Genomic DNA, 57,491 nt, shown 5'->3' on the forward strand with positions numbered 1-57,491 from the left:
AGCGTAGTGAGGGGAAACTTTCACGCTACGTTCTGAAGGAGAGGTATCCCGTGGCAACATGGGTATCGACTCTAATACAACTGTTATGGGTTGACACTGGCGCTAATGGGGAGTTCTCATGGTGAAACAGAGCCTAGAAAAGTAACTTATCTAAGGAATGGGGCATAACATAATCAACCTTGATTACCCCCTATTCGGTCAGAGTTAAAACCCACTGCGTTATGACGTGGATAGCAGTTTGAATCTAGGGTTTCTGATAGTTAAACTGGCTACACCTAAAAGAACAAACAATCATCTGAGGGAACGAATAAAAACGAATCAAAGGTCTTAGGGACGGTCGAGTCCCAAGTAGGTAAGACGAGATACGGAATCCCTTTGATTCGGGTAGGATGCGGCGTAATTGCCGCAAGATATTCAGAAAACACTTTACGGAGTATGAGCATGATTAGGCACAGCGAAAACGCTAGTGAATCTTGGAAAACATTACCCTGGAAGCAATTCCGGCGTAACTTATTCCGCCTACAAAAGCGAGTGTTTAAAGCAGTTCAAGCAGGCGACAAGCGAAAAGCAATGTCCCTTCAAAAACTTATTCTGAAGTCCCTTGCGGCTAGATTTTTGGCAATTCGCCAAGTAACTCAGCTAAATGCTGGAAAGAAAACAGCAGGTATCGATGGTAAAAAGTCCCTCATTTCTGAGGAACGCTTTGAGCTAGAGAAATCGCTGAAGGCATCAAGTAATGACTGGAAACACCAGAAATTGCGTAGTATTCCCATCCCTAAAAAGGATGGCAGTACCAGAATGCTTAAAATTCCAACTATGGCGGATAGAGCTTGGCAATGCCTCGCAAAATACGCCTTAGAACCAGCACACGAAGCAACTTTCCACTCCCGTAGTTACGGATTTAGACCAGGCCGTTCGGCACATGATGCCCAAAAAACCCTGTTCGACAATCTAAACTCCAATGTGAACGGAATCAATAAGCGAGTCATCGAACTTGATATTGAAGTGCGACCTGAACTGGTCGGTTAGTAGAGCCTAGCCCTTGCTAGGAAAGGCTGAGAAGCCGAATACCAACTCTACCTTGGTCTGAGGTCTTCCCTGGGGAAGAATCGCCGATATATGCGATTTCCGAATCTCTAGGCGATTCACACTGCCTACCCTCACGTAAAAGACTGAAAACAGTCCCGTCAGAAAGAAGGAGAAATCCAACTGGAATATGCAGACGACGAATGTAGCCCTAACTACTAGCCTAAAGCGGTTAGGGAGCTAGAGGGATGTTCTCTATGGTGAAGTAAATTGAAGTGATGTCTAAACTGCGTTATCGAGTGACCACCCTAAAGGCTGACAGGGTGTAACGGGAAAGTTTATACGGTTTCGATTCGTATATTCGTGTGAATTCATTACCCGTCGCAGAATAATCACCACCTAAAGAGTGCGTTATAACCAACCGATACAACAGGATAACCCCTACAGAGTCTTGAGAATGTCGATATCTTAAGTAGCCAGAACAACCAATGTCCCGAAAGGGGTAGCAAAGGGAGGGATGGTCAAACCTCTGGAGGGAGTAGGAAGGAGTAAGAAGCGAATGCCTAACTGTAATAGTGAGGATAGGGGTTAAAAAATTTTGCCCTGAGCGAAAGCAATAGCAGACGTACTCTTGGTCTTATGCGAAAGAGATACTTAACAACAGAAACCTAATTGTTATTACAAGTTAGATATTATGCGACAACGCCTAATAAATGGAGATAGCAAGCGGCTAGAAAACTGGAGCCAGATGAATTGGCGTAAAGCAATCAAAGTTGTGAAGAATTTGCGTTACAGAATCTTTCGCGCTCGAAATCTTGGTAACTTTCGGAAGCTTCGCAGCCTTCAAAAGTTAATGCTATGAAGTCAGTCGAACCTACTACTTAGCATTAGACAAATTACGCAGGTTAACACCGGAAAGCGAACGGCTGGAATAGATAAGGAGGTAATAAACACTCCCCAGCAGCGTGTAAAACTCTTCCTAGAAATGGCAAATGGGACTCACAAGGTCAAACCAACCAAGCGAATCTACATACCCAAATCAAACGGAAAGAAACGTCCTCTCGGAATCCCCACCGTGAGAGATAGAGTCATGCAAATAGTAGTCAAAAATTTACTAGAACCAGAATGGGAGGCAGTATTTGAAGAAAATTCCTACGGTTTCCGACCCGGAAGGAGTTGCGCCGATGCCATCGAACAAGCATTCACTAGAATTGCAGCAACAGGCAAAAGCGAAAAGGGAGACTCATGGGTTCAAGGGCGCAGACATTTCAGGATTTTTTGACAACATTTCTCACAGCAACATTGAGAACTCTATAGGTAAGGTACCAGGACGAGAACTCATTAAAATGTGGCTTAAATCCGGTTTCATGGATAAAGGAACGTTTAACGAAACCATTCAAGGAACTCCCCAAGGTGGCGCAATCAGCCCTCTACTTGCCAATATCGGACTCCACGGTTTGGAAACAGTAGTTAAGGCAATACCATATCGGCACCCACCTACCAAAAATCATCCATTAGGACAAAAATCCAAATATGGAATGGGAATAATTCGCTACGCCGACGACTTTATCGTTACGGCACATTCTAAGGAATACATCCTAGAAGCGAAAAAGGTAATCGAGAAATGGTTGTTAGACCGCAACCTGGAATTAAGCGAGGAGAAGACACGTATAGTTCACACAGAGGATGGATTTGACTTCCTCAACTTCAAGCTACGCACGTTCAAGGGTAAGGCATTATTTATGCCTTCTAAATCAAAAGTTCTGAATTTTTGCCAGAAAATCGGCGAAATAGTCAAATCCCTAAACGGCGCAAAACAGGAGGCAGTCATATCCACACTCAATCCTATTCTCCGAGGTTTTGCTAACTACTACAGAGGTGGAGTCAGTAAAGAAACCTTTAGCTACATCGATTATCGCGTGTGGCAATACCTCTGGCGTTGGGCTAAACGACGACACCCATACAAATCAAAAAACTGGATTAAAGCTAAGCACTTTCACCATGTCAGGACACGAAGTTAGGTCTTTGCTGTTAACAGCAAAGACCGCCCTTAACAATCCTAAACTGCTGCAACTATTTAGCGTTGCCTCGACCAAGATTGTACGTCACATAAAGGTGAAAGGAAGCGCCTCTCCAGATAATCCTGAACTCCGAGAATATTGGGAAAACCGCAACAAAAAGATGGGCAAAATCAAATGGGCAAAAGGAAGTAAATATTTCATAGTTGCCGAAAACCAGGAATGGAAATGTCCAATCTGCGGTGAAACCTTACTCAACGGTGAGGAACTGGAAATCCATCACATAGTTCCGGTGGAGGAGGAGGGAACAGATGACACCTGGAACCTCATCCACTTGCACAAACCATGCCACAAGCTGGAACATTCGCGCATCCAAGAATCGAACTAGAAGTAGGGCTTGAGCGTAGTGATGGGAAACTGTCACGCTACGTTCTTAGGGGGGTTTCGGAGGTGGTGACACCTCCTTCCTACCCGACAAGTGCTTCGACAGGATAAACCACACAACCATAATGGATAACCTTATTGCCCCCAAAGGCATCAAATCAGGAATATTCCGTTGCCTAAAAGCCGGAATAAACCCTGAATTTCCAGAACAAGGTACACCACAAGGAGGTGTGGTAAGTCCATTACTAGCAAACATCGCCCTTAACGGAATTGAAGGTTTAGCCAGATATCATGTACAATCTGGCAAACGAATAACCAACAAAACCCCACAGAGGTACATTATTGAACCATCAGTTCGGTACGCCGACGATATGGTCATAATCCTCAGACCTCAAGACGATGCTATTGAAATACTTGAAAGGATTAGTCAGTTTTTAGCCGATAGAGGAATGAAGGTAAGCGAGAAGAAGACAAAGATAACCGCTACGACAGAGGGTTTTGACTTCCTTGGCTGGCACTTTAAAGTGCAAAGCAACGGAAAATTTAGATGTACTCCCTCAGTGGAGAATTTCAAGAAATTCCGTCAGAAAGTAAAAGCAATCGTTAATTGCTCGAATTATGGTGCAAAGATGAAAGCCACAAAGCTATCACCTATTGTAAGAGGTTGGAGAAACTACCATAAGTTCTGCAAGATGGATGGTTCAAGGTTTACTCTTTGGCAAACCCAATGCAGAACACTTACGGTATTTAACAAGGAACCTAAGCTTGACCGCCAAACTAAAGGGAAACTGATTAAAAAGGCATTTCCAAGCATTCCTTACTCCGAAGGTAAATTCATCAAAGTCGCAGGAGAGAAATCACCCTACGACGGAGATATAGTCTACTGGAGCGAACGCAACAGTAAATTATATGACGGACATACCTCTACAGCCTTAAAACGACAAAACCATACGTGTGGACGATGTGGCATGAAGTGTATCAGCGACGAGCGGGTACACTTACACCACCTGGACGGGAATCATAAAAACTGGAAAAAAGAAAATCTAGTGGCTTTACATGAATCCTGTCACGATTATATCCACATGGGCAAAAAGGAACATCAACCTTAAGGATATCTGGGAGCCGGGTGAGGCGAAAGTTTCATGCCCGGATCTGTAGGAGAGGTGCGGGGCTGTAATAACCCCCATCGACTCTAACGATCGCCCAATTTTTATTGCATGATGGAAACTTAAATATAAGTATTTTTATCGTCAGACAAAATTTTCGAGGAGTTTAGACTAATTGTTTACTTATTTGGATGCGATTTCTGTTAAAAGCTCTAATCCCAATCAAGCTAATATTTTCGATGGTTGGTCTTTAGAGGGGCGAGATCCGGCGGTAATTGCAGCGCTGCTACCCTTGGGCGAATGGCTGTATCGTCATTATTTTACAGTAACAACCGATGGCTGGCATCACCTACCCACTGACGGAAGTATGCTAATTGTTGGTTCTCACAACGGCGGTTTACTCGTTCCAGATACACTGATGTTTATGGTGGACTGGTTTCGCAACTTTGGCACTGAGCGCCCCGTTTACGGACTAATGCACCCTAATGTCTGGATGTTACCAATATATTCGCAGCTAACTGTAAAGTTTGGGGCAGTGATGGCGCATCCAAAAATGGCTCGCGCGGCTCTAAGGCAAGGGGCGGCGGTTTTGGTTTATCCTGGGGGAGCGCAGGATTTATGGAGATTGCATAAAGAGCGGCATTCTATACATTTTGCTGGACGTAAAGGATTTATCAAGTTAGCGCTGCGAGAGAAAGTACCTATTATCCCAGCAATTTCTAAGGGCGCTCACGATACGTTAATTGTTTTAGCCGACTACTACAAAGAACTCAAACAACTCCACGATTGGGGTATGCCTTGGCCCTTTGGTTTCGACCCGATGGTATTTCCGGTTTATTTAGGGCTACCTTGGGGGTTAGCAATCGGCCCATTGCCTAATATTCCCCTCCCAGTTCCAATTCATACTCGAATATGTGCGCCCATTGAGTTTGAGCGCTACGGACGGGCGGCAGCCCTTGACCGCGATTATGTCGATGCTTGCTATGAAAAAGTTTGTACCCAGATGCAAGGAGAGTTAGATACTTTAGTTGCAGAGCATAAACGATAAAATAAGGAAATAGTAATCATTAGCAACTAAACCCTATGAGCGTTGAAAATAAAGATTTTGAAATTGCAAAAAAAGAAACCGAATGGCAAGAAACTTTAACCCCTGAACAATTTAAAGTGTTGCGTAAGCATGGTACAGAACGCGCTCATACAAGCGAACTCGACAAGCAATATAGTAAGGGAACCTATGCTTGTGCTGGCTGTGGCTTGCCCCTTTTTACCTCGGAAACTAAGTTTAATAGCGGTACGGGCTGGCCAAGCTTCTTTGCGCCCCTGGAGGGAGCAGTTGGTACAACGGTAGACAAAGCCTTATTTATGACCAGGACAGAAGTACATTGCGCTCGTTGTGGCGGGCATTTGGGTCATGTATTTAATGATGGACCAAAACCTACAGGCGATCGCTACTGTATGAATGGTGTTTCACTTAAATTTATTGCTGACTAAGTTATCTCTTTGCTGAAATTATGTGGCTTGTAACAATTAACTGTTCAACGGATGCCTGGAAACAATGTAGTGCAGCCTTTCTAGCGCTGGTAGATAAGTATGAAGGCACTTGCGAATCTTCCCAAAAAACCGCCGATGACCAGCGTTTGATGGCATACAAAATTGATGATGTTAGCGATGCTGAGGCTTTTACTGAGGAGTGTCAAAATTTGGCAGGCTTTACAGCAGAAATGGCATCGCTATAGTGGAATTACTTTACAAGATTAAGAATCAATCAGGAGAAAGACCTTTGCTAGACGAACAAGCTAAAAAAACCATGCTGCGGAAGATTCCTCACGGACTCTATATTTGTGGTGTCAAAGATGGGGAAGAAGTTAACGGATTTACGAGTAGTTGGTTAATGCAAGCTTCTTTTAAGCCGCCATTAATAGTCAATTGCGTAAAACAAGATTCTAAGTCTCACTTAATGATTAAAAATAGTGGCGTATTTGCGATTAGCTTCCTAGATTCAGAACAAAAGGATATAGCCCAAAAATTCTTTCAGCCCCAGCGCCGAGTTGAAAATAAATTTGATGATGTAGAGTTTTATATAGGTGAAACTGGCTGCCCAATTATTTCCGACTCTTTAGGTTACGTTGAGTGTAAAGTTGTGGGTGCTGTAGAAAGAGGCGATCATACCGTTTATGTTGGTGAAGTTATTGCAGCAGGCGTTCATCGTGAAGGAGAATCATTAAGGCTAGAAACTACTGGCTGGCAGTACGGCGGTTAATAATATTGCTTTAGAGGTGGCGGGCAATCGCAATATTCCCGTCAGCCTCAAACTTAAAATAATAGGTAGTGCCTAAGAAACCGTGTTGCTTAAAACTTTTTGGAGACTATCTAACAATTCTTTCGCCGTGTAGGGCTTGGGTAAAAAGGCTTTAACACTAGCGCCAACTTCCTCCGCTTGGTGACTATTGGTAGCAAGACCGCTAGTGGCAATTATTCTAACTTGAGGATTTAGTTCTTGCAAAGTCCGAATCGCAGTTAAACCATCCATTGACGGCATCATAATATCCATCAGCACCGCACAAATGCGATCGCTATATTCAACGTAAATAGAAACCGCTTCAAACCCATCACTAGCTAAAAGAGTACGGTAATTGTAAGCTTCTAAGGTAGTTTGAATTACCTGTTGAATTAATGGCTCGTCATCCACAATTAAAATCAACTCTTGCTGTCCGCTCAAAAGCTCCAACTCGGTAACTTGCGGATTTACAGGCTCGAAAGTTGCTGGCAAATAAACCCTAAATTGGGTTCCCTTTCCTACCTCACTATAAACTTTAATAAAACCATTGTGGTTTTTGACAATACCCAGCACTGTAGATAGTCCTAATCCCGTGCCTTTTCCTGGCTCTTTGGTAGTAAAAAAGGGATCGAAAATTCGCTCTATTAATTCCGGTTTAATGCCCGTTCCCGTATCTGCTACCGTAATCATTACGTAAGAACCAACGCCAGAACCTGCCAAATTCATCCGAGCATAAGTCGAATCAATAACTTGATTTTCTAAACAAAGGCTAAGAGTTCCACCATTGGGCATAGCATCACGGGCATTGACGCAGAGATTGAGTAACACTTGATGCAATTGATTGGCATCGGCGGCAACCATCCACAAGTTTACTGAGGCTTGGTCACAGTTTAAAGAGATATTTTTGGGAAAGGTCTGATGGGCAACTTGGGTTACTTCTGCTACTATATGCTCTACTTGCAGAGGTACTCGTTTGCCTTCGGCTCCCCGCGCAAAAGAAAGAATTTGCTTGACTAACCCGGCTCCCCGTTTGGTGCTGTCTTCGATTAGTTGTAGTAATCCGCGCGTTTGCTCATCAAGCTTAGTAATTTTCATTGGCAGCAGTTGCACCGCAGCTAAAATAGGCGTAAGAATATTGTTGAAGTCGTGGGCAATGCCGCTTGCTAAAGTGCCAATACTTTCTAGGCGTTGGACGCGCATTAATTGCGCCTCTAATTGCTTTTTCTCGGTAATATCGGTGCTAACCGTCAAAATAGATGTAGGATTGCCTGCCGAATCGCGCACCAAAGTCCAGCGACTTTCGACGATAATAGTTTTGCCGTTAGCCGTGACGTGTTGCAACTCTCCTTGCCACTGCCCTTGTTGCAGTAGGATAGTTTCAATGGCTGCAAACTGCGGCAAAGTGTCCCCGGCTCGATACAATAACTCTAGAGTATTTTTGCCCAAAACTGCCTCGCTCTGCCATTCATACAAGCGTTCTGCGCCTTTATTCCAAAAGAGGATACGATGCTCTAAATCCCGAACAAAAATTGCATCGGTGGTGATGTCGAGCAAGGCTGCTTGTTCACGAATTTTGGCTTCTGCTTGCAGGCGAAAGCTAATGTCTCGTCCTTCAGGAATCAGCATTACAACTTTTCCCTCACTATCAAATACAGGCTTGAGGGAAAAGTCTACATAACCCAAAGTTCCATTAGCCAAGAGATGTTGAGATTCAAAGCGCACCAATTGACCACTAGCTGCTTGAGAAACCGCATTTTTTACTTGCTGCTGTTGTGGGGGAGAATTGCTCCACCACGGTGTGTCCCAAAAGGGTTTGCCAATGACATCTTTTAGCTCAATGCCAACGGCATCTAAAGCGGTGCGATTAGCTTCGACGATAATCCCTTCGGTGGTCAGCAGTCCCATTAATTGAAAGGTACTATCAAAGATGGCGCGAAATTTGTGTTCGCTTTGCTTTAAATTATTTTCGGCAAGGGCGCGATCGCTAATATCAATTACTACATAGCGGCTTCTTTGGTAATTTCCCTCCTCATCGGCGATCGCTGTAGCACTCAAGCTTACAGGCAAGATCGTGCCATCAGAGCGCAGCATTTGCAACTCCAAATCTCTTACCCAACCCCGTTGTTGCAACTGCGGGAAATTTTCAACAAAGGTTTTTAAGCTGGCGGCGCTCAGCAGATCGGTAAAGCTCTTTTTGCCCAATATTTGAGCGCGGGAGTAACCCAACATTTTCAGTTCAGTATCGTTGATGCGAACAAACACGCCATTTTTGTCTAAAGAGTGATAGCCGCAGGGAGCTTGATTGTAAAGTTCTGCCAGTTCATCTGCGTATGATCGCAAGGCATTGTTTGCTTTTGAAAGCTCTTTTGCTTGGATTCCAATCCGGGCTTCACTTGCGTGTAAAGCTTTTTCGGCATTGCGCCTTAGTAGCCTTTGCTCTGCTTCTCTTAGTTCCCGTTCTACCGCCGGGAGCAAACGAGTTAGACTGCCTTTAATAATATAATCGTGCGCTCCAGCTTTCATGGCAGCAACGGCAATTTCTTCGCCAATTGTGCCAGAAACAATGATAAAAGGAATATCTAAACCCCGATTTTGGAGCAATTTAAGGGCTTCGGGAGCGCTAAAGGCTGGTAAGGTGTAATCGGCGATCGCAATATCCCACGATTGACGATCTAAAGCCGCCTCCATAGCAACAGGGGTATCAACTCGCACGTAATCAAGAGTATACCCACCCCTATTTAGCTCCCGCAGCATTAGGAGCATATCATCTTCGGAATCTTCGACAATCAAAACCCGCAGTTTCATGGTTGTTGCTTTCTTAATTTTGTGGTGCTAAAGAGGCGGTGGTTCGTTCATTAATAGCCAATACATCCCCAGTTGGCGAATTGCTTCTGAAAATTGGACAAAATCTACAGGTTTACGGATATAGCTGTTGCAACCAAGGCTATAACTGTTGAGCATATCTTGTTCTTCGCTGGAAGTAGTCAGAACTACTATGGGCAATAGTTTTGTGCGATCATCTTCCCGCAAACGACGCAAAACTTCTAGTCCATCAACGCGGGGTAGCTTGAGGTCTAGCAACACTACTGTAGGTTTGAAGTTAATATCGCGCTCGGCATACATACCTGTGCAGAAAAGGTATTCTAAAGCTTCAACTCCATCATGGGCGACGATTACTTGATTGCTGACGTGATGGCGTTTGAGGGCGCGGATTGCCAAGGCTTCGTCATCAGGATTATCTTCTACTAATAAAATTGTTTTGGGATTTGCGATCGCATTCATACCTCAACCTCCTCTGCCTCTAATGTAAAGTAAAATGTTGCCCCCTTCTCTAAAGCTCCTTCTGCCCAAACTCGTCCCCCACTGCGATACACAATGCGCTGCACAGTAGCAAGTCCAACCCCATTACCAGGAAATTCATGGCTGGCGTGCAACCTCTGAAATGGGGCGAATAATTTATCGGCATAAGCCATATCAAAACCTGTGCCATCATCCCGCACAAAGTAAGCTAAAGTCCCGTTAGTTTGAGCTATTGCGCCAAACTCAATTTTTGCTTGCAGGTGTTTAGATGTAAACTTCCAGGCGTTGTTGAGCAAGTTTTCTAACACTACTTGCAGCAAGTTAGGATCTCCTTGAGCGACTAATCCTGATTGGATAGCGAACTCTACCTGTCTTGATGGGTCAGTTTGCTGTAAGTCGGTACAGAAGCTTCTCGCTAGGCGGCTGAGGTCTACAGCTTCTACGTGCATATCGCTGCGCGTCACCCGCGAGAGGGTGAGCATATCATCGATCAAGTGTCCCATCCGTTGAGTAGCTAAACGAATCCGCCGGAGGTAGTCTTGCCCTACGGTATCTAGTTGTTCGGCACAATCTTCTAATAGAGCCTGACTGAAGCCGTCAATGCTACGTAAAGGGGCGCGTAAGTCGTGAGAGACGGAGTAGCTAAAGGCTTCTAACTCTTTATTTACCGCCTTTAGTTCTTGAATGGCTTGTTGCAATCCTTTATTTAAGGTTTGCGATAGCTGTTCTGCTTGCTGACGTTCATCGATTTCTAGGCGCAAGGAGCGCAAAAGCTCGGCGTGTTTGAGCGCTACCCCCAAGTGGTTAGCAATTTGGATAACAAACTCAATTTCGATTTGCTGCCATGATCGAGGAGCGCTGCATTGATGAATACAGAGCAGTCCCCAGAGTTTTTCTCCTTGCAATAACGGGACGATTAAATTTGCTCGTACTTGAAATTGGGACAAAATTTTGATATGGCAATCGCTTAGTCCGGCGTTGTAAATGTCAGCTACAGCCTGCACCCGACCTTTTTGATAATGGATGGCAAATTGATCGCCAAAACAGAAGTCGCTAATTTTTTTTGCTTTAGCTGAAGCAAAGGCGCTATCGACATCTTCAGAGACAAACTCGCCATCATTGCAGCCGGAATCGGGGTAAAAACGAAACATTCCTACGCGGTCTGATTTTAAAAGTTGGCGGACTTCGATAGCTGTAGCGCGAAAAATTGGCTCTACTTCTAAAGGTTCTCGCAAACGTGCGATCGCTCGAAACAAAGCTTTATGCTGATCAACTAACAAATGCGCCTGTTCAACTTCTTGCTCTAAGGGTTGAATCTCAGCTTGCAGAGTCTGTTTGAGTTGTTCAAACGCTACCTCATCAATGCAGAAGCTCCGTAATTTTGCTAAGGTTTCTGGATTCATAAGTAGCTAGCCACGAACATTACTGCTAAGAGGGAATTGATTTAAGTCCTATCTGCAATATACAACGCTGAGAATGGTCTAAGTGGCTTACTCAGCTTCCCCAATTAATGTAAATGCCGCCCAATCTCTAGGATTAGGGTTTTGCTTCATCACCTGACGCAACGCTTGAGCTTTATCAGTGTTCTTTTGCCTATTTTGATAAAAATTGGTCATCAAGGTAGATGTAGACTGATCTGGCACTAGCCAAAAAGACACAATTACACTCGATACCCCGGTACTAATCCAAGCACGGGATAAGCCAATAATTCCATCGCCAGTAATTTGTCCCCGCCCGGTGTTACAGGCATTCAAGTCACCCGAAATATTAGGGAAATCTACATAACTAATTCCGTAAGTGCTATTTTGTAACTCAACAAAAAAGTTATGTAAAGTACCCGCACCCACTCCCATGCCTACAGGCTCTATAGTTTCTTTAGGTTTACGAGGTAAAAAAACTTAAAATCCGCCTGCTGGGACAGTAAATTGTTGCCACTGAGCAGAATTAACATTAGTCTGAGCTTGGACGCTAGAGTTATTACTTTTTATTAATAGAAAGGAAGAAGAGAAAACTAAGACGCTGACAACAATCAATCTGCTAAATTTATTTATATAAATGTGCGTAATATTAATTTTCTCTGCCTTTAGATAGAGCTTTGATTATCTAGTTATAACTTTTAGTTTGGTCATTACTTAAAAATAGGCACAAACGGCTACCTACATAACTGATATATTGCAAAGACAAACGACACTTTTTTTAAAGCTGTGAAAGCAATTTATCCTGGAAGCTTTGACCCTATTACCCTAGGACACCTTGATATTATTGAGCGTGGCTGTAGATTATTTGAGCAGATAATTGTTGCTGTACTCAAAAATCCCCACAAAACGCCCTTATTTAGCGTCCAAGAACGTCTAGAGCAAATTCGCCAATCTACCCAACATTTGCCTAATGTAGAAGTAGACAGCTTTGAAGGTTTGACTGTAAACTATGCCCAAATGATACAAGCACAAGTTTTGTTGCGAGGTTTACGGGCGCTTTCTGACTTTGAAGTAGAGTTGCAAATGGCTCACACTAACAACACCCTTTCGAGGGAAATAGAAACAGTGTTTCTGGCAACTTCCAATGAGTATAGTTTTTTAAGTAGCAGTCAAGTCAAAGAAATTGCCAGATTTGGTGGCTGTGTCGATCATCTTGTCCCTCAGCACGTCGCAATAGAACTCTACCGATGTCACGCAAAGAATCATCTAAAATAGACTCCGACCAAAATAATCAAAACCCGCCCGTAGAGCCGCCTTCTACGGGTAGCAATGTAGATATTCAGCAAGAATTGAACCGCATTGAGGAAATGGTGCTTGCTAGTCCAAATATCCCTCTAACACGGCGCACTTTGGTAGATGAAGAACGCTTGCTAGATCAATTAGATGTAGTGCGAGTAAATTTACCAGTGGTTTTTGAGGAAGCCAAAGCCATTGTTAAGCAGAAAAAAGAAATTATTTTACAGGCGCAATTAGAAGCCGAGCAAATTGTCGAGACAGCAAAAATTAGAGCTACACGGATACTTAATGAAACTGAGATTTTGCGCCAAGCTCACCAAGAGGCGACATTACTGCAAAATCAAGTACAGCAGGAGTGTGAGCTTGCTTTAGAGCAAAGTCAAATAGAAATTGAACAAGCACGTTTGCAACTGGCGCAAGAATTAGAGCAAATGCGTAATCAGGCGATTACCGAAGCGAAAGAAATCCAGGTTGGTGCAGATGTCTACGCCGATAATGCCCTCAAAGATATTGAACAGCAGTTACACGATATGCTGCGAGTGATTCAAAATGGACGAAAACAGTTGCAACCACCAGCAACGTTGATAGATAAAGAGGAAATAATGGGAAAAGAAAATGTTAATTTTTGACGGGTGAATTCCTAGGGGGATATTATTTACCGATGCCACTTGGAACCATCAGCGCTATCAATAACAGTAATTCCCTGCTCTAGTAATTGGTTGCGGATTTGGTCAGACTTGGCAAAATTCTTAGCTTGACGCGCGAAGTCTCTTTGTTCTAATAATTGCTCTATCTCCTCATCACTCAAGCCTTTAACTGCTTCTGCGTCCTCCTGAGCTTCTAAGCCCAAAACCTCCGCCAATTTAACTAAGGTATGCCACATTGCTTGTAGTTGCGTTGGTGGTGTAACGGTATTTCCTTGATGGACTAAAATATTGCCTTCTCTCTGCAAATCTTTGGCAATTTCAAATAGCACCGATAATCCACTAGAGAAGTTGAAATCTTCATTTACTGCTGCCTGGAAGCGTTCTACAGCCTCCGAAATTAGTTCGCCATCTGTGGCAAGCCAACCTAATTGCTTGCCGTAGCGATCGCCAAATAGCAGCCCCTCCTTGAGAGTTTCCCAGCCATTGTTAGCTGATTCAAGAGCGCGATCGCTAAAATCAATAGGTTTGCGGTAATGTGCCATCAAAACAAACAAACGTACCGCCATCGGCTCTGTAGGACGATCTAGCAACTCACGGATAGTAATAAAATTGCCCAAAGATTTAGACATTTTTTCATCATCAACTGTCACCATGCCGTTATGCAGCCAGTAATTCGCTAAAGGCTTACCAGTCACCGCTTCCGATTGAGCAATTTCATTTTCGTGGTGGGGAAAAATCAAGTCTGCGCCCCCAGCATGAATGTCTATAGTGTCACCTAGGCGATCGCGTACCATTGCCGAACATTCTATATGCCATCCCGGTCTTCCTGCACCCCAAGGCGACTTCCAATACGGTTCTCCGGCGTTTGCAGCCTTCCACAGGGCAAAATCAAGGGGATCGTGTTTTTTGCTGGCTTCTGCGTCCTCTATCCCACTAGCCCCCGCTTGAGAATCTTCTAACTTCCGCCCCGACAGCTTCCCGTACTCTGCAAACGAGCGGACTTTGTAATAAACATCCCCCCCAGAAGCGTAAGCATAATCTTTTTGCTCTAATTCGTGAATTAGTCTTTTGATGCCATCTATCGTGTGAGTAGCACGGGGATATTCATCAGCTTCTTTAATATTTAACCGCGCCATATCTTCAAAATATGCCCTAATATAGCGCTCTGCGACTTCCTCCATTGAGGAATTTTCTACTCTTGCGCGGTTAAGAATTTTGTCATCAATATCGGTAAAATTCTGCACGTACCGCACTTTATAGCCCAAAAATTGCAGATAACGGCGCACTACATCCCAAACAATACAAGCCCGCGCATGACCTAAATGGCAGTAATCGTACACTGTTACGCCGCAATAGTACATTTTAACTAAGTTGTCTGAGGAGAGCGGTTTAAATTCTTGTTGACGGCGAGTCAGGGTGTTATATATTTTTAAGGTCATGGTCGAGCAATAAAGAAATCAGCCGATAAGCTAATAATAGGGGAGGAGGGTTGCTAGATAATATATCTTTAATGCTACTCGAAACACCACCCTATTTTGTTGACCTTTAGACAGCCACGCAGCTATGCAATCAGCAGTTAGTTCCGACCAATCTCAAGTAATGGATATCCAAAAACGCGGTTTGCCAGTCACGATTATTACTGGTTTTCTTGGTAGTGGCAAAACAACTTTGCTCAATCACATTCTAACTAACCAAGAAGGCGTAAAAACCGCAGTTTTGGTAAATGAATTTGGTGAAATTGGCATCGACAACGAGCTAATTGTCACCACAGGCGAGGATATGGTAGAGCTAAATAATGGTTGTATTTGCTGTACCATTAATAACGATTTAGTTGAAGCCGTTTACAAAGTTTTAGAGCGCCAAGAACAAATAGATTACTTAGTAGTAGAAACGACAGGGCTTGCCGATCCTTTGCCTGTAGCTTTGACTTTTTTAGGTACAGAATTACGTGATTTAACTCGCTTAGATTCCATCGTTACAGTAGTAGATGCAGCAAACTATAGTTTAGATTTATTCAATTCTGAGGCGGCTTTAAGTCAAATTCAGTACGGCGATATTATTTTGCTCAATAAAACAGATTTGGTAGATGAAGCCGATCTAGATTTATTAGAAGTAAAGATTCGGGACATTAAGCAAGGTGCTAGGATTCTTCGCACTACACGCAGTCAAGTATCAATTCCGTTAATTTTAAGCGTGGGCTTATTTGAATCGGACAAGTATTTTGAGGAAGAATCCAAAGCCGATCATCACGATCATCATCACCACGATCATAATTGCGACGATCCCAGCCACGATCATTCTCATCACTTAGAAAATGACGGCTTTACCTCAGTATCTTTCTTAAGTGATAAACCGCTTTCAATTCGCAAGTTTCAATATTTTCTCGACAATCAATTACCAGAAAATGTTTTTAGAGCAAAAGGGATTATGTGGTTTGAGGAAAGCCCCAAACGGCATATATTTCACCTCTGCGGTAAGCGGTTTAGCATTGATGACGAGGAATGGAAAGGCGAATTAAAAAATCAGTTAGTTTTAATTGGGCAAAATCTAGACCACGATGCTTTATTAGCGCAGTTGCAAAATTGTATCTCCGAACCTTCTCCAAGTCGCGGTAAAGGTTTCGGCAAGTAGATATAGAAATCACCTTAACGTTTATTTGTAGAGACGTTGCGATGCAACGTCTTTATTTATTAGAAAGACGTTGCGATGCAACGTCTCGTTGCGAAATTTATGCTTGTTTAGCAAGACGCACGATCGCAACGCCAGCGCGATCGCCCATTAATTTTTCTTGGTCGTAACCTAATACTAATTCCCAAGCTCTGTCTGGGTAACGCTGGGCTAAGGGTAAAGATACATCAGTAAGCATCCATTGTCCATGACGCTCATCTTCTCTAATATGCAGTTCCCAATAACCCATCGCCGCCTGTGATAATTCTAAACGTTGGGCGGCGGCTAAATAGTTGCGATAAGTAGCGGGCCCTGCGACTTCAAAGTAAGTCAAACCACCGTTGTAACGGAGGAAGTATATTTTGCGCTCTGTCATCAAAAAGTTATGATTAGCGCAGGCTAAGACTTCCCAAGGTACTAGCTCAAAGTAAGATTCTGGCTGGGTATTCATGCCAAATTCTTCTAGCATCTGAGCAAAATAGGTTGAATGCTTGCGTGACAAACGACCATTGCCATATTCTTCGATTAATACCCGCATTAAAGTAGCGTGAACTTCATTTGCAGCGCCGCCCATAATGCGAGAAAGGCGGCTTCCTTCTACTAAGCCATCAAAAGAGCCAATGGCTAGTACATGACGATAGCCAGCTTCAGACATTTCTTCGCGTAAATAACGGCTATCTTCTGACAGTGGCGGATTAAGATCGCAGGCGCTCCTTTCAGTTAAGGCTTGCTTGACATCTAGTTGCTTTATAGCTTCTACATCTAGGTGAGATAGTTCCCATTCTTGCCAAGGTGTTTCTATGGTGTCGCGGACTTTATTTAGGTAGGGCGATCGCTCGTTGGTATAGTGACGCAAATCGTCGTACCAAAACAGTTGTAAGCGATTAATACGGTAGAGGATACGTTGAAGAAATAGGTGCGCCCCGTCGTCACTAGCAGCGCCGCTAAAGGCATTTTCAATAGCTTGGGCGATCGCATTATCGACAATACTTGCAAGTTCTGGCTGCGATTCTAGCTTGCTATCTAAGTTTTCTAAGTCAAGCAGGTTGATAAATTGCTGCTCGGCTTCATCGTAATTGATGGTGTCAGCAATGGGAGTAACGATGTTGCTCTGCATTTAAAAAAGTTGGTTGTACTACTAACTACAATTTTGAGACATTTTCGCGGCTAGTTACATCCACTTTGGAGGTAGATGCAGGAAACTCCGTACACATTTTTCCGTAGAAACAGCATTGACAACTGAATCTTTACATATAGTTCAGTAAATTTTCTCTTGTTTACAACTAGCAACAAAGTTAAATTATTCTTTAAATTCTGTTGTCATTAAGTTGAAAAAATCTAACTGACTGTAATTCGAGGAGCCTGCATTTGTATGAGCGTAAACCAACTAAGTTTCAAAAGAAAGTTTGTAGCTGCCTTGATTGACGGAATTATTTTAAATAGCGGTTTAGGCGTTATTTTAGCCATCGTCTCAAATATTGCTAGTGATATTGCCTTGCTCAGTGCTAATGTAGGTACTTTTGATTTGGTGCTGAGTTTAGTTTACTTCGCTGCTTTGGACAGTATTCCTAAACAATTAAGAATCGGCAGAAGATTAGTTGAAACTAAAGTATCGAAATAGTACAGCTTTTTAGTATTTATAACCAAAACTGGCGATCGCCCGTTAGCATACTACTAGGATAAATCCCATCTAATCGTAAGCCAGCTATCCGATCTGAGCCATATAATGGCATTGGTAGCCGGGGTACTTGCAATGCACCGTGATGTAATAGTGTAAGCTTCAACGTAGTCTCGACAACACTTTCAATTGATGCTTGATGTCCTTTTGAATGCACAATTAAACGCAAGGGTTGAGACAAACCAACATTTTCAGAAACCTTAGTTGTAACTAAAATCGCTTCCCGTGACGATAATCTCAAAGCTAATCCTTGGGTTGGTGCAGTAATAGTTTTTTTCTTGAAGTCATATAACCTTGGGCTTCCAGACTTTTTACACTCGACTAAAATAAACTTTGCTTCAATTGCCTTAGCCCACTCTAATAAATGCTCTACTTCTGCGCCACAAAAAGAACCATCACGATAAATCAAAACAGTTTTTTTTCTTAATTCAGCTTCTGGTAGTAAGGTTTCTAAAACACGCTGGGGGATTTCTTCACCTTCAATAAACGCATCTTCTAACTGATAGCGGATAAACTCTCCTTTACTGCCGTATAAACGAATACTAGCACAAGCATTTACTGTTCCTGATAGTTTTTTCTTAGTATTTCTAGCAATATCTAACCCAATGCAATAATCAGCAATTTCTATCGGTTCAGCTAGAATAAAGGGCAAGTTCCCTAACTTTGCTAGTATTCCAGGAATTACTTGATTGAGAATTTGGTTAGGAGCAACATTCTTAAGAGTATTTTCGTAAATAATTTGACTAGCAATTCTACGCCGGAGTAGTTGCGAGTAAATGCGCTGATAGAGGCTACCACCTTCATCATTATCAGCAGTGCGATCGCTTTGCGGCAAAAATACTAAAACAATATCTGGCGGAACGGGAATTAATTCATTAACAGCTTTTTCAACCTCTGCTCTTAGAGCAGCACCGCTCAAATCTTTAATTGACAGGGCTTTTTTGCTAACAATAATGCTACTAAATCCATACTTTTGCAATCGTTGCTTGACATTCTCGCTACTATTACCTTCTAAAAAATGACCTACGGTCGTGTCACAAAGTTTTAAAACAGAAATTCTAATGCTTCTTGATAAATCGCTGTAATCCTCATGTCGGCGGTAAACACCACCTCTAGACAAGCCCATAAGAACTTTGCCTCTAACCCCCTTAACATTTCCACCAAACAAAAGCGGAGTTTCGTCAAGGGGAGTTGAGGGTTGCCAAAATAAATCTGGATAATCACGACTATTAATACTGCGCTCTAGTTTAAAGCCATAATCAGCTAAAGCCTTTTGAGCTAATTCTTTATAAAATATTAAACGCTTTTGTCGCTCTAAATGGGGAATTTTAGTTGCTTTAAGTAGCTCTCTATAATTAACTTGTAATTGCTCAGAGGTTTCTGCGGTGACGCACGGGCGCAGGGCGGCTAGAGGATAACGAAACTGTTTTTTGTTTTTCCCAAACTGTACGCTAACTACAGGCTGATCTGGCGGTGCTTCCCTAAGCTTTTGTTTACTAATTGAGCCTTGCGCCAACTTTATTAGCTCCTCTCTTTGTTCTCCCAACGTTCCCACAATTTCAGTTATTTTACAATTGCTACCGCGTTCGATATCCTCGACTTTAAGACCGATTAAAAGCTTTTCAGGGTTTTGCCGATAAGGATGATTATTAAAAAACTCATCCAAGTTGAGGATTGAAATAATACTGCTACGAACTGTTATAGTTATACCTGGTTTTATTCCGGTTGGTAATTCAATGGTTTCTTTCCAAGAATCTGCTTTGCGGATAACTTTTGCTACTTTTTTATCTAGAACAGTAATAGATGACAAGGGGCGATGGACTTCTAATATTTCTACTGCAAGTTTAGCAAAAACTTCTGGGGTTGTTAATGGTTGACGCACCCATTGAATTGAATAAGTGCGATCGCCAATATCTGTTTTTAACTCCTCTTGAATTTCTATCATTGCCTCCCGCCAGTCGCTTTGACTTGGCATTTGTTGATTGAGCATTCCTAAGACAAAAAAGTATCCTTCGTGCCATGAGGCAACAATTCCAGGAAATTTGCGGCTAAAACGAAAACTCAAACGATTGCCTAATTCTTTATCAATTTCTGGTGTTAATCGAAAACCCATTACATTCAGTGGCGATGAAATACTTAAAGGGAGAATTTCGCTCAAATGTACTGATTTTTGAGCAACAGAAATTACAGTAGTCATACAGAAACCTCTACAGTGGAATGTTTGCAGATTGAATTAAATGAGCAGTTTCGACAAGCATACCCAGGATTGGGAGGAAATATTTGGGCGAATAACTCTGGATTTTTGCGGTAGTTTCTTAAGCTTTCTTGATGTTTTTGAGCTATTTGTACAAACTCAATTTGAATCGCTTTTAATTGAGGAGATGTGGCGGTTATTTCTTTCGAGCGTTTGCCATTTTCCAAATTGTAAAATGAAGCAACAGCAGGCTGATTTGGGTATAAATAGTTGGCAGCTAGTAAGTAAACATAACCTTGTCTTAAATCAAAGTCACTTTTGCCAGTTTTGAAGTCTAAAATATGCAGCGTTCCGTCTGGTTCTCTAAAAATACAATCAATTGCTGCATATAAATTGAACCAATAATCACCATTTTTAATCAAGATCGGCTCTGGAAATCCCTCATCTCCTCGAATTAAGAGAAGTATCTCTTTATCCAATAAAATAGGAAATTCTTGATATCTCTTTAAAACCTCAATTATTCTTTGCTGAATCTCCTCAGTTTCTTGACTCAACTGCAAAGCTTCGGCTACTTTTTGCAAGCCATTCTCTCGATTTAATATTAAGTTGTTTTGATGAAATTCATATACTCCCCTTTGTGCTAAATGTCCAATTTGTTGATATTGGTTATTTTGATTGACTAAAGCTGCAACTTCTGGCTCTTTAGAACGTGCTTTACTAAAACCCCGTTTCATATCGCAGTGCAACTTTTCTTGTCCTATCGGTGGATCGAACGATGACCAAAGGTGAAAACTAGCAAAAGGTAGCCACGCCATAAGTAATTTTGTTTTTAAGTTGGCTTTTTCATCAACAAAAGAATCTTAATTTTATGTTGGCTTTTTCGTCAAGTCCTAGTATAATATTGAGTCAAGTAGGTAATAAATGTAGTGCAAACTTTTGGTCAACTTATCCGTCAAGCACGTAAAGACAAGGGGTACAGTCAACGGGAACTAGCTAAACTGGTTGAACTAGACTTTACATACTTATCTAAATTAGAAAATGATCGCGCAAATTATCCGCCTAAAGAGTATGTAATCCAACAATTGGCACACTATCTAGAGTTGAACAAAGAAGAATTAATTTTTTTAGCTGGGCGTATTCCTCAGCACGATGAGGATTTTATCAAGCAAAATTATAAAACAATGCCTGTCCTATTTCGGCGGATGCAGGAAAACCCTGAATTTGCTCAAAGGATTTTTAAAGAAGCTACACAATTAGAAACTGAGGAGAAGCCAGAGTGAGTTTGTTCAAGCCTTATCGTTTCATTCAAGACACAGAGATTGAAGCTAAAGCTAATAATCTGCTTAAAAGAATGACTTCTACTCCTAATTATGCTCCAAAGTGACCATTGGACGTGACTCGCGTAGCAGATTTTTTAGATATAGGAGTGTTTTGGGACAGTATTCCTGCGGACAAACAAGGGCAAATAGCAGCAATTATTCTTCCTTTAAAACGCCAAATTGTATTGAATGAAGATATACCCAATCTAAAGGGAGGATTTGGAGAATCTACCTTAGCGCATGAAATTGGACATTGGGAACTTCATATCGATCAAAATGTGCTTAGTAGATTTGAGGAACGAATAAAGCAGGGTATGGAAGTTGACGTACAACCTTTTTTGTGCCGTGAGGTTAGCGGACAACTACGAAACATTGAATGGCAAGCTCAACGATTTGCAAGCTATTTACTAATGCCTCAGTACATTTTGGAGCAAATGCAAGTAGGACGCGATTTAACTAAATTGCCTCACCTTTACGCAATGGCTCATCAACTAGGTATAACCATAACTAATCTAAAAAATCGTTTAAAACACCTGAATTGGATTATTCAACCTACTCCTTCTGGTCAAATTTACTTAGGTAAAGCTGCACCTAGAAAAAACTCGTTTAAATGATAAATGCTTTTATCCTAAAACTTCTTGATTGCAAAGCATCAAAATAATTTGTTAGTTAATTACTCGTAATTCAGTTCTAAACCTGTCGCATATTGTTTTTAGCAGGGTCGAAGCCTCTAGAAAAGCGGGTAGTGTTATCGTAATAAGCTCCGCTCAAATTTGCCCCAAACAGCTTTGTATTTACTAATTTGGCTTGTCTAAGATTGGCTTCTGTTAGTTTCACGCCACTAAGATTTGCTCTAGTTAGGTTGGCTTTGGCGAGATTAGCACCGCTTAAGTTTGCTCCCCATAACTTTGCTCTAGCTAAGTTAGCACCGCTTAAGTCTGCACCCCAGAGGTTAATTCCTACTAAGTTAACTCCAATTAGCTTAACTCCAGTTAAGTTAGCTCCGGTAAAATCTCTTTCCCCAGCCATGTAGCGCCGTTTTAATTCTTCAGCATTCATAAAATTGGGTTTCTCAAAATTGCGATCGCTCTTTACTCAATTTTGTCATTAATCATCTAAGAAAGTAGCTAGATTAGAGTATACCCTTGCTGAGATCAAGCTATGGATGCAGCGACAGTTAGCTTACCCCCAACCTTGCAATTAAGCATCGATTTGACGGATGAGCAGTTTTTCCAGCTATGTCAAAATAACCGCGACTTGCAATTTGAGCGCACGGCTTCGGGAGAAATAATCATTATGCCACCCACTGGAGGAGAAACTAGCAACCGCAATAGCGAATTAACTTATCAACTCCAAGCTTGGAGTCGTCAGAATAAATTAGGTAAAAGCTTTGATTCTAATGGAGGCTTTACCTTGCCCAATGGTGCAGTCCGCGCCCCCGATGCGTCTTGGCTGAAATTAGAGCGCTGGGAAGCTCTTACACAAGGGCAGAGACGTAAATTTTTGCCCTTGTGTCCCGATTTTGTTGTTGAGTTGCTTTCTCCTACCGATTCAGTTAAACAAACTCAGCTAAAAATGCAGGAATATATCGATAATGGTGCGCGCCTAGGTTGGCTAATTGACCCAAAAACGAGACAAGTTGAAATCTATCGCCCTAATCAAGACATAGAAATACTCAAAAATCCACTGGCTTTGTCAGGAGAAGACGTATTACCGGGATTTGTATTAGATATGGTTCAAATGCTGTCGTCTAATTAAGCGATCGCAGATTGTGCTGCTTGAAAGTAGCTAAATTATACAAGTATGTCTTTACTGAGATAAAGCTATGGATGCGGCGATTACCTTACCCCCAATACTGCAATTAAGCATCGATTTGACAGAGGAGCAGTTTTTTCTGTTATGTCAAAACAATGGTGATTTGAGATTTGAGCGCACGGCTTCGGGAGAAATAATCATTATGCCACCCACAGGCGGAGAAACTAGCAATAATAATTTTGAAATTGCGATGCAGCTAGGAATGTGGAATAAACAAACTAAATTAGGTAAAGGCTTTGACTCTAACGGGGGCTTTACGCTACCTAATGGTGCAGTCCGCGCCCCCGATGCGTCTTGGCTGAAACTAGAGCGCTGGGAAGCTCTTACACAAGGGCAGAGACAAAAATTTCTGCCTTTGTGTCCTGATTTTGTCGTTGAGTTGCGATCGCCTACAGATTCGCTCAAACAAACTCAGCTAAAAATGCAGGAATATATAGCTAATGGGGCGCGTCTAGGTTGGTTGATTGACCCAAAAACGCGACGAGTGGAAATATACCGCCCTAATCAAGATGTAGAATTACTTGAAAATCCAGTGACTTTGTCAGGAGAAGACGTATTGCCAGGATTTGTCCTAGATATTAGCTCGATCTTTTCGCCGCCTTAAGCTAAAGCTGCAACTTTTGCTAATAATCCCTCAAACAATTTCAATCCATCTGTACCGCCAAGTTGAGGATCGGAAGCTCTTTCAGGGTGGGGCATCATTCCTAATACATTACCAGTTTCGTTACATATCCCAGCAATATTATTTACTGAGCCGTTGGGGTTGTCGCCTTCGTAACGAAATAAAACTTGTCCGTTGTTTTCTAGTTGCGCTAACACCTCACTATCAGCGTAAAACTGCCCTTCTCCGTGGGCAATTGGTAAGGTGATAACTTGGTTTTGACTGTAAGCTTGTGTCCAAGGTAAGTTATTGCGTTCTACTTTAATTGCTGTGCGATCGCATATAAAGTGCATATCCCGATTTCGCATCAACGCCCCCGGTAATAATCCCGCTTCTGTGAGTACCTGAAAACCGTTGCAGATCCCTAACACAAACTTTCCCTGTTGAGCGTGGGAGACGACTTGCTGCATAATTGGGGAAAAACGCGCGATCGCCCCACAACGTAAATAATCGCCGTAACTAAAGCCCCCAGGGACTATTACCACATCTATATCGCCTATATCTGTTTCCTCATGCCATACCATGCGCGTAGGTTGCTTGAGTAAATCGCGGGTAACGTATTGAACATCGCGATCGCAATTTGAGCCAGGAAAAACTATAACTCCAAACTTCATGTATTTATGCTCCGATTTCTACCAAGTCAAAGCGATAATTTTCGATTACGGGGTTTGCTAGTAACTGTTCGCACATTTTATCTAATTGTTGCCGTGCGGAGTTTTCATCGGTTGACGAAAGCTTAAGCTCTATATACTTACCAATTCTTATCTGTTCTACTTGTTCGTAACCCATATGCTTCAATCCCGATTGTACTGCGGTTCCTGCAGGATCGAGTACGGAGGGGCGCAGAGTAATATAGATATTAGCTTGATACTGTCGATTCATAAGTAGCGGTGAGGAAGGCAACAAACGCTATCCTACCCCCAAAATGTAGGCAAGAGGAACACCATAACAAGTTGACAAATCTAAAATCTCTATGACAAAAATTTTCGCAACCAATTTATGAAAACTGAACGCACCCGCAGCCAAGAGCGAATTCTTAAACTCCTCAAAACTCTAAACCGAGCTATTTCTGCTCAAGATATTTATATAGAATTGCGTACAAGCCAAAATATAGGTTTAGCCACAATTTACCGCGCCTTGGAAGCTTTAAAACTCGAAGGTGTCGTCCAAGTGCGAACTCTCGCCTCTGGAGAATCACTTTATAGTTTGGTACAGCAAGATAAACATCATCTTACTTGTTTGCAGTGCGGACAGTCTATTTTAATTGATGAATGTCCCGTACATGAATTAGAAACTCAGTTACACAACTTTCATAAATTCAAGATTTTTTATCACACTCTAGAATTTTTTGGCTTGTGCCACCAATGCCAACTAATTCAAGCCGACCAGAAAAGTACATAGGATATTTCAATCATTACTATAGATAACAACCTAGACTTGGGAAATTATCCGCTATCTTCTAAATTAAATTTCTTAATGATTTGTAAAGATTGGTGTTTAGGAGTGCGAAAGTGTCTATTATTCTTAGTTACCGCTTCTGGCTTTTTAGAAGTAAAACGGCTGAATTCTTGTTCTATAAGGTTTTGATTAGAGGTGTTAAGTGTTTATTGTAGTAACCTGTAACTATAAAAATTATCAATGAACATCATTGATAAGACCAATAGCCACTTAAATTAGATAAGCAAAATTAATTAAACTAATTTTTAAATTAGCTAAATTAATAATTTACTTATAGAACTATTAAAGGTAAGCTGCTAATTATACTGATTCTTAAAGAAGCATTAATTTGTTTATCTTTAATGATTTGAAGTTACACGGGATAAGCGCAAATTTGTCCTAAAAATTTAATTTCTCTTAATCAACATAGAGTTAATACCGATGCAATTTTTTCTTCAAACCATCTGGTTTGTACCTTTGTATGCCTTAATGGGGGCAGTTTTAACTATACCTTGGTCGCCAGGAATCATCCGGCGCACGGGGCCAAGACCTGCGGGTTATATCAATTTATTGATGACATTTATTGGCTTTTCACATGGTATAATTGCTCTCCAAGCGACTTGGAATCAACCAGCGCAACAAATAATTATCCCTTGGCTGCAAGTTGCAAATTTAGATATTTCCTTACCTCTAGAAATCTCGCCGATTACTGTGGGCGCAATGGTGCTAGTAACAGGAATGAATCTACTGGCGCAGATTTACGCTGTTGGATATATGGAAATGGACTGGGGATGGGCGCGATTTTATTCGCTTTTAGCACTATTTGAGTGTGGTATATGTGCCTTAGCCCTGTGTAACTCTTTATTTTTTAGCTATGTAATTTTAGAAATACTGACTTTGGGAACTTATCTTTTAGTTGGGTTGTGGTTTAGTCAGCCTTTGGTAGTTACGGGGGCTAGAGATGCCTTTTTAACCAAACGGGTAGGCGACTTGGTGCTACTGATGGGCGTACTTGCCTTATTCTCTTTAACTGGAACCTGGAACTATTGGGAGTTAAGCGATTGGGCAGCTACAGCGCATCCAGACCCCAAGGTAATTACTTTAGTTACTTTGGCATTAATTGCCGGGCCAATGGGTAAATGCGCTCAATTTCCTTTGCATTTGTGGCTAGATGAAGCGATGGAAGGACCGCTTCCTAGTACGATATTACGCAATTCTGTAGTAGTGGCAACGGGTGCTTGGGTATTAATTAAATTAGAACCGATCTTAAGCTTATCCCCCATAACGATGTCTGCATTGGTGTTAATTGGGGCAGTAACGGCGGTGGGTGGTTCTTGCATTGCGATCGCCCAAATTGATGTCAAACGCGCTCTATCCTACTCAGTCAGCGCTTACATGGGCTTAGTATTTATCGCTGTTGGTACGGGACAAAATGATGCAGCGTTGTTGTTAGTTCTAACTCACGCCGTCGCAATGGGTTTGTTAGTTATGAGCGTAGGCGGCATTATCTGGAATAACATTACTCAAGATTTGACGCAAATGGGCGGGTTATGGTCGCGTCGTCCTATCTCGGCTTTAGCTTTTTTGGGGGGTACTGCGGCTTTAATTGGCTGTCCTCCTTTTGGTAGCTTTTGGGCGCTGTTGAATTTAGCCGATACTTTGTGGGCAGTTCAGCCTTGGCTAGTCGGACTTGTGTTACTTGTCAATGCTTTAACGGCTTTTAGTTTAGTGAGAATATTCTCGCTAATTTTTGGCGGTAAACCAAAACAGATGACAGTGCGATCGCCCGAAGCTTTATGGCTATTAGTATTACCCATGACCCTGTTACTGGGCTTTACACTGCATTTGCCTTTAGTTTTAGAAAGCGTAGCTTTGCTACCTAACTGGGTAAATCTGAACAAAGATGTAGCAATGCTCTTATTTTGGTCAAGCGTTTTTGGTTGCACTTTAAGCGGGGTAATTTATCTAGGGAATGCCTTACCCAAGCCCGTACAGCTACCGTCGAAAGCGTTGCAAAACTTGTTTGCTTATGACTTCTATACTCCCGATATTTATCGCTTCAGTATTGTATTTGCGGTAGATAGGGTTTCTAAAATTGTCGCTTGGGTTGACCGTTTTATCGTAGATGGCGCGGTGAACTTGGTGGGATTAGCTTCAATCTTGGGTGGAGAAAGCTTAAAGTACAGCACTTCAGGACAATCTCAGTTTTACGCACTGACAATTTTGATTGGGATTAGTATCATCGGCGCTTTCTTGAGTTTTCCTCACTGGTCAGCTTACAACAACGTTTTTAATTTTGGACTTTGATTAGTCCAAGTCAATAGTATAATCAGCAATTTATTAGGAACATAGAAAAGAGTGAACGTGAAAAAGTTAGGCAATATTTCCAGAAGAACAGCACTGAATTTTGGTGCAGGAGTTTTAGGGACAGGAATAGCTGTAGGAATGGGTTTGAAGTCGGATACACCAAGCGCAGTAGCAAGTAGTGACCCCACCACGCCCGATCAAACTATCCAAGCATTACTAGACGGAAATAAACGCTTTGTGCAAAGAAAGCGCACCAATCCGCGTCAAGATTTGAGGCGGTTAGCGGAAATAGCAAAAACTCAGAAACCCTTTGCAGCTATTCTTGGTTGTGCAGATTCTAGGGTTCCTTCAGAAATTATTTTCGATCAGGGATTTGGGGATCTATTTGTTTGCCGTGTTGCGGGTAATGTCGCTACTCCAGAAGAAATTGGTAGCCTTGAGTTTGGCACTTTAATCTTAGGCTCAAAAGTGATTATGGTTATGGGTCATAAACGCTGTGGTGCAGTAGCAGCAACAATTAAAGGCGGTCAAGTTCCCGGACAAATAGGTTCCTTACTAGCAGCGATTAAACCCGCCGTAGAAAAGTCCGCAGGACAAAAAGGCGATCACGTGGAGAATGCTTGTAAAGCGAATGTTTTAGTCCAAATCGAAAAATTAAAAACTTCTCCAGTGATTTCGCAGTTAATTACAGAGAAAAAACTCAAAATCGTTGGTGGTTATTACGATTTGGATACGGGAATAGTCAGTTTAGTTAGTTAGCGATCAAGAGGGAAATATATATTTCCCTCTCAAGCAACCAAGTTTTGACGAGCGGCGACTACTTAGAAGGAACGCAATTATTTTATGCTTAGTACCTTGATTTGGATACCTATATTAGGTGCAGCAATCATTGGCTTTTTGCCAGGAAATTTCTCTGCAACTCGGCTACGGTCAATTGCGCTGGCTATTTCCTTTGCTGTTTTTTTATGGACACTTTATTTAGCAACTTCTTTTAGCACTACTGAAATCGGCTACCAGTTTCAAGAGTTTTTACCTTGGATTGAAACCTTGGGCTTAGACTACAAACTAGGTGTTGATGGTTTATCTTTTCCGCTTATTGCTCTCAACGCTTTGCTAAGTTGGATTGCTATTTACAGTAGCAGTAAAACTGTAGAACGTCCTCGCCTGTATTACGCTTTGATTTTGCTTGTTAATTCGGGAATCGCTGGGGCGTTTGTTGCTCAAAATCTGCTTTTATTTTTCTTATTCTACGAATTTGAACTCATCCCGTTGTATTTATTAATTAACATTTGGGGGGGTTCTAAGCGCGGTTACGCAGCAACCAAGTTTCTGATCTATACTGCTTTTTCTGGCATTTTAATTCTGGCTGGCTTTTTAGGTACTACTTGGCTAAGTGGTTCAACTTCGTTTAATTATGACGCGCTGCATACTCAAGATTTGTCTTTGCAAAGCCAATTAATTTTGCTTACGGTACTGTTAATTGGTTTTGGGATTAAAATTCCTTTAGTTCCTCTACATACATGGTTGCCCGATGCGTATGTTGAAGCTTCGCCGCCTGTAGCCATTTTATTAGGCGGAATATTAGCAAAATTGGGAACTTATGGCTTGTTACGGTTTGGTTTAGGTTTATTTCCTCAAACTTGGACAATTGTAGCGCCAGGAATAGCGATTTTAGGAACTATAGGCGTACTGTATGGCTCGTTTAGTGCGATCGCTCAAAAAGATATAAAGCGCATGGTTGCCTACAGTTCCATCGGTCATATGGGCTATGTTCTTTTAGGTTCGGCTGCCGCTAATTCTTTAAGTTTAGTGGGGGTAGTTTCCCAAATGGTCGCTCACGGCTTAATTTTGGCGCTACTGTTTCACTTAGTCGGAGTTGTCGAAAACAAAGTTGGGACAAGGGATTTAGATGTTCTTAACGGCTTAATGAATCCTTTACGCGGTTTACCTGTAGTTAGCATTTTATTAGTTTATGCAGGGATGGCTAGTGCGGGTATCCCTGGAATGGTAGGTTTTATCTCAGAATTTATGGTGTTTCAAGGTAGCTACCCAGTCTTTCCTTTGTTAACTCTTTTATCGGTAGTAGGGACAGGCTTAACGGCGGTATATTTTGTAATTTTGCTCAATCGCACCTGTTTCGGCAAGTTAGACAACTACAACTCTTATTATCCACTGGTGTCGTGGTCTGAGCGCGTCCCAGCCTTTGTACTGGCTGCGCTCGTTTTAGTGTTGGGCGTACAACCCAATTGGCTAGTACGTTGGAGCGAAACCACTGCAACAACAATGGTTTCAACTCCTGCAAATACTCAATTGCAAGTCCAAACTCCCGCAACCGTAATACTTGGAACTTACACACAACAAATCCCCAAACCCTGAAAAAAGAATCTTTATTTTCCCCCCTTATTAAGGGGGGTTAGGGGGGATCGAAGTTATAAAAACTCCCGCTACTGTAATCCTTTCCAAAATTCCTAACTAAAACTATGACGATCGCAACCTCTACAAAACTTCCACCTTCAACCCATGAATTTGCTCCTGTCATTCACCGCTTAGAAGCAGGTGGCGCAATGCTACCAGATACGCCAGAAAACTTAATGCAGATTATCGGTTTGTACAAAGCCTATGCTGTACCAATGGATTTTTACTGGCGCGATTTACTTTATATCGCCGAGCGCGTATTTTTAAACCCCCTACCTGCATTCAAATACTTCTTACCTCAAGAGTATTTAGACTTACATAATCACTATGCGGGAGAAGATGCAGACTTAAGAATTTGGCAAAAAGGCGCAGCTACCGCTCATCCTGAACTATTGGCATTTATGGATAAAGGGGAAACTATCAAAATGCCTAAGTTATTGCATCATTTATGGCATGATCGCATTAACATGGAATTTGCCGAAGCCTGTATGCAAGCAATGCTATGGCATCGCGGGATGGGGGGAAAGTTTGAAGGTTACTTAGATACTCCTGAATATATTGCAGCGTGCGATCGCGCAATTAAGGCTTATTTCCAAGGCAACCCAGCTATGCTAGGGATGTATAAGCTATTCCCAGAAATGTTTATCGAGCAAGTGCGCCAACTATCTTACTACAGTAATTTGGGCTTGTTTTGGGAAGTAATGGCTCCAGTTTTCTTTGAAATGAGCGATTTGTATGACGAGGGTAAAATTACCAGCGTCCCCGAAGCAATGAATTTTCTTGTTAATGGCATATTTGCTGTTGCAGGTCGTCCAATTTACCATCATGTATATATTCGCGGGGAAATGTACGAAATTATCCCCAAATCTTGCGGCTTTACTTGGCTGTATGAAGCGGCATTACCTTATGTGGAGGCGGTTTTTTATCGTACTGCACCCTTTCGCGGTACAAAATCCTACAACGCGCAAGCTAAACAAGTACCCGCAGAGCAAAAAGATTTTCATTACGGCATTTTATACGCCGATGTGTTTCCAGTAGGGACGGCGGGGATTCCTCCAACATTACTAATGCAAGATATGCTGCACTTTTTGCCTCCTTATTTGGTGGAGTATTACAAAAACTACTGTCGCGGCGAACAGGATACGCTGATTCAATTGGGGGTTAGTTTCCAGCGCTCAATGTATTGCGTTACTTCGGCGGTAATTCAAGCTTTAAGAGCGGCGCTACTTTATCCTTTAGATGACTCTAATCCTAAGCACTTACAGGCAAATCGAGCTTTTTTTGAAGGTCAAATCGACAGGTTTAAGCGCCCGGAAGCTCGGTTAAGAGATATTCAAAGTCAGGATTATCGATGAGGATGAATATAGAGATCCCCCCTAGCTCCCCTTAAAAAAGGGGGGGAAATAAAAGAATAATAAAATCTTTTTTAAAACAGGGGATACTACAAAGCTTGGCTTATACAAATTGTAGCTATAAAAACCTACTTAAAGGGCGATCGCATCCTTTCCTGAAAAATCCTACTTAATCCTGATTTTCCCCCCTTATTAAGGGGGGATCTTCGCATCATTTCATAAACTATCTTTGGTGAAAATAATGTCTGATATTGTAGATATTGCTGTTAGTGCTGGTTCTTTTACAACTTTAGTAACGGCAGTACAACTAGCAAACTTAGTCGAAACTCTCAAAAGTCCTGGCCCTTTTACGGTTTTTGCTCCCAACGACGATGCTTTTGCCAAACTCCCGCCGGGAACTGTACATACTTTAGTCCAAAATATTCCTCAACTATCAAGGATTCTGACTTTTCATGTCGTACCTGGTAAATTGATGCAAGCTGATTTAGCAAAGCTTGGAACTGTAATCTCGGTTGAAGGTTCGCCTATTTCTATAGATTGCTCTGATGGGTTTGAAGTCAAAAATGCTACAGTAATCGCCGCCGATATTGAGGCGGATAATGGGGTAATTCACGTCATTGATACAGTAATTTTGATGGGTTAAGTTTTGATGGGAGTAAGCTAAAAGAGGAGGCGATCGCACTTTAGTTATAGAAGTTTTCTACACGAAGCAGCGATCGCACTATCACCCGTTAAGCGAGTTGCACTTTTAGAACTTCTGGCAGTTAATTAGGCAGCCGACGACTATGTTAATACATAGTTAGAGAAGCTAAACTTTTTGGCTGCCTTACTTCTAACTGAATCAACGCTAATAAAAAGGGAGGCTTTATGAAGGTATTACAACTAGACTCAAGCTTTGATATAGCTAAAACAAGGGATAAAATTGAGCAGACTTGGCAGAAGCTTGAAGTCCTCATTAACTCAGAAGATTCTAGCTCACTTGTGATGCAACAATTCAGAAAAAAGGTGGCTCAAATCAATCAAATTCTGTTTGAGCTTAACGCAGAAGACAAGATCAATCCTGATATATTGCTACAAAAATCAAAAAATCTGGAAAAAATTGGCAGCCTTCTGCTTCAAGCGGCAAGCCAATATCAAGAATCTTTCTCTGAGGTTTTATTTCTAGAAGTTAAACACTGGGGACTATGGTTTCAAGGTACTGCAAAGGAGTATGAAATTCATGCACTTGCAAAACAATCGTTGTACCCATCAGAACAACAACTAATTCAGTACATTGAACTAATAACATATTTTGTTGAGCATTACTGGGAAACCCATCCAGAGAAGATTTTTGAACGAAAAGAATTTGCTTTGCAACTAATCGAAGCTAATAATTCAAGCATATCAAATAAGTCAAGTAGATTTAGAGAAGTAAGTCAAAAATTTATCGAAACTACTATATCAGCAGCAGAAAAAGTAAAGCTTAAAGAAACCGCAAGTGCTTCAGTCAGTGTAAAACAGGTTTTAAACTGGGTAATAAATTCTCCTGGCTGGCAAGGCGACGATCTTGAATTTTGTCTCGATATTATTGAAAGTAGTAGGATTCAAACAGAGTTTTGACAATATATTTACTGGATACAAATCACTGTAGCCGTATTATTAGCAAAGATATACAAATCATCAATCGACTTACCAATCTCAATCAAGATGATATTCTCGTAACAAGTGTTATCGTTTGCGGTGAATTGATGTATGGGGCTGAAAATTCCACACGAAAGAGCGAAAATTTACTAATCGTACACTCTTTCATTACGACAATGAATATTATTGGGATGATAAAGAAATTTTTGAAACTTATGCTTTAATCAAAGCAAAGATATTTAATAGATTCGCTCCGAAAGAAAAGAGTCTGCGAAGAAAATATAGGCTTGAACATTTGGGATTTACAGACAACGATTTGTGGATTGTAGCTACAGGAATCTGCCACAGTGCTACTATTGTGTCACAAGACAACGACTTGAAAAGAATGCTTGAAGTGATTAATTTCCCTCTAGAGTGTTGGATTTAATCAAGCTACCTCATCTAAATAGCATAGGACTTTATCGATACAGTGATTTTGATGGGCTAAGGCTGCTGCAAGCCATTTTCTGGCTTGACTTCCGAGACAATGTTTCGCATTCCTTCCAACGCGGCGGGAATGCTGCGCGGATCGATAAACATAACTTTGCTACTGTCGCTGCTACCTATTTTCATTCCCATTTCTAGATAATGCTGTGCAAGTAAAAATTGCAAGGCTTCGCGAGCCTTAGGCTCGGTTTTCAAGGTTTGGGAAATAATTTGCAAGGCTTCGGCGGTAGCTTGCGCTTTCAATACTTGCTGTTGGCGTTCTGCTTGAGCTTGGAGAACGATAGTTTTTTGTTGAGCTTCCGCTTGCAAAATTGTCGATTTTTGCCGCGCTTCTGCGTCTAAAAGTTGCGCTTCAGCTTTACCTCTAGCACTATTAACAGCAGATTCGCGATCGCCTTCGGAGGTTAAAATAGAAGAACGTTTGCGTCTTTCGGCGGACATTTGCAATTCCATCGATTCTTGAACGGCTTTAGACGGAATCAAATCGCGCAATTCTACCCTTGTTACCTTTACGCCCCAAGGTTCGGTTGATATATCTAATTCTTGTAGCAGAAGCTCACTTATTTGACTTCGGGCGGTAAAAGTTTGGTCTAATTCTAATTGTCCCATTTCGGCGCGGATTTGGGTTAGTACCAAGTTCACCATTGCAGATTTAAGATTTTCTACTTTGTAATAGGATCTTTCCATATCAACAATGCGCCAATAAACCACCGCATCAACAGTAATTGAGACGTTATCGCGGGTAATACATTGCTGCGGGGGAATATCTAAGACTTTTTCTCGGATGGTTTCTCGATAAACAACCTTATCGATAAAAGGCGCAACAAAGTTTAGTCCTGGAGAAAGTTTTTTGTTGTAGCTACCCAAGCGTTCTACCAAAGCTTCGTTACTTTGATTGATTACTTTTACTGTACCCGCTAAAGCCGAGCCACCCAATGCTAAAAATATTAATAAAAAAAACTGTTCCATTTTTAAGCCTATTTTAGGAATCTAAGACATTTTCGGGAAGAACAATTAAAAGCGTTCCTTCTCGTCTGACTACATACACTTTTTCGGAGGGTGCGATCGCATTTTCTTTGTCTTCACACCGCGCCCGCCATGAATTGCCTTCGTATATTACCCTTCCTTCTTTTCCTGGAGCAATTGCTGTTAAAGTTTCGGCGACTACCGCATCTTGAATCGAGCGGCTTTTTTTAGCTTTAGGTACAAACCGCCGCGATAGCAAAATAAAACTTGTCGATAGTCCTAACCACAAAATAACTTGTAAACTTAATTGAGGAATCAGCACCGATACTAGTGCCACGATTAAGGCACTAATTCCCATCATAAAGGCAACAAAAGCCGTCGGTAGGAACAGTTCTAACAAACATAAAACGGCTCCAGCTATCAGCCATACCAATGTATAAGTTATCAACATTTTGCCATTGGTTTTAAAAAATACTTACTTCGTGGCTCAGTCTGAGTCTATTTTAGCCCTGAAGTTTCTACTGGCAAGATTTACTTACAAAAGTAGACGGATGACATTCTTATGCAAAAATAGAAAGATTGTTTGGCAAGCACTTTTACTGAAAACTGGCTGCTATTGCAGATTTCTGGAGAACTACTAGGTTACAGGTTTATGAAAGTTGGCGATAAAGTTCGGATTACTGAATCAATCATTGTTTACCATCACCCAGAGCATCGTAGTCAAGCGTTCGATCTCAAAGGCTCCGAGGGGGAAGTTATCGCTGTTGTTACCGAATGGCATGGTAGACCTGTAAGTGCTAATTTGCCTATTTACGTCCAGTTTACTAAAAAATTTAAGGCGCATTTACGAGAAGATGAATTAGAAGTAGTATCCTAGCGCCGTTTAAAACGGAACCAACCCAAGATATTTAGTTCGCCGCGCATTTGCTCTAGTTCTTGACGATGCCTTTGGGCTGTGGTATGATACCAGGCACAATAAATCTTTCTATCGTCGCGGATTTTTACTTCTTGGTAAAATTCCCTAGTGGAAGAAATGGCGGCGAAAGTTTCTTGAATAATTGGCGATAAAGTGGCGGGAATAATCTGTTGGAGTTCTTCAGGCATAATTGCACAAGTGGTATTGTTGCAATTATAGAACTTGCTCTAAAGGTTCTTAGGCTTTTGGCGCAAACCGCCCGAAGCGTTAATATGTATTTGAAGCTAACAAACGCTCTGAAGCAAGATTTTAAGCAATGGCATCAGAACAAGCAGTTAAAGAATATCTTGCTTACTGGTTTCAATTAGGCAAAAAAGTAGTCATTGGCGATCGCACTGAAGCTGTAATACCGCAACAGATTATGCAGGGTGAAAGCTACAGCAAAGAATTTGAAAACTGTTGGCTGCAAATCACCTCTCCTAATGTAAGTGATAGTTATTTAGAAGGCACTCTCGAAACCATTAGCGAACTATTGACCGAAAATTGGCAAATTAGTCCCTGCGCTCGGTGTACAATGCCTGTACCCCGTCTAGAGATGGGCATAGCGTTGTTACTTTGTCCCTGCACCGATTTAAGTAATTGGCCCAACACCGAATTACCACAACCGCGATTGCCAGTGAATAGTCAAGCAAAGTTAACAGCTATATGCGATCGCCTAGAAAATCGGACGTTGGGAAGTTAGCGATCGTCAACTAGCTCTAGTTCTCTGCGTCTAGGGACTTCGTAGCTAAAAAAGTCGTAAGCCATTTTGGTATTAGGGAAAATAGTACGGGCTTCGGCTAATAAGTCTTTAAATTCGATCGGATTACCCGGAGCGTAACGCGGACTGAAGTGAGTCATAATCAACTGCTTTACTCCCGCCGCCAAAGCCGTCTGTGCTGCCATTGTTGAAGTCGAATGCAAGCGCTGGAAAGCAAGATCGGCATCTCTATGAGCAAAAGTTGCTTCATGAATGAGTAAATCCGCATCCACCGCCAAAGATACAGCATTGTCACAAAAAACCGTATCCGTACAGTAAGCAATCTTTCGTCCTACCTCTGTTTCACCGCACAAATCTTTACCGTTAATAGTTCGACCATCCAGCAAAGTTACGGTTTCCCCACGTTTGAGTTGTCCGTAAACTCTCCCTGGGGGAATTTCTAGAGCTTTAGCTTTATCAATATCGAAGCGTCCAGAACGATCTTTTTCGGTTACGCGGTAGCCAAAAGTAGTAACACGATGGGTAAGCAAGTCGCAAATGACTGTAAATTCGTCATCTTCGTAAACTATCCCCGGTTGCACGGTATGAACTTGAACGGGGTAAGAAAAATGAGTTCCAGAATAACGCCGACAAGCAGCGAGATATTCGTTAAGGTTAGGGGGGCCATAAATATCAACGCGGCTGGTATTACCTGCCAAACCACAGGTAGCCAAAAGCCCCATTAAACCAAAAATGTGATCGCCGTGTAGATGAGTAACAAAAATCCGCGTTAGTTGACTAATTTTTAAGTCACTACGCATAACTTGATGCTGGGTTCCTTCCCCACAGTCAAACAACCACAACTCGCCCCTTTGGGGTAAACGTAAAGCCACACTGGAAACATTACGCGAACGAGTGGGTACGCCGGAACTTGTTCCTAAAAATGTAATCTGCACTTAATGTTAGTCAACCTTATTTGCGATCGCTTTTTCTATGGTGGCACGGGATGTATATTGAGGAGCAGGACGAAACTTTTATTTAACTACTGCTTTCCTATTATTTGATGATTTAACGAAAAATAGCTAATTTATTAGTTTAATTGGAATTTACTAATAACACTCTTAATTGGAGCAAAATCTGCATGAATTTTCGCCTATTATTAGCTCAATTCACTAAACGTCCTTGGTTGCTAACTATGCTGCTGTGGATGGCTTTAGTTGTACCAGCGCAAGGAGCGGTACAGTTAAGAGTTGCCGTAGAAAAGGGTGTCAATCGGCTCAAAGTTGGCAGTTCAACCAATGCCATAGTTAAGGATGCTTCGGGGCGAAAACTAGGCGATATTGCGGCAATGAATGCCTTTTATGCAACCCCCAGCGAGGGCGGAGTTGCGGTAGATACAATGCGCGCAGGGGCAGTGTGGATCGAACCGTTGGCGGGAGGTTATGTTTATATAGGCGACTTTTGGTATCGGGGCGAAGTTTTAGTAATTCCTTCAAACAAAGGCTTAACGGCAATTAATTATGTCGATTTAGAACAATACCTCTACAGCGTCCTAGGCAGCGAAATGAGTGCCAGTTGGCCCTTAGAAGCGCTCAAAGCTCAAGCAGTAGCAGCCCGTACCTATGCTATTTACAAGCAGCAAAAGGAACGCAATGCTTTTTATGATCTCAGCAATACTCAAGCATCTCAAGTTTATAAAGGTGTCGCTAAGGAATTTAGTAGCACCCAGACGGCAGTAAATGCTACGGCAGGACAGGTATTAACTTACGATAATCAGTTAATCTTGTCAGTTTTTCATGCGTGTTCGGGCGGACGTACAGAAAATGTTGAGGATGTATGGTCTGAAGCCTTACCTTATCTGCGTGGCGTTCAAGATTACGATCAAGATGTAACTCAATGTCAGTGGGTGAAAAGCTTTTCACCAGGGGAGCTAAATAAGCGGATTTCAGGGGTAGGGAATGTAGTTTCAATTACCCCAACCCTGACTACTAACGGCAGCATTAAGTCAATGAAAATTGTGGGAACGAGCGGTACGCGAGAGTTAAAAGGAGAAGCAGTACGCAACGCTTTAGGCTTAAAAAGTACCCGTTTTACCATTACTCAAGAACCCACAGGTTTACGCTTTGATGGGCGTGGTTGGGGTCATGGCTTAGGGTTGAGTCAGTGGGGGGCGTACAATTTAGCGGCGCGAGGCATCAATTACAGGCAGATTTTGGGGCATTACTACAGTGGGACTAAACTTAGTACGATTAAAGCTAAGTAATTGGTCATTGGTCATTAGTCATTGGTCATTGGAAACTGCTTAATTACCCATTACCCATTACCCATTACCCATTACCCATTACCTAATGCCCATTACCCATTACCCATTACCTAATGCCCAGATTCTCTTAATCGGCGCTGCCATTCCGCGTCAATTTGGTCTGAATTTTCAGCTTCTTGGTCTAGTAAATCGGTTTCGGTGGTGTAAGTTAAATCCTCGTTAGTAATTACGTTTTGGGCGGCAAATTGACGGGCGTAGGCAATTTTTTGTTTTACGGTAGAGTCAGCTAACTGTAAGCTTCGCTCTTGACGTTGGGCATTGCGATCGCCTATTTTGTTATTGCGCCGCTTCAACCAAAAATAACGTACCAAAGGAACGCCTAAAAACGCCGCTCCATACCCCAGTAGCAACCAATAAATAGCCTGGACAAAGCCTACAAGTCCCCCGGCGGCAATATCTGCAAGCAAACTACCTAAAAATAATGCTCCGCCTAAATTCAGCACTCCTAACCCAATACTTAGCCCTAATTGTCCTGAACTTGCGGCGCTAAAGCGTTGGGGTAATTCTTGTAAGTAAGGTGGTATGGCTAATAGCTGCTGTCGCCTTGAAGCGTAAGATTGCAACTCAGGAAATACATAGACAATATTTCCTTCAGGGCTAACGGTTGGTTGCCCGTTAAACCTAGTTAGCACAGGCAGCATATAGTCTTCGTATTCTTGAGCGTACCCTGAGCCAATATCGTCTAAATAGGGCGCTATCTGCTCTCCTACCACCGCACCGCGATTAGTGCGAATTACGGCGGCGATTTCTTTCTGGCGGCGTTCTTCTAAGTCTGCGTTGGGATTGCCATCGCCAAATAGAAACGAGAAAATTGCCTCAAAAAAGTTTAACTGATTTTCTTCCTCTCGCCGCTCTTGATATCGCCTGTCATAGTCTGGAGAGAATACCCCAAACCAATTAGGGCCAATCCAGAAGTAAGGCATAAAAAACGAACTACCACCGCCATAACCGCGATCGCTATTATCATCATCGCTGCTTTGATTGATTGCAGTCAAAAGCACAAAAATAGTGACAATAATTAGAGCAATAGAAGCAAGTAATAAAACTCCAAAAGATATACGAATCAAGTAAAACAATACCCGCCAAACTTTTTTCCACCACTCTTGCAGCCGCAATCGCAAAAACTTGTTTCGCAAAACCGCCCGTAAGTTTTTGGGAAATAGATAAACAATTTCCCCAGTTTCGGCTACTTGCAAGTGTCCACCAACATCGGTTGCTAAAGCGAGTAGTCCTTGTTGGGCTAAATTTACATTAAATCCTGCCTGGGTCGCTACATCGCCCACAGTGACGCGATAACCCAGTTGTTCCACAGCCTCCATGATGGCGGGATTTGGAGCCATGCCCTTCCCTCAAGTAAAATTATTTTATCTATCTCTAGTATAAAGTTCTATTTGTTTGGCGTTAGCTCTAGCTGGGGCGCAAATCCGTACTTCTTTTATCACCAACTTTAAGTTGAGTGGAGTTTGTGAATATTTTGTTCCCAGTTTGCGCCATCAAGTAGTCATAAGTAATTAGCGAGGATTGCGGAGTTTTTCTAGCTTAGAAACACGAACTTGCAATTTATTTACTTGATCTTTGGTTTCAATTGCTAAAGTTGCCAGATTGTCAAACATTTGTTCTCGGCTCAATTGTGGCTGTTTGCGTCCCGAATTTCTTGGCAATGGAGAAGGAGATACTGGGGTTTTTCCTCTACCTAGTTGGCTAATTTGAGCTTCTAGACGATTTAGCCGCGATTCTAGTCTAGAAATATCTGCTTGTAGATTGAACTGCGATTGTTGGGAAAATGCAGCATTATTTAACCCATACCAGCTAATTATTACCAAAATTGTTGTAGAACAAAGTAGTAAAATTTTTTTGTACATCGTTAGTCTGGTTGTAAAGATGCAAATAATTGTTGCCAATTGTTAGATGGATTAGGACTTTCAACGGCTTTTACTTCAAAGGTGACGTTACTTGCTTGGGGTTGGGATAATGATTCAATGCAAAGAAGTGCGATCGCATCTCTGCTAACTTTCCCTCTAATATTGTCTCCTTGTTCAAATACTAATTCTTGAACGCCAGTTTCCTCAGTCAACGCGCAAGGTCTGATAATTGTATAAGGAATTTTACTCTCTCTTAAACTATCTTCCCCGCGCAATTTCCAAGTCAGAATACCTCCCAATTGCTCGTTCATTCTCACGGCGGGGGGTTCTTCTGCAAGGTTGATACCGGGGCGATTGGGACGAGTTACACCCGCCGAACTAATTAGTACAAATTGTGGCAAGGTTTCACCACCGTAAGCTTTAATCGATTCTACTTGCAAAGCAAAATGACCTGGCATAAAGTTGGGATTTAATTCGCCGTCGTACTCAAACTTACTTAGCATTAATTGCAAAGAGCAAATATTTTGAGTATTGATTAATTCCTTACTATCTAAGGTTTTAGCCCGAAATACTGGAACTAATTGGTTAAAAGGAATCCGCACATCTATCCAACTATTATCTACAGTATCGAAGGAGTGGCAATAAGCTACACCATCCCACTTTGACTCGGTACGCGCTAGAAACTTGTAACGTTGACCATCGCCTTTAACGCGCAGTTCTATACCTTCATAGGTAGATAAATCAAGGGGGAGAGCTATATTTTTAGTTCTTACAGAAGCAAAACCACCAGAGTTTTGAGTAGATACATTGCCTGTAAATACTGCCATATTATCAATAAATTTGATTTCGCTTTCGCTGACCCCGCCCATTACTACATCATCTACTGCGCCCCAAATCTCTTTTAAATCTGCGGAGGGATTATTAAAGTCAAATATAAGTTGGTCTGTAGATTTATTGAGATACTTCGCCGCTTGGACGAGATTTTTTACTCCCAGATAATCCACATTTTCCGGGGTATCGCCAACAATTTCCGGCTGATAGAATTTAATTCCTTGATTGTACTTTGCCCGATCTGGCGTATCTCCTTCTACAGGCTGCACTTTGACTGACGTACAACAAATTACTGCACTTACTTTTGCCATTAATTGTGGAGTTAAGGTTTCGGGCTTGGTAATGTCCCCTTCGATTAATTCTACATTTTGGGGCAATAGGGATTTTGCGCGATCGCAATTTCTCACCAAACACCGTACTTGATAACCGCGATCAACTAATATTTGTACTACACGCTTACCAACCCCACCCGTCGCCCCTGCTACTAAAACGATTCCCATACTTTTACCAATAGACCTATCCTTATTATCGTTACCTAAAAACAATCGTTGCAGGCAGCCAATAAACGGAATAATGTCAAAGTAAGCTAGAGTTTTTACAAATCTACCGATATCCCACGAGGGATTTTTTTGATTCATAGCCATAGTTTAAAATTAAGCGATGGAACAGGAAGATATAGAAACGATTAACACTGGAAATCTTTTAATTGTCGATCTAGATGGAACAGTGCGATCGCCTCGTTCTGACAACAAGTTTATCGAACATCCGGGAGATCAAAAAATTATCCCAGGGGCGGAAGGCGCGATCGCCTATTTTGCAAGTGTTGGCTGGAAAATAGTAGCTGTAACCAATCAAGCGGGAGTCGCGGCGGGTAAAAAATCCCTAACTAGCTGTGTCAAAGAACAACAGCAAACAATGGTTTTACTCCCAGAAATTGAAGAAGTTTACTTTTGCCCAGATTTTGCCGGAAAAAAATGTTTCTGCGTCACACCAAAAGAAGTACGCGACTATAACAAACATCAGCTATCGGGAACCTTTCGCAAACCAAACCCCGGAATGCTATTGCTAGTAATGGAAATACATAATGCAGGCAAAACTATTTTTGTAGGCGATCGCCCCGAAGATAAACAAGCCGCAAATTCTGCCAAAATCAAGTTTCAACAAGCCGAAAACTGGCGTAGAACCTATGGCGATTCCTGAAATGAAATTGTTTTATCGGCGATTTCCAATCTGTTTACTGCAAATACTCCCCCCACTATGCTGCAATTTCAACCTCCTAACTTCGTCCAACAAGCCGTAGATACATCTTTAGGGAAAATGGTCTACTACAGCCCCGTAACCTCCTTAGAACGGCAATTACCCCCATTGATATTTCTACATAGTTTTGGCGGTGGGGCTTCTGCTTACGAATGGTCTAAAGTTTACCCAGCGTTTACTAATAATTATCGCGTTATTGCGCCAGATTTAATTGGTTGGGGAGAATCGGATCATCCAGTGCGCGATTATGGAATTGACGATTACCTCACGACTATTGCTGAATTTATATCCCAAGTTTGTAGGCTACCCGCGATCGTTGTCGCTTCTTCTCTAACTGCGGCTTTAACTATTCGCCTCGCAATTGATCGCCCAGATTTATTTAAAGCTTTAGTTTTAGTTTCTCCATCGGGGTTTGATGATTTCGGACAAGGTGCGGGGCGTAGAATACCATTACAAGTTATCAATACACCGCTAATAGATCGCTTAATCTACACTTTGGGCGCTGAAAATGAAATTGCTGTGCGGAACTTCCTCGAACGATTTTTATTTGCCAATCCCCGCCGCATTTCTCCAGAAATAGTCCAAGCTTATCTTGCTTCCGCCCAACAGCCCAACGCCATTTATGCCGCTTTAGCTTTTTTACGGGGCGATCTTTACTTTGACTTGTCTTTATATATTCAACGCTTAACTACACCTACCTTCATGCTGTGGGGAGAATCAGCACAGTTTACAGATATTAAATTGGGGCGGCGTTTGACACAACTAAATCCGTCATCCATTAAGCTCCAAAGCATTTTTGGCGCAGGTGTATTGCCTCATCTAGAAATGCCAGAAGTAGTAATTGGTTTATTAGAATTTTATTTAAGTAATATCACTTAAATAAGACTATTTATCGCTACTAAAGCAACTTATTATTTTAAATTTCGTCTTCTGACATGGGGGGCAGTTTATGCTTAAATTTGTCCTTAAACTACTATAGTTGCAATTTTGAACCATTAAATAAATACCTCTATATAAGTAGACAAAATAGGAACAATATACACTTTAATGAATCTAAGTAATTAAGAAAACAGTTAATAAACTTCTTAAAAGGAATCTGTACTAATGGCTATTTTTTCAAATCGCTTGCAAGCAAGAACCGCCGGAATCATGGCGATCGCCCTTAGCGCTGGTAGTATTGCCCCAGCAATTATGGCTGCGCCTTCCTTTGCTCAAAACACAACTTTCAACGATGTATCTAGCAATTACTGGGCAAGTTCTTTCATTGGTGAACTTTCAAGACGCGATATTATTGCCGGGTTTCCTGATGGTACTTTCCGCCCCGATCAAAACGTAACCCGCGCTCAGTTTGCGGCAATTGTCCGTAAAGCCTTTGAAAAAAACCCTGAACGCAACGTGATCAATTTTACTGATGTGCCAGCAAACTATTGGGCATCTAGTGCAATTGAAGAAGCCTATAGAACAGGCTTTCTTTCCGGCTATCCAGGAAATCGTTTTCAACCAGAACAAAATATTCCCCGCGAACAAGTTTTAGTATCTTTGGCTAGTGGTTTAGATTACAACTCAAACAATTCAAATACTCTGAGCCAATACTACAACGACGATAACAGCATCTCTAGTTATGCTCGTAATCCGATTGCAGCAGCAACAGAAAGGGCAATTGTTGTTAACTATCCCAACGTTAAATTTCTTAACCCCACGCGCACAGCAACCCGCGCTGAGGTAGCAGCCTTTATCTACCAAGCTTTGGTAGAGTCGGGGCAAGTATCGGCAATTAATTCAGCTTACGTTGTCGGACAAGCCCAAACCACTACTCCCACCACACCCCAAGCGATCACAATCCCTTCAGGAACTACTATTCCGGTCAAGTACGACCAAGCCGAGCGGATTTTGGTCACAAAAGACGAAACGGCTCCGTTGACGCTGACAGTAGCCCAAAACGTTGTCACCAGTGGAGGCACAATTTTAATGCCCGCAGGTAGCAAAGTAGTTGGCGAGTTGCGCCCAGCCCAAGGGGGTTCGCAATTTTACGCTAAGGAATTGGTATTGTCTGGCGGTCAGAGGTACGATATTAGCGCCACTTCGGAAGTAATTACAAAAACTGAGCGTATCCGCAAAGGGATTAATGTCGGTAATGTAGTTAAAGATGCGGCTTTGGGTGCTGCGGCTGCGGCGGCAATTTCTGCCGTCACAGGCGATCGCGCGATCGCTACGGAGGAAGTTTTAGGCGGTGCGGGTGTTGGTACTTTAGTCGGCGTATTCTTGGGTAGAAATAGTGTTGATTTAATCGCCATCGATCCCGATACCGATTTGCCCCTAACCTTGACTTCAAATTTGGCGCTCAACCGCTAAAGTAAAGGCAACCAGACAATAAACTCTGTTCCTAGACCATTTTGTGCAGGGCTGAAAACTTCAATTTCACCCTGCATTTGTTCTACCAATTCCAGGGCGATCGCAAGACCCAATCCTGTACCCGGAATTGCCGAATTTTCCTGTACTCCTCGATAATGTCGCTCGAATACTTTTTCTAAATCATTGGGGGGAATTCCTCCCCCAGTATCGCTAACGGCTACGCCTTGAAAGCTAGGGCGCGTAAGCCCAGCACAAATCTTAATTTGCCCTCCTTCGGGGGTGTATTTCAAAGCATTATCAATCAAATTGCTCAATACTTCCCGCAATGCCCTTTCGTCAGCTTTAACGGCGACTAAATTTGCCGGGATTTCTGCGTATAATTGTAAATTTCTCTCCAGCGCGATTGCTTTTGCTGATTCTACTAGGGGCGCTAATATAGCTCCTACAAATAATTGGTTGCTACTGGCGGCGGGTAACAAAGGCAGGAGTTTTAGCTTGGATGTTAAAGCTTTCTGTGGTTCTAAATCGTCTATCGTCAAATCTATAGCTTGATCAAATTGTTTGAGAAATTCTTGCAGGCGATCGCTTTCACGAATAATATTATCAGCTACAGCCCTATTTGCGTCTTCGGGTGTAAAGCGTTTGAGCAATAACTTGCCAAAGGTTCGCAATGCCGTTAACGGGTTGCGGAATTGGTGCAATAAGTTATCTAATAAGTCTCTTTGCTGCTGCTGTAAATTTTGCTGTTTGTTTAGTTGTTGCTCTACCCATTCTCTGCGCCGATCAATTGAATGGGCGATCGCTAAAGTTTGAGCAATAGTTTCAATTTCTTTACGCTCGGTTTCATTCCAGGGGCGATCTTCTCTCCCCGTTACTAGCAATCCCGTCAACAGCCCTTCATACACTAAAGGCAATACCATTTGTCTAGTCAGGCTTAAGGGCTGCATCGGTGTTTTGTCTTGCCAGAATTCTCTTGCAGGCAAGGGTACAGGGGTAGGCGCGTTATTTGGGAGAATTTTTGGCGTATTCTCCCCCGCCTCTTGCAATAACATACCTCCTTTGGCGGCTTTTGCTTTTTGCCAAGCGGCTAAATCAGGATAAGCAAATACGGGAATTAACTTAGCTTGGCTGCTTTCTTTTTCTTCCAATTCCTCAGTTAAATACACGATGCTCCATACCGCTCCCAATCTCTGGGTGAGCATAGCAACTTGGACTTGACATAAAGCAACAAAATCAGCACTGGTCAGCATTCTTCACATACTAAAACTTATTTGGCTTGCCCACACTACCGGGATTGCCTCATATTAACAAGGGAACTTAGCTATTAGCTGTTTCCAGCGCCGATGGAATTTTTTTGCCGCAATCCCATTGTCTAACTTTATTCTTAACTCGCATCTTTAACTATTGTTAACTTTATTAAACAAACTCTTAACTTTAAACCAGTTTTTAACCATATTTTGATGACTTTGTATCAAATGCTTAATATAACTTGATTTTAAAAATTCAGAAAGATATACTGACGAGTAAATTGTAGCCATAACTACAATATTTGCTCGTTTAAAGAGGAGGACAAAGAGTTGGCAAGAAGACGGAAACGGAAAAGTCGTCGTCGTCAAGAGGGTCGCCGAATCCTGGAACACGTACCTCAATTTAGCATCGAAAGTGGGGAAGATAAGCCTGTAACCGCCGCCAGAAAATATATTCAAGCGGAGGGTATCTTACCGCCAGCCCTGCTACTTGTCAAACGGAACGAACACACGACTGATCGTTACTTTTGGGCAGAAAAAGGGTTGTTTGGGGCGCAGTACGTTGAAGAGAATCATTTTTTGTTTCCTAGTCTGCGGTTTTTAGAAAATCCTACAGAAAAGGAATTAGTTACCATCCGCAAGTAAAGGCGATGTTAATAAATTAAGTGGTATTAATCGGCTATAAATCCTTTAAGATATTGATTTTGAGGTTTTTTATCGAAAGTACCAGGGTGTGAAAATTAATTTTAGGCGAATTGTGACCCTACTCAAACAACTAGGTTTGGGTGGGGTAATTTTTTGCTGAATAAATGATTACTCGCGCTCGCTCGCCTCTGTGAAGGGGATAGCTTGGCGTAGTTCAAGAATTTCATCGCGGTGGGCTTTAACCCAAATTGACACATCCTGATCGCCTGAAGGTTGCAACTTTAAAGATACCTGTTCTGTACGACCAGCTTTTCTCCAGTAAAAAATCCCTGCTATGGGGGAAGCAAGTAGTAACAACAGCAAGACTTTACCCAAACTGGGAAACAAGGTTGACAGCGCCAAAATCAAGCTAAAAATACCAGCACTGGCAAGGATTGTCAGCAGAATTGCTAGAAAAATACTAGGTCTAACTAAACCCGTAAAAGTAACAGAGTTATTTTCTTGATTTAGACTTTCAACGCGATAGGCGCGGCGGTCAAAATACTCTTGTAGTTGAGCCATTAGGGCGGCTTCCGGTTGCTGAGAGATTAATTCTACTTGCTCGGTACGATCTTTAGCAGAGGCGCGAATAAAGAAAAACAAGCCTGTTGCTAACACCAAAGTCAAGACAAAAAGTGAGGGAATAGTTGCAGTATTCACGGCTTAAGGGTTAAAACTCATACCAACTTCTTTATTATTGGCTACCCAGGGTTAGTAGTGATATATTCTCGCCAAAGACGAGCCAAGTCTTGAGATTGAGTTTGCCATTGGGGATTAATTTGGTACATTCTCCTCGGACGACCGCGTCCTTGAACTTTTTTCCAATAACCAGCGATCGCTTTTTCGTCTTCTAGAAATTTAATGGCACTATACAAAACTGTGTCAGACAGCCGATAGCCAGGATGCTGGGTTTCTAATAGAGCAATAAGCTCTGTACCATAGGATTCTTTTTCGACTAAAACGGAAAGAACATAACATACTGCTAGTTCTTGACCTAAATAAGTTGGAGGACGATGGCGAAAAAACTCATAGATATGCTCAAGGTTCATGTGTCGCTCTCCTAGTAAAGTTTTGATAGACGTAGGATTGTGATTAGCTTCTTTGCAGTGGCTTGAGACAGGATAATAAAGGGAGTATAAAAAAATCCAGTAAACTTTATTTTTCTCGGATTGTCAATTAACCTCTTAAATACTTATATAATTGTGAATTTTTGTAGACATTATGGGTGTAAATATTTCAAAACAACAAAGTTGAGGGCTTTGGGTGACTACCGTTGCTGGCGTAATTTTGCGGATAAATAACTAGATCAAGGGAACTTTTGAGATAATTAGAGTCCTAAGCTGCTAAAAAGTAGATTTGAGGCAATCTTAAACGGTTTATTGAGGTTTGTCTGCCAAAATCATAAAATTGCTTCTGTAAGCTAAGATGCGATAGCGCCAGCGCGCTCGCAGAGCTTCGCACTTAAAGACGTGCTAAATCAAAAATTATAGTGAATTGCTCAAATATAAAGGTATAGATTTATAGCACCCATAGGGAATTATTTATTGTGGAAAAGTCAGAATTAAAATCTCCTCCCGTCGCCCTCCAGCAAATAGCTGTGGCGTTTCGTTTAGCTGGCTGGGCTAGTTTTTGGGTGCAATTGGTATTGGGGGTCGTTTCTACCTTAGTGTTAATATTTGCCAGCCTAGGGCGAGATATAGCTACTCAAGGGCAAAGAAGTACGGGAACTGGGATTGGGATAGTTTTTGCTGTAAGTGGAATTATTACTTTAGGAATTGGCGGTTATATAGCGTTTCGTTATACCCGGATTGGTAGACGCTTACAATCGACTAATTCTAGTAATCGTCCGCGCAAAGCTGATACAGTTCAAATTTTGCGCTTAGGGTTAATTGTTAATTTGGTAGGAACATTACTCACTATTTTAGGGGCGCAGGCGATCGCCGGAATTTTGTTATTGCGCTCTTTATCTTTACCTCAAGGTTTTGGCGCGGCTATTTACAACCCCCAACAAGTTATCCGCCCAGTAGATATTTTTGTAGTCCAGGCAAATACTAATACTGTTGCGGCTCATTTTGCCGGACTTATAGCAACGCTATTTTTACTCAATCGCGTTACTAAATGAACCAAAAAAGATATTATATGTTGAACTATGGGCAGAAAAATTAGGTAATAATCCGTGCTGGATATTAAACAAATTAGAGAACATCCTCAAACGGTGCTTGAATTACTAAATCGTCGTGGCGAGTACGATTTAGAGCCGATTTTGCAGTTAGACAAGCAGATGCGAGAACTGGAGGCAAAAAAATCGCACCTCCAAGCCCGGAGTAATGAAATTGGTAAGTTAGTCGGGCAAAAAATGCAAGCTAATCCTCAAGATGAGGAAATTGCAGCTTTAAGAAGTGAAGGTAACGAAGTTAAAACCCAAGTGGGCGAATTAGAACCCCAAGAGCGGGAATTGATTGAGCAACTAAAAACCCTACTTTTAGCTTTGCCAAACTTGCCTAGCGCCGCTACACCAATAGGAAGAAGTGAAGCTGAGAATATTGAAGTCCGCCGATGGGGAGATGAATTTATCCCCCAAAACCCGGATATTTTGCCCCATTGGGAAATTGGCGAAAAACTAGGAATATTTAATTTTGAGAGGTCGGCAAAAGTTGCCCAAAGTCGGTTTGTGACGCTATTAGGAGCGGGTGCAGCTTTGGAAAGGGCATTAATTCAATTTATGCTAGAGCGCCATATTGGGGTGGGGTACATAGAGGCGATGCCACCAGTATTAATTAATACGCAATCCCTCACAGCAGCAGGACAATTGCCCAAGTTTGCGGAAGAAAGCTTTAAATGTGCAGAAGATGATTTATGGCTAAGTCCAACGGCAGAAGTGCCGATTACAAACTTGTATCGAGAGGAGATTTTAGCGGTCGAAAACTTACCAATTTATCATTGTGCGTATACGCCTTGTTTTCGCCGAGAAGCTGGCTCTTACGGGCGCGATACACGGGGTTTAATTCGCCTGCATCAATTTAATAAAGTTGAATTAGTTAAATTTGTTCATCCTAATAATTCTGAAGATGAGCATCAAAAATTAGTCCAAGATGCAGAAGCTATTTTACAAGCCTTGCAGTTACCTTATCGAGTTTTAGAGCTATGCACTGGCGATATGGGGTTTTCGGCGGCGAGGTGCTACGACTTGGAAGTATGGCTACCATCGGCAGGGAAATATCGAGAAATTTCTAGCTGTTCTAACTGTACAGATTTTCAAGCACGTAGAGGGCAAATCCGCTTTAAGGAAGCGGGGAAAAAAGGTACGCAGTTCATTCATACCCTAAATGGTTCGGGATTAGCTGTAGGGCGGACAATGGCGGCAATTTTAGAAAATTACCAGCAGCCCGATGGGACGGTGAAAATACCAGAGGTATTACAAACTTATCTCAAACGCGAAGTCTTATAACTGTCCTAGCTGGGAAGTTAGGTTTTTTGTGCCATAGTGATGACCGTTGAAGATCAAGTCAATAATAAAATACGGTTTTGTCAGTCTTAAGAGCTTTGGCTTAAGTTCATGCTTATATCGCTCACGTTCGCTTCCTGTCATTTTTTGCAGCCCAAGCCTTATTGAAACAAAACCTTGCTTTTTACCTGTTTTATACATACCCTGACGAGATAAGTACACCAACTAATAATTCCTAGCAACTTAGAGCCATCTTCAATTAAATCTGCCAAATTAGGTTTTAGTAGGTGAAAAGCCTGCTGGAACAAGTCGATGAAAATTGACAAACCAAAAAAGCTGAGAGCTAAGAGCAAAAGCAGAAATTCTGTTTTTAAAATTATCTTTCTAAATGTCACCAGGTAAGTTAGCAGTGTTGGTACATAACCGGCATAAAATAATTTTTCAGAAATATTCAAGTAATCTGGAAAGACACTTTCGTGTATCAAGAAAAAATCGTCGAATAGAAGAATAATCGTTAAAACGCCGGAGAACAAGAAAAAAGAGGCAAACTTGGTGTTTTTAACAACTCCTCGGAAGACTATAAAGCTAAACAAGCAAATAGCGGCAGAGGAACACCACAGCAAAATACCAAGGTTTGAGAGTAAGCCAATATAAAATGGTACCCCCATTATCGCTGACGGGTCACGAGTGAAATACGATATTGGTATCCCAGCTAGTTGACTTGCAAGGGTTAGAGCTAGTAGTGCGACTATTGCTGGTATATAAATATACGCCAGTAATGGGTTCAGAGGTTTTACTTGGCAGTGCCAGAGTGATTTCACGTGCATAATGATCGACTTGCTTTTACTGCAACTCACATCTTTAACTCAATTCAGTATTTATCATTAGATTAAGTAAATATTAACATAAGGTTAATTGCATAAGTAGCACTGCAATGTTTCTTTTTATACAATTGCCGCAAGAGAGAAACCTTAGAATTAGACTGGATACGATAAGATAACTTCCATCTCTCGCTTCTTACCCATAACAGCATCGTAAAAAGTAGCAACTACTTCCAGCGATCGGATTTGATTGCTTGTTTAAAAAGCGCGTCACGCCTTGCTATTGAACTGACCACCTAAATTGCCAAGAAAATTATAATTAGTATGCCCCGATTTACCGCTAGCTATTTTTAATGCGGGTTAATGCGATCGCACTATTATAAAAACCTACTCTTAATTCCTCTTCCTTTACCCCGTGCAAGGCGACATCAGCGTAGAATTGAAGAAATGTTGCGTTTAATTAAAATTTTCTATGTCAGTATTGGCAGCGATCGCAGTTTTAGCGGTGCTTATAGTAGTACACGAACTCGGACACTTTGTAGCCGCCCGTTCTCAGGGTATTCACGTTAACCGTTTTTCTTTAGGTTTTGGCCCTGTTTTATTTAAGTATCAGGGAACAGAAACCGAGTATGCTGTTAGAGCCTTTCCCCTCGGTGGTTTCGTTGGTTTTCCTGATGACGACCCTGATAGTAAAATTCCCCCCAACGACCCCGATTTACTGGGCAATCGCCCGGTAATTGATCGCGCGATCGTCATTAGCGCTGGAGTAATTTCTAATTTAATTTTTGCTTACTTACTACTGGTTACACATATTGGCTTTGTGGGCATTCCCCAAGCTAGTTTACCAGGGGTATTAGTACCGGAATTAGCTGCAAATGTTAGTAGAGTTGCAACGGATGCGGGAATTAAACCCGGCGATGTAATTTTAGGAGTAAACGATCGCACTTTTGGTAATTCCTTACAAGAAATGGAGGCTTTGAGCCAAATTATCAGAAAGAGTGCAGGACAGCCACTCCAGTTAAAAATTGGGCGTAAAGACGAGCAATTAACCGTCAATGTTACCCCAGAAGCAAAAACAGGTGATCGCGGTAGTATTGGCATTGCTTTAGCTCCTAATGGCAGCGTAGAACGCACGAAAGTTAGTGTGTTAGATGCTTTTAGCGCGGCGGCTATAGAATTTCAACGTATTGTCGTGTTAACTATTGGTGGTTTTGGGCAACTAATCGGCAACTTTGGCGAAACGGCGGGTCAAATTTCTGGCCCCATTGCGATCGTTGATTTTGGTGCAAAAATTGCTCGTTCGGATGCTGCTAATTTGCTGCAATTTGCGGCTTTAATTAGCATTAACCTGGCAGTAATCAACACTTTGCCCTTACCTGCTTTAGATGGCGGTCAATTGGCATTTTTGTTATTTGAAGCTGTACGCGGCAAACCTTTACCTGCAAAAATTCAAGATGGGGTAATGCAAACTGGGCTGATGTTATTGTTAGGTTTGGGAATATTTTTAATCGTGCGCGACACGGCAAACTTGGAGTGGGTACAAAAGCTATTTCAGTGAGCATAACTCGCAAATGGGCGGTTAAAAAGCAACGGGCGTTAGAGATTTTGGTGCGTTTGAAAACTCTTTATCCAAACGCACCTTGTACGCTAAACTACGAAACCCCCGTACAACTTCTGGTGGCAACTATTTTATCGGCGCAATGCACCGACGAGCGAGTTAATTTAGTTACGCCAGAGTTGTTTCGCCGTTTTCCCGATGCGGCGGCTTTGGCAAAGGTTGAAATTGAAGAAATAGAAGTTTTAATTCGTTCTACAGGCTTTTTTCGCAATAAAGCTAAAAATATTAAAGCGGCTTGCGCTTTGATAATTCAAGAATTTAACGGACAAGTACCTGCAAGTATGGAGCAATTGTTAAGGCTTCCAGGAGTAGCGCGAAAAACGGCGAATGTAGTATTAGCGCATGGTTACAACATTAATGCTGGGGTAACGGTAGATACTCATGTTAAACGGTTATGCGATCGCCTAGGCTTGACAGAATATACCGATCCCATCCGCATTGAGCGCGATTTGATGCGCTTGTTGCCTCAGCCAGACTGGGAAAATTGGTCAATTAGATTGGTCTACTACGGTAGAGAAGTTTGTAAAGCTAGAAGTCCACGATGTGACGTTTGCATACTTGCAGATTTGTGTCCGTCGGCGGTGTTACCTGTAGATAATTAAATGGGTGAATCGAATTAAAGCTGCGATGATAAATGAAGGGTGATTTTTGTCTACCTAACTTAGATTTAACAAAATTTCATTCCACTTTATTTTATGAATACTCTTAAGTTCTTTATCTTCTTCTACTAATTTTGAATAACTTGCAATAAAATCCTCTAGCGACGTAATTAGCCTTAAATAATATTTAAGTGTTGGTAAGATTCCATTAATAATAATCTGACAGCCATGCTCTTTAGCTATATTCTTAACCTCTATCGTAATGACTTCAGATTGAGATACTTCTATGTCAGCCGATGAAAATATACAATATCTTCGGGGATTAAACTTAATAATCTTATCTTTTGCAATTCGTATTATTTGCATATCAATCTTTTTGCCATGTTTGATCTCGATAGCTTCAATTAAACTTTTATTTTTGTCAAAAATTTCTATGTCTCCTGCACTTTTCGATGTGAGGTCAGAAGCCGTATGACTTCCTAATGGCTTTAAGCTACATGAATTATATCTTTCAACTTCCACAAGTAACAGTTGGTAGATAGCATAAAATGCAAGCACAGGTAGTTTTGAAGCTCCAGAAGTTTTATAGCTAAACTCAAAATGTTCGTCTAAACAACTTAAAATAGCATTAATGTCTAATTTATCGGCATTCGATAATCTGGTAATTATTACTTTGCTTTTTTTTATCCCTTTTCTAACTTGATGAAGAAAAAATATTAAAATAATTTCCGCTTGTTCAGGTTCACTTTGAACATAATCAATAACTTGCAAAAAAGCTTTTTTGACAGCTTTATCGCTAATTTTACCATTGTAATCAACAGTGTAAGGGTAAGGTTGCTCCAAAGAACGGGTTAGCCAACCACTTTCAGCCATTGCTGGAAGTCCCAATTCTTTTAACGTAGGTGTAATATGCTGAGTATCGATAGTTCTACCTGAAAAGCCACCTTCCATATTAGATTGATGATATCTAATATCTTGCGCTGGATAAAGTATTTTATGAACTAATAAAGTTATCAAAACAGTATATACACCTTTTTGCAGGAAACACTTTTGAGCAATTTCACTTAAAAAGTCTTGCTTCTCAATACTAATCATTTCTTGTATATCTTCAATATCTTCTGAAGCTTCATAGCTTTGTATCAATTTATCTCTATGATTCATAGAATTAAAAACTGGTAGTTTTAACTGAATATTTTTGACTGAAAAAACCTTAGAATCGTTGCTTTGTATGTATTGATGTTGAAATGTAGAAGCAAGTATTTGTTTTTTTATTTGCATAGCCAATTCATAGATCATAGGAACGCAAACCGAGTTACCAACTTGTTTGTAAGATTCTCCTAAATTACTATGAACTCTAAAATCATCAGGGAAGCCCATTAAGCGATAGCACTCTTTAATAGTCAATTTACGAACTACATTTTCTTTGGGAATGTAAATAAAGAATCTTCCAGAGGTTTCTTGAGAAGGGATAGTAGGATGAACTCCTACTATGGAGTAAATTCTATTAGGTTGATGATGTACTCGTGAAAGATGATGAGTATTAGGTCTTACTCCTTTTTTCCAAATGTTTTTATTACGATACCCGACAAAAATTAAATTAGACACTTGTTCTTTGGGGTTATCTATTATTGTATATTCCTCACTTTTTAAGTATTCAAAAGCATTGTTTTGACATAAAAAATCTTGTAGCTGAGGAACAGGATGAACTAAATTAAGCTTACTAAAATTAAATTTTATGTTTTTGGTTGCAATAATAATGATTCTTTCCCTATTTTGGGCAACCCCAAAGTTTTTAGCATTTAAAACCTTGTAGTCAACCAAATAGCCTAAATCTTCTAAAGCATAAAGAATTACATCTAAAGTTCTGCCTTTATCGTGATGAATTAAGTGCTTTACATTTTCTAAAATAACTACGCTTGGACTTTTAGTTGCAATAATTTCACAGATATAAAAAAAGAGCGTACCCCTCGTATCTTGAAAACCTCCGCGTTTTCCACAAATGCTAAAAGGTTGACAAGGAAATCCTGCTGTTAAAATATCAAAGTTTGGTATCGCTTTAATATTTATTTGAGTGATATCGCCTTGGGGAATTTCTCCAAAATTATTAAAGTAAACTTTCTGACAAGCTTCATCTATTTCACAAGAATAAACACACTGATAACCTGCTCTTTCAAAAGCCAGCCTAAAACCACCAATTCCTGCAAAAAGATCGATAAACTTTAACATATTGATAGATTCAATTAAACATCAGATTTATATCAAGTGCGCTTACTACTCTTGTAGGATACGTTAATCAAAAAGCAGTATGACTAGCCTGCAATAAGTTAAGTAGAAAATGCCAGCCTATTAAGTTATTATGCAAATTAGATGTGATTAATGCGATCGCACAGTCTACAAAGCCACAGTTTGACCAGTTTGAGCGGAACGCCTAGCTGCATCAGCTACTTTAAGCGCGTACAGGCTTGCTGTGGAACTAACATATAACTGCGTCCCATTGATTAAATGGTTTAATAGCATATCTGTATCTTGGGCAAATAAACCCCGGCGCGTACCTACTTCGATGAGTTTTGTCCCTTCCGCATTGATTAATTTGCCATCTTCCTTATCAAAACTTAAACCGCCTTTTTCGCCATCAACAGTAAATTTACGTTCGTCTATCCAGATAGTTTCACCTTTACCATAAACAACTTCAGCAATAAGTCCGTTAGTAAACTGCAACTGTGTTGTACATAAACAAGCCTTGTAAAACTCTCCATCCATCCCCCAATAGCGATTTTGACAGCTAATAGTCGCAACAGTGCCAAATAAATCGGTCAGGCGGTGAAGCCGCGATACTGCGCCACTCAAGGGAAATCCAAATAATTCTTTGTTGTAAGTCCAACGCTGAGGTGCAGGAGATTGATGATTTAAGGTGCTATAACGGGCGTAAAATGGATTACCAGTGGCTGATAAATTTTCTTTTAAGGCTTGGTGCAATCCGCCGAGTAATTCTATATGTTCTACGTGCAGTAGTTTATTTTGCCGATTCGCTAGGTTAATTAGTTCTTCCGCTTCGTGTACATCTAAAGACAAAGGATACTCAACTACAACGTGCTTTCCGTGTTGCAAGGCTTGATGACAAACGGAACCATGTTCGCTATTGATAGTTGCAACAATTACTAAATCTATATCTAAGCTTACTAAGTCTTCTACAGATGCGATCGCCTCCACTGCATATTTTTGAGCAAATTCGGCGGTTTTCTCAGGCGTACTACCAACTACTGCTACTAATTTAGCTCTCAAGTCTTGCTGCAATATCTCGGCTCTAAGCTTTGCTACAAAACCCGTACCAACTAAACCTACTCTAATCGGGGTATTTATTTCTAAAGAATTAACCATGATTTTCTCTTCCTTAATAATTTTATTTTTTACGCTTAATTCGTCTAATTTGCTCAGATTCTTCTAAAATTTCTTCTATCCCGCCTTCACCAATGTTTTGAACATAGTTAATCTTAATTTCTTCTAATAAATCTACGAGCAAGTTTTGAATTTCTTTAAGATTATGTTCTTTTTGCAACTCTGTTTCTAGAGTTTTACTAAAATTGTCAGTTAGCTGCTGCCACATTTTTGCACTTGTTCGATCTTCCGTCATATTTACGATCACACTATAAGCAGATTTGGCAATCTCACTCGCTAACTGCTTCGGCAAATTACTTACCCCTGGCACGTTTTGAAGCTGTTTGTATACTGGAGACTGATTAAGTATAGTTTGAAGATTGTAATGTATCAACGCTTCTACGTCCGGCTGAATTTTTGGGATAACTTGATGAACGCTTAATTTTACTAAGCGAGATGCGATCGCACTAATTTCATGAGTGTTATTAATATCTATATAACCACCACTTTTAGAACGTAGCAGTCGGCGACTAATGCTACCATTAATAATTGCTTCTTGAAGCTGATCTATGATTCTAACCCCAACAACTTCGGTAATTTCTTCGGCAAAATTAGCAACAAAATCGTGATTAATTTGCGATCGTACGGCTGTAAGATTTAGTAGCTGAGATTGATAGAGGCGAATCGTTACCGGAATTACTCGCAACCACCGCAACACAGGTACTAGCAGCAAAATATCGTACCAGCGCCGTAACATTGCTTCTAACCAACTTAATCTGTTGCGGAGGCTAATAAAAAATGTCCGAATTAAAAAATCTAGACTAAAGATGACTACAAATGGTAAATCTATTAACCAAAAATTATCTATAAATTGACTATTTTCTCCTATATCTCGATAGTAATTAGTTTCAATTAAAGGGCGTAATTGAGTATTAAAAAAACTAATTTCTTTCTGCCAATCTGCTTGAGATAAATATAATTGACTCCAAAATAATGTAAAGGCTTCGTGGGCTGATGCTTCTATAGAACGAT

At 41.4% G+C, this 57,491-nt stretch carries 57 protein-coding genes and 3 pseudogenes (1 of these 60 running past the window's edge); 35 read left to right on the top strand and 25 right to left on the bottom strand.

Going from position 1 to position 57,491, the window contains the following annotated elements; translation table 11 throughout:
- Positions 1-441 precede the first annotated feature (441 nt).
- The 9 genes and pseudogenes from C7B70_RS12240 to C7B70_RS12275 all read left to right on the top strand — a co-directional run.
- Positions 442-1,005: pseudogene (locus C7B70_RS12240) on the top strand (reverse transcriptase N-terminal domain-containing protein); the annotation flags it as partial.
- Between the two features lie 769 nt (positions 1,006-1,774).
- A pseudogene (locus tag C7B70_RS28325) lies at positions 1,775-2,161 on the top strand (reverse transcriptase N-terminal domain-containing protein); the annotation flags it as partial.
- Positions 2,162-2,165: 4 nt separating this feature from the next.
- On the top strand, positions 2,166-3,047 hold the full coding sequence (locus C7B70_RS28330; RefSeq protein WP_339376711.1) for a group II intron maturase-specific domain-containing protein: 882 nt from the start codon (positions 2,166-2,168) through the stop codon (positions 3,045-3,047).
- Positions 3,028-3,432 (top strand): HNH endonuclease, encoded by a 405-nt coding sequence (locus C7B70_RS12250; protein WP_106369323.1) that lies wholly within the window; start codon positions 3,028-3,030, stop codon positions 3,430-3,432. Before C7B70_RS28330 ends, C7B70_RS12250 begins: the two co-directional genes overlap by 20 nt.
- Positions 3,433-3,517: 85 nt before the next feature.
- Positions 3,518-4,537: pseudogene (locus tag C7B70_RS12255) on the top strand (group II intron reverse transcriptase); the annotation flags it as partial.
- 193 nt (positions 4,538-4,730) lie between these two features.
- A complete protein-coding gene (locus tag C7B70_RS12260; RefSeq protein WP_369831861.1) occupies positions 4,731-5,582 on the top strand; it encodes a lysophospholipid acyltransferase family protein in 852 nt (283 codons plus the stop codon).
- 35 nt (positions 5,583-5,617) lie between these two features.
- Positions 5,618-6,025 carry a peptide-methionine (R)-S-oxide reductase MsrB gene (msrB, locus tag C7B70_RS12265; RefSeq protein ID WP_106369326.1) on the top strand — a complete coding sequence of 136 codons (408 nt, stop codon included), beginning with the start codon at positions 5,618-5,620 and terminating at the stop codon, positions 6,023-6,025.
- Positions 6,026-6,045: 20 nt separating this feature from the next.
- On the top strand, positions 6,046-6,270 hold the full coding sequence (locus C7B70_RS12270; protein ID WP_106369327.1) for a hypothetical protein: 225 nt from the start codon (positions 6,046-6,048) through the stop codon (positions 6,268-6,270).
- Positions 6,271-6,314: 44 nt separating this feature from the next.
- Complete coding sequence (locus C7B70_RS12275; protein ID WP_106369390.1) at positions 6,315-6,794, top strand: flavin reductase family protein; 480 nt, start codon at positions 6,315-6,317, stop codon at positions 6,792-6,794.
- Between the two features lie 72 nt (positions 6,795-6,866).
- Here C7B70_RS12275 and C7B70_RS12280 read toward each other — a convergent pair whose 3' ends face one another.
- The 4 genes from C7B70_RS12280 to C7B70_RS12295 all read right to left on the bottom strand — a co-directional run bounded on the left by C7B70_RS12280 (position 6,867) and on the right by C7B70_RS12295 (position 11,965).
- Positions 6,867-9,617 carry a PAS domain S-box protein gene (locus C7B70_RS12280; RefSeq protein WP_106369328.1) on the bottom strand — a complete coding sequence of 917 codons (2,751 nt, stop codon included), beginning with the start codon at positions 9,615-9,617 and terminating at the stop codon, positions 6,867-6,869.
- Positions 9,618-9,644: 27 nt separating this feature from the next.
- Positions 9,645-10,094 (bottom strand): response regulator, encoded by a 450-nt coding sequence (locus C7B70_RS12285; protein ID WP_106369329.1) that lies wholly within the window; start codon positions 10,092-10,094, stop codon positions 9,645-9,647.
- Entirely contained in the window at positions 10,091-11,515 is a 1,425-nt protein-coding gene (locus C7B70_RS12290; protein WP_106369330.1) for a GAF domain-containing protein, read from the bottom strand. The genes C7B70_RS12285 and C7B70_RS12290 overlap by 4 nt, the downstream gene beginning before the upstream one ends.
- 87 nt (positions 11,516-11,602) lie before the next feature.
- Positions 11,603-11,965: a CHAT domain-containing protein gene (locus tag C7B70_RS12295; RefSeq protein ID WP_106369331.1), complete on the bottom strand. Its 363-nt coding sequence runs from the start codon at positions 11,963-11,965 to the stop codon at positions 11,603-11,605.
- 351 nt (positions 11,966-12,316) lie between these two features.
- On the opposite strand from C7B70_RS12295, the gene coaD reads away from it, so the two are divergent.
- Together coaD and C7B70_RS12305 are read left to right on the top strand one after the other, a co-directional pair.
- Positions 12,317-12,805, top strand: a complete 489-nt coding sequence (gene coaD, locus C7B70_RS12300) for a pantetheine-phosphate adenylyltransferase (RefSeq protein WP_106369332.1) — start codon at positions 12,317-12,319, stop codon at positions 12,803-12,805.
- On the top strand, positions 12,778-13,455 hold the full coding sequence (locus tag C7B70_RS12305) for a hypothetical protein (protein WP_106369333.1): 678 nt from the start codon (positions 12,778-12,780) through the stop codon (positions 13,453-13,455). The genes coaD and C7B70_RS12305 overlap by 28 nt, the downstream gene beginning before the upstream one ends.
- A 26-nt stretch (positions 13,456-13,481) precedes the next feature.
- Here C7B70_RS12305 and cysS read toward each other — a convergent pair whose 3' ends face one another.
- Positions 13,482-14,912 carry a cysteine--tRNA ligase gene (gene cysS / locus C7B70_RS12310; protein WP_106369334.1) on the bottom strand — a complete coding sequence of 477 codons (1,431 nt, stop codon included), beginning with the start codon at positions 14,910-14,912 and terminating at the stop codon, positions 13,482-13,484.
- A gap of 124 nt (positions 14,913-15,036) precedes the next feature.
- On the opposite strand from cysS, the gene C7B70_RS12315 reads away from it, so the two are divergent.
- A complete protein-coding gene (locus C7B70_RS12315; protein ID WP_106369335.1) occupies positions 15,037-16,104 on the top strand; it encodes a GTP-binding protein in 1,068 nt (355 codons plus the stop codon).
- A 97-nt stretch (positions 16,105-16,201) separates the two neighbouring features.
- Here the strand turns inward: C7B70_RS12315 and C7B70_RS12320 are convergent, their stop codons facing one another.
- A complete protein-coding gene (locus tag C7B70_RS12320) occupies positions 16,202-17,257 on the bottom strand; it encodes an iron-containing redox enzyme family protein (RefSeq protein ID WP_106369336.1) in 1,056 nt (351 codons plus the stop codon).
- 255 nt (positions 17,258-17,512) lie between these two features.
- On the opposite strand from C7B70_RS12320, the gene C7B70_RS12325 reads away from it, so the two are divergent.
- Positions 17,513-17,761 (top strand): hypothetical protein, encoded by a 249-nt coding sequence (locus C7B70_RS12325; RefSeq protein ID WP_106369337.1) that lies wholly within the window; start codon positions 17,513-17,515, stop codon positions 17,759-17,761.
- A 16-nt stretch (positions 17,762-17,777) separates the two neighbouring features.
- Here the strand turns inward: C7B70_RS12325 and C7B70_RS12330 are convergent, their stop codons facing one another.
- Both C7B70_RS12330 and C7B70_RS12335 read right to left on the bottom strand, forming a co-directional pair.
- On the bottom strand, positions 17,778-20,015 hold the full coding sequence (locus C7B70_RS12330; RefSeq protein WP_106369338.1) for a Piwi domain-containing protein: 2,238 nt from the start codon (positions 20,013-20,015) through the stop codon (positions 17,778-17,780).
- On the bottom strand, positions 20,012-20,827 hold the full coding sequence (locus tag C7B70_RS12335) for a PD-(D/E)XK nuclease family protein (RefSeq protein WP_106369339.1): 816 nt from the start codon (positions 20,825-20,827) through the stop codon (positions 20,012-20,014). Before C7B70_RS12335 ends, C7B70_RS12330 begins: the two co-directional genes overlap by 4 nt.
- A gap of 111 nt (positions 20,828-20,938) precedes the next feature.
- Between C7B70_RS12335 and C7B70_RS12340 the strand changes: the two genes are divergently transcribed.
- Complete coding sequence (locus C7B70_RS12340) at positions 20,939-21,292, top strand: helix-turn-helix domain-containing protein (protein WP_369831859.1); 354 nt, start codon at positions 20,939-20,941, stop codon at positions 21,290-21,292.
- Positions 21,293-21,399: 107 nt separating this feature from the next.
- Complete coding sequence (locus tag C7B70_RS12345; protein WP_339376712.1) at positions 21,400-21,945, top strand: Zn peptidase; 546 nt, start codon at positions 21,400-21,402, stop codon at positions 21,943-21,945.
- Positions 21,946-22,021: 76 nt separating this feature from the next.
- On the opposite strand, the gene C7B70_RS12350 is transcribed toward C7B70_RS12345, so the two are convergent.
- A complete protein-coding gene (locus C7B70_RS12350; RefSeq protein WP_106369341.1) occupies positions 22,022-22,390 on the bottom strand; it encodes a pentapeptide repeat-containing protein in 369 nt (122 codons plus the stop codon).
- A 102-nt stretch (positions 22,391-22,492) separates the two neighbouring features.
- On the opposite strand from C7B70_RS12350, the gene C7B70_RS12355 reads away from it, so the two are divergent.
- Together C7B70_RS12355 and C7B70_RS12360 are read left to right on the top strand one after the other, a co-directional pair.
- Positions 22,493-23,089 (top strand): Uma2 family endonuclease, encoded by a 597-nt coding sequence (locus C7B70_RS12355; RefSeq protein ID WP_106369342.1) that lies wholly within the window; start codon positions 22,493-22,495, stop codon positions 23,087-23,089.
- 67 nt (positions 23,090-23,156) lie between these two features.
- Positions 23,157-23,750, top strand: coding sequence for a Uma2 family endonuclease (locus C7B70_RS12360; protein WP_106369343.1), 594 nt, complete (start codon positions 23,157-23,159; stop codon positions 23,748-23,750).
- Here C7B70_RS12360 and purQ read toward each other — a convergent pair.
- Positions 23,747-24,421: a phosphoribosylformylglycinamidine synthase subunit PurQ gene (gene purQ / locus C7B70_RS12365; RefSeq protein ID WP_106369344.1), complete on the bottom strand. Its 675-nt coding sequence runs from the start codon at positions 24,419-24,421 to the stop codon at positions 23,747-23,749. The two genes, C7B70_RS12360 and purQ, sit on opposite strands and share 4 nt — an antisense overlap.
- A gap of 4 nt (positions 24,422-24,425) precedes the next feature.
- Entirely contained in the window at positions 24,426-24,689 is a 264-nt protein-coding gene (purS, locus tag C7B70_RS12370; RefSeq protein ID WP_106369345.1) for a phosphoribosylformylglycinamidine synthase subunit PurS, read from the bottom strand.
- 117 nt (positions 24,690-24,806) lie between these two features.
- On the opposite strand from purS, the gene C7B70_RS12375 reads away from it, so the two are divergent.
- The 7 genes from C7B70_RS12375 (at position 24,807) to C7B70_RS12405 (ending at position 32,917) form a co-directional block, all read left to right on the top strand.
- On the top strand, positions 24,807-25,208 hold the full coding sequence (locus tag C7B70_RS12375; RefSeq protein WP_106369346.1) for a Fur family transcriptional regulator: 402 nt from the start codon (positions 24,807-24,809) through the stop codon (positions 25,206-25,208).
- Between the two features lie 477 nt (positions 25,209-25,685).
- The gene (locus C7B70_RS12380) at positions 25,686-27,551 is read left to right on the top strand and encodes an NAD(P)H-quinone oxidoreductase subunit F (protein WP_106369347.1); all 1,866 of its coding nucleotides are present in this window, start codon (positions 25,686-25,688) and stop codon (positions 27,549-27,551) included.
- Between the two features lie 51 nt (positions 27,552-27,602).
- On the top strand, positions 27,603-28,310 hold the full coding sequence (locus tag C7B70_RS12385; protein ID WP_233220916.1) for a carbonic anhydrase: 708 nt from the start codon (positions 27,603-27,605) through the stop codon (positions 28,308-28,310).
- A gap of 84 nt (positions 28,311-28,394) precedes the next feature.
- Positions 28,395-29,927, top strand: a complete 1,533-nt coding sequence (locus C7B70_RS12390; protein ID WP_106369348.1) for an NADH-quinone oxidoreductase subunit M — start codon at positions 28,395-28,397, stop codon at positions 29,925-29,927.
- A 104-nt stretch (positions 29,928-30,031) separates the two neighbouring features.
- The gene (locus C7B70_RS12395) at positions 30,032-31,321 is read left to right on the top strand and encodes a CO2 hydration protein (RefSeq protein WP_106369349.1); all 1,290 of its coding nucleotides are present in this window, start codon (positions 30,032-30,034) and stop codon (positions 31,319-31,321) included.
- A 238-nt stretch (positions 31,322-31,559) separates the two neighbouring features.
- Entirely contained in the window at positions 31,560-31,961 is a 402-nt protein-coding gene (locus C7B70_RS12400; RefSeq protein ID WP_106369350.1) for a fasciclin domain-containing protein, read from the top strand.
- Between the two features lie 224 nt (positions 31,962-32,185).
- The gene (locus tag C7B70_RS12405; RefSeq protein ID WP_106369351.1) at positions 32,186-32,917 is read left to right on the top strand and encodes a hypothetical protein; all 732 of its coding nucleotides are present in this window, start codon (positions 32,186-32,188) and stop codon (positions 32,915-32,917) included.
- A 504-nt stretch (positions 32,918-33,421) separates the two neighbouring features.
- Here C7B70_RS12405 and C7B70_RS12415 read toward each other — a convergent pair.
- Both C7B70_RS12415 and C7B70_RS12420 read right to left on the bottom strand, forming a co-directional pair.
- Positions 33,422-34,393: an SPFH domain-containing protein gene (locus tag C7B70_RS12415; protein WP_106369353.1), complete on the bottom strand. Its 972-nt coding sequence runs from the start codon at positions 34,391-34,393 to the stop codon at positions 33,422-33,424.
- A gap of 13 nt (positions 34,394-34,406) precedes the next feature.
- Positions 34,407-34,841 (bottom strand): NfeD family protein, encoded by a 435-nt coding sequence (locus tag C7B70_RS12420; RefSeq protein WP_106369354.1) that lies wholly within the window; start codon positions 34,839-34,841, stop codon positions 34,407-34,409.
- A gap of 201 nt (positions 34,842-35,042) precedes the next feature.
- Between C7B70_RS12420 and C7B70_RS12425 the strand changes: the two genes are divergently transcribed.
- Positions 35,043-35,267: a ferredoxin-thioredoxin reductase variable chain gene (locus tag C7B70_RS12425; RefSeq protein WP_106369392.1), complete on the top strand. Its 225-nt coding sequence runs from the start codon at positions 35,043-35,045 to the stop codon at positions 35,265-35,267.
- Here the strand turns inward: C7B70_RS12425 and C7B70_RS12430 are convergent.
- Positions 35,264-35,494 (bottom strand): hypothetical protein, encoded by a 231-nt coding sequence (locus C7B70_RS12430; protein WP_106369355.1) that lies wholly within the window; start codon positions 35,492-35,494, stop codon positions 35,264-35,266. The genes C7B70_RS12425 and C7B70_RS12430 overlap by 4 nt on opposite strands.
- Before the next feature lie 128 nt (positions 35,495-35,622).
- On the opposite strand from C7B70_RS12430, the gene C7B70_RS12435 reads away from it, so the two are divergent.
- A complete protein-coding gene (locus C7B70_RS12435; RefSeq protein WP_106369356.1) occupies positions 35,623-36,048 on the top strand; it encodes a hypothetical protein in 426 nt (141 codons plus the stop codon).
- On the opposite strand, the gene C7B70_RS12440 is transcribed toward C7B70_RS12435, so the two are convergent.
- The gene (locus tag C7B70_RS12440; RefSeq protein ID WP_106369357.1) at positions 36,045-37,001 is read right to left on the bottom strand and encodes a ribonuclease Z; all 957 of its coding nucleotides are present in this window, start codon (positions 36,999-37,001) and stop codon (positions 36,045-36,047) included. The genes C7B70_RS12435 and C7B70_RS12440 overlap by 4 nt on opposite strands.
- Positions 37,002-37,186: 185 nt before the next feature.
- Between C7B70_RS12440 and C7B70_RS12445 the strand changes: the two genes are divergently transcribed.
- Complete coding sequence (locus tag C7B70_RS12445; RefSeq protein ID WP_106369358.1) at positions 37,187-38,308, top strand: SpoIID/LytB domain-containing protein; 1,122 nt, start codon at positions 37,187-37,189, stop codon at positions 38,306-38,308.
- Positions 38,309-38,418: 110 nt separating this feature from the next.
- On the opposite strand, the gene C7B70_RS12450 is transcribed toward C7B70_RS12445, so the two are convergent.
- The 3 genes from C7B70_RS12450 to C7B70_RS12460 all read right to left on the bottom strand — a co-directional run bounded on the left by C7B70_RS12450 (position 38,419) and on the right by C7B70_RS12460 (position 41,699).
- A complete protein-coding gene (locus C7B70_RS12450; RefSeq protein WP_106369359.1) occupies positions 38,419-39,708 on the bottom strand; it encodes a hypothetical protein in 1,290 nt (429 codons plus the stop codon).
- A 171-nt stretch (positions 39,709-39,879) separates the two neighbouring features.
- Positions 39,880-40,230, bottom strand: a complete 351-nt coding sequence (locus C7B70_RS12455) for a hypothetical protein (RefSeq protein ID WP_106369360.1) — start codon at positions 40,228-40,230, stop codon at positions 39,880-39,882.
- Between the two features lie 2 nt (positions 40,231-40,232).
- Positions 40,233-41,699, bottom strand: a complete 1,467-nt coding sequence (locus C7B70_RS12460; RefSeq protein ID WP_106369361.1) for a CIA30 family protein — start codon at positions 41,697-41,699, stop codon at positions 40,233-40,235.
- A 22-nt stretch (positions 41,700-41,721) separates the two neighbouring features.
- Between C7B70_RS12460 and C7B70_RS12465 the strand changes: the two genes are divergently transcribed.
- The 3 genes from C7B70_RS12465 (at position 41,722) to C7B70_RS12475 (ending at position 44,670) form a co-directional block, all read left to right on the top strand.
- Positions 41,722-42,261, top strand: a complete 540-nt coding sequence (locus C7B70_RS12465) for an HAD-IIIA family hydrolase (RefSeq protein ID WP_106369362.1) — start codon at positions 41,722-41,724, stop codon at positions 42,259-42,261.
- 57 nt (positions 42,262-42,318) lie between these two features.
- A complete protein-coding gene (locus tag C7B70_RS12470; RefSeq protein ID WP_106369363.1) occupies positions 42,319-43,197 on the top strand; it encodes an alpha/beta fold hydrolase in 879 nt (292 codons plus the stop codon).
- Positions 43,198-43,422: 225 nt separating this feature from the next.
- On the top strand, positions 43,423-44,670 hold the full coding sequence (locus C7B70_RS12475; RefSeq protein WP_199192230.1) for an S-layer homology domain-containing protein: 1,248 nt from the start codon (positions 43,423-43,425) through the stop codon (positions 44,668-44,670).
- Here the strand turns inward: C7B70_RS12475 and C7B70_RS12480 are convergent.
- Positions 44,667-45,920, bottom strand: coding sequence for an ATP-binding protein (locus C7B70_RS12480; RefSeq protein WP_106369364.1), 1,254 nt, complete (start codon positions 45,918-45,920; stop codon positions 44,667-44,669). The genes C7B70_RS12475 and C7B70_RS12480 overlap by 4 nt on opposite strands.
- 327 nt (positions 45,921-46,247) lie before the next feature.
- On the opposite strand from C7B70_RS12480, the gene C7B70_RS12485 reads away from it, so the two are divergent.
- The gene (locus C7B70_RS12485; protein ID WP_106369365.1) at positions 46,248-46,562 is read left to right on the top strand and encodes a DUF3155 domain-containing protein; all 315 of its coding nucleotides are present in this window, start codon (positions 46,248-46,250) and stop codon (positions 46,560-46,562) included.
- A gap of 168 nt (positions 46,563-46,730) precedes the next feature.
- Here the strand turns inward: C7B70_RS12485 and C7B70_RS12490 are convergent, their stop codons facing one another.
- Positions 46,731-47,261 (bottom strand): cofactor assembly of complex C subunit B, encoded by a 531-nt coding sequence (locus C7B70_RS12490; RefSeq protein ID WP_106369366.1) that lies wholly within the window; start codon positions 47,259-47,261, stop codon positions 46,731-46,733.
- A 41-nt stretch (positions 47,262-47,302) separates the two neighbouring features.
- A complete protein-coding gene (locus tag C7B70_RS12495) occupies positions 47,303-47,650 on the bottom strand; it encodes a PadR family transcriptional regulator (RefSeq protein ID WP_106369367.1) in 348 nt (115 codons plus the stop codon).
- Between the two features lie 497 nt (positions 47,651-48,147).
- Here C7B70_RS12495 and C7B70_RS12500 point away from each other — a divergent pair, with 497 nt between their 5' ends.
- Both C7B70_RS12500 and serS read left to right on the top strand, forming a co-directional pair.
- On the top strand, positions 48,148-48,723 hold the full coding sequence (locus tag C7B70_RS12500; RefSeq protein WP_106369368.1) for a DUF3611 family protein: 576 nt from the start codon (positions 48,148-48,150) through the stop codon (positions 48,721-48,723).
- A 54-nt stretch (positions 48,724-48,777) separates the two neighbouring features.
- Positions 48,778-50,049 (top strand): serine--tRNA ligase, encoded by a 1,272-nt coding sequence (serS, locus tag C7B70_RS12505; RefSeq protein ID WP_106369369.1) that lies wholly within the window; start codon positions 48,778-48,780, stop codon positions 50,047-50,049.
- Positions 50,050-50,207: 158 nt separating this feature from the next.
- Here serS and C7B70_RS12515 read toward each other — a convergent pair whose 3' ends face one another.
- Entirely contained in the window at positions 50,208-50,873 is a 666-nt protein-coding gene (locus tag C7B70_RS12515) for a hypothetical protein (RefSeq protein WP_199192231.1), read from the bottom strand.
- Positions 50,874-51,339: 466 nt separating this feature from the next.
- On the opposite strand from C7B70_RS12515, the gene rseP reads away from it, so the two are divergent.
- Positions 51,340-52,425, top strand: coding sequence for an RIP metalloprotease RseP (gene rseP / locus C7B70_RS12520; RefSeq protein WP_106369371.1), 1,086 nt, complete (start codon positions 51,340-51,342; stop codon positions 52,423-52,425).
- Positions 52,422-53,087 carry an endonuclease III gene (gene nth / locus C7B70_RS12525; RefSeq protein WP_106369395.1) on the top strand — a complete coding sequence of 222 codons (666 nt, stop codon included), beginning with the start codon at positions 52,422-52,424 and terminating at the stop codon, positions 53,085-53,087. The genes rseP and nth overlap by 4 nt, the downstream gene beginning before the upstream one ends.
- 54 nt (positions 53,088-53,141) lie before the next feature.
- On the opposite strand, the gene C7B70_RS12530 is transcribed toward nth, so the two are convergent.
- The 3 genes from C7B70_RS12530 to C7B70_RS12540 all read right to left on the bottom strand — a co-directional run.
- Complete coding sequence (locus tag C7B70_RS12530) at positions 53,142-55,310, bottom strand: DNA cytosine methyltransferase (RefSeq protein ID WP_106369372.1); 2,169 nt, start codon at positions 55,308-55,310, stop codon at positions 53,142-53,144.
- A gap of 165 nt (positions 55,311-55,475) precedes the next feature.
- Positions 55,476-56,462 (bottom strand): Gfo/Idh/MocA family protein, encoded by a 987-nt coding sequence (locus C7B70_RS12535; protein WP_199192232.1) that lies wholly within the window; start codon positions 56,460-56,462, stop codon positions 55,476-55,478.
- 22 nt (positions 56,463-56,484) lie between these two features.
- Positions 56,485-57,491 carry the 3' portion of a hypothetical protein gene (locus C7B70_RS12540; protein ID WP_106369374.1) on the bottom strand. Its footprint extends 418 nt past the window's final position, so 1,007 of the gene's 1,425 nt are visible here — the last part of the coding sequence; its start codon lies off the right edge, out of view; its stop codon occupies positions 56,485-56,487.

This window comes from Chlorogloea sp. CCALA 695 (assembly GCF_003003885.1).
GTDB lineage: Bacteria > Cyanobacteriota > Cyanobacteriia > Cyanobacteriales > Chroococcidiopsidaceae > Aliterella.

Excerpts from the sequence above, each read along its gene's own strand:
- C7B70_RS12250 (WP_106369323.1), top strand. The coding sequence starts at position 3,028 with ATGTCAGGACACGAAGTTAGGTCTTTGCTGTTAACAGCAAAGACCGCC.
- msrB (WP_106369326.1), top strand. The coding sequence starts at position 5,618 with ATGAGCGTTGAAAATAAAGATTTTGAAATTGCAAAAAAAGAAACCGAA.
- C7B70_RS12270 (WP_106369327.1), top strand. The coding sequence starts at position 6,046 with ATGTGGCTTGTAACAATTAACTGTTCAACGGATGCCTGGAAACAATGT.
- C7B70_RS12280 (WP_106369328.1), bottom strand. The coding sequence starts at position 9,617 with ATGAAACTGCGGGTTTTGATTGTCGAAGATTCCGAAGATGATATGCTC.
- C7B70_RS12285 (WP_106369329.1), bottom strand. The coding sequence starts at position 10,094 with ATGAATGCGATCGCAAATCCCAAAACAATTTTATTAGTAGAAGATAAT.
- C7B70_RS12290 (WP_106369330.1), bottom strand. The coding sequence starts at position 11,515 with ATGAATCCAGAAACCTTAGCAAAATTACGGAGCTTCTGCATTGATGAG.
- C7B70_RS12295 (WP_106369331.1), bottom strand. The coding sequence starts at position 11,965 with ATGGGAGTGGGTGCGGGTACTTTACATAACTTTTTTGTTGAGTTACAA.
- C7B70_RS12305 (WP_106369333.1), top strand. The coding sequence starts at position 12,778 with ATGTCACGCAAAGAATCATCTAAAATAGACTCCGACCAAAATAATCAA.
- cysS (WP_106369334.1), bottom strand. The coding sequence starts at position 14,912 with ATGACCTTAAAAATATATAACACCCTGACTCGCCGTCAACAAGAATTT.
- C7B70_RS12315 (WP_106369335.1), top strand. The coding sequence starts at position 15,037 with ATGCAATCAGCAGTTAGTTCCGACCAATCTCAAGTAATGGATATCCAA.
- C7B70_RS12320 (WP_106369336.1), bottom strand. The coding sequence starts at position 17,257 with ATGCAGAGCAACATCGTTACTCCCATTGCTGACACCATCAATTACGAT.
- C7B70_RS12325 (WP_106369337.1), top strand. The coding sequence starts at position 17,513 with ATGAGCGTAAACCAACTAAGTTTCAAAAGAAAGTTTGTAGCTGCCTTG.
- C7B70_RS12330 (WP_106369338.1), bottom strand. The coding sequence starts at position 20,015 with ATGACTACTGTAATTTCTGTTGCTCAAAAATCAGTACATTTGAGCGAA.
- C7B70_RS12335 (WP_106369339.1), bottom strand. The coding sequence starts at position 20,827 with ATGGCGTGGCTACCTTTTGCTAGTTTTCACCTTTGGTCATCGTTCGAT.
- C7B70_RS12350 (WP_106369341.1), bottom strand. The coding sequence starts at position 22,390 with ATGAATGCTGAAGAATTAAAACGGCGCTACATGGCTGGGGAAAGAGAT.
- C7B70_RS12355 (WP_106369342.1), top strand. The coding sequence starts at position 22,493 with ATGGATGCAGCGACAGTTAGCTTACCCCCAACCTTGCAATTAAGCATC.
- C7B70_RS12360 (WP_106369343.1), top strand. The coding sequence starts at position 23,157 with ATGGATGCGGCGATTACCTTACCCCCAATACTGCAATTAAGCATCGAT.
- purQ (WP_106369344.1), bottom strand. The coding sequence starts at position 24,421 with ATGAAGTTTGGAGTTATAGTTTTTCCTGGCTCAAATTGCGATCGCGAT.
- purS (WP_106369345.1), bottom strand. The coding sequence starts at position 24,689 with ATGAATCGACAGTATCAAGCTAATATCTATATTACTCTGCGCCCCTCC.
- C7B70_RS12375 (WP_106369346.1), top strand. The coding sequence starts at position 24,807 with ATGAAAACTGAACGCACCCGCAGCCAAGAGCGAATTCTTAAACTCCTC.
- C7B70_RS12380 (WP_106369347.1), top strand. The coding sequence starts at position 25,686 with ATGCAATTTTTTCTTCAAACCATCTGGTTTGTACCTTTGTATGCCTTA.
- C7B70_RS12390 (WP_106369348.1), top strand. The coding sequence starts at position 28,395 with ATGCTTAGTACCTTGATTTGGATACCTATATTAGGTGCAGCAATCATT.
- C7B70_RS12395 (WP_106369349.1), top strand. The coding sequence starts at position 30,032 with ATGACGATCGCAACCTCTACAAAACTTCCACCTTCAACCCATGAATTT.
- C7B70_RS12400 (WP_106369350.1), top strand. The coding sequence starts at position 31,560 with ATGTCTGATATTGTAGATATTGCTGTTAGTGCTGGTTCTTTTACAACT.
- C7B70_RS12405 (WP_106369351.1), top strand. The coding sequence starts at position 32,186 with ATGAAGGTATTACAACTAGACTCAAGCTTTGATATAGCTAAAACAAGG.
- C7B70_RS12415 (WP_106369353.1), bottom strand. The coding sequence starts at position 34,393 with ATGGAACAGTTTTTTTTATTAATATTTTTAGCATTGGGTGGCTCGGCT.
- C7B70_RS12420 (WP_106369354.1), bottom strand. The coding sequence starts at position 34,841 with ATGTTGATAACTTATACATTGGTATGGCTGATAGCTGGAGCCGTTTTA.
- C7B70_RS12425 (WP_106369392.1), top strand. The coding sequence starts at position 35,043 with ATGAAAGTTGGCGATAAAGTTCGGATTACTGAATCAATCATTGTTTAC.
- C7B70_RS12430 (WP_106369355.1), bottom strand. The coding sequence starts at position 35,494 with ATGCCTGAAGAACTCCAACAGATTATTCCCGCCACTTTATCGCCAATT.
- C7B70_RS12435 (WP_106369356.1), top strand. The coding sequence starts at position 35,623 with ATGGCATCAGAACAAGCAGTTAAAGAATATCTTGCTTACTGGTTTCAA.
- C7B70_RS12445 (WP_106369358.1), top strand. The coding sequence starts at position 37,187 with ATGAATTTTCGCCTATTATTAGCTCAATTCACTAAACGTCCTTGGTTG.
- C7B70_RS12450 (WP_106369359.1), bottom strand. The coding sequence starts at position 39,708 with ATGGCTCCAAATCCCGCCATCATGGAGGCTGTGGAACAACTGGGTTAT.
- C7B70_RS12455 (WP_106369360.1), bottom strand. The coding sequence starts at position 40,230 with ATGTACAAAAAAATTTTACTACTTTGTTCTACAACAATTTTGGTAATA.
- C7B70_RS12460 (WP_106369361.1), bottom strand. The coding sequence starts at position 41,699 with ATGAATCAAAAAAATCCCTCGTGGGATATCGGTAGATTTGTAAAAACT.
- C7B70_RS12465 (WP_106369362.1), top strand. The coding sequence starts at position 41,722 with ATGGAACAGGAAGATATAGAAACGATTAACACTGGAAATCTTTTAATT.
- C7B70_RS12470 (WP_106369363.1), top strand. The coding sequence starts at position 42,319 with ATGCTGCAATTTCAACCTCCTAACTTCGTCCAACAAGCCGTAGATACA.
- C7B70_RS12475 (WP_199192230.1), top strand. The coding sequence starts at position 43,423 with ATGGCTATTTTTTCAAATCGCTTGCAAGCAAGAACCGCCGGAATCATG.
- C7B70_RS12480 (WP_106369364.1), bottom strand. The coding sequence starts at position 45,920 with ATGCTGACCAGTGCTGATTTTGTTGCTTTATGTCAAGTCCAAGTTGCT.
- C7B70_RS12495 (WP_106369367.1), bottom strand. The coding sequence starts at position 47,650 with ATGAACCTTGAGCATATCTATGAGTTTTTTCGCCATCGTCCTCCAACT.
- C7B70_RS12515 (WP_199192231.1), bottom strand. The coding sequence starts at position 50,873 with ATGCACGTGAAATCACTCTGGCACTGCCAAGTAAAACCTCTGAACCCA.
- rseP (WP_106369371.1), top strand. The coding sequence starts at position 51,340 with ATGTCAGTATTGGCAGCGATCGCAGTTTTAGCGGTGCTTATAGTAGTA.
- C7B70_RS12530 (WP_106369372.1), bottom strand. The coding sequence starts at position 55,310 with ATGTTAAAGTTTATCGATCTTTTTGCAGGAATTGGTGGTTTTAGGCTG.
- C7B70_RS12535 (WP_199192232.1), bottom strand. The coding sequence starts at position 56,462 with ATGGTTAATTCTTTAGAAATAAATACCCCGATTAGAGTAGGTTTAGTT.